The organism is Xanthomonas dyei, assembly GCF_002939865.1.
GTDB classification, from domain to species: domain Bacteria; phylum Pseudomonadota; class Gammaproteobacteria; order Xanthomonadales; family Xanthomonadaceae; genus Xanthomonas; species Xanthomonas dyei.
The window spans coordinates 57,672-114,232 of sequence record NZ_MDEE01000010.1; the positions used below are offsets into that span (position 1 = coordinate 57,672).

Below are 56,561 nucleotides of genomic sequence, written 5' to 3' on the forward strand. Positions count from 1 at the left end.
GTGGTTTGAAGATGCCGGTGTAGCTGGCATACAGCGAATGGCGATCGTCCACATCGAAGATCAGACCAGCGTACGGCGTGGTACGGCCGCGGCGCTCGTACGAATTGGCCGGTACAAGCTGGTCGGTATTTTTCCAGTCGGTGATGCGTGCACCGAGAATCGCCTTCAAGGTATCGCTGAGCTGGAAACGTCCGGCCGCATAGGCGGCGACCTGACGCACATCGCGGTCTTCGCCCTTGGTCAGCGCGCTCCACTGCGGTTGCGCCATCGTGCCGGTCCAGGCGTAGACGCTTTCCGCGGCCAACGGTTGCAGCGGCGCGTTGGACCAGCTGCGCACGTTGCGATGCATCCAAGTGGCGCCGGCCACAAGTTCGTGCTCGCGACCCCACAGCGTCAGCGGCACCGTGGCGTAGGCATCCAGACTGTTCTGCGCACTCAGTGCGGGATAGCGGCCACCAAAGTTGCTGGCAAGGCCCAGGCCGGTGTCCCTGTCCGGGTAATCAAGGTAGCCGAACAGCACCGATTTCCAATCGGCCTCGAAACGCTGATGCGAATACTCCACGTGCAGCTGCGCACCGTTGTCGAAACGATGGGTCAGCCCGGCGAACGCATTGGTGGTGTCGGCCACGCCGCGCGCCCAGCGCGGAGTGAACGAATCCGAGCGCGCAAAATTCGTGCGGCTGCCATCGCTAAAGTACGCCGGCACCCCACCCCAGGTGGTACCGCGACCGTCGTTGCGCTGTTTGTTGATGCCGATGTAACCGCTGGTGGCATTGCTGAAATCGGCATCGACAATGCCGTAGAACAACGACGATTGCTTGCTGTAGTAATCGCGAAACGACTGTTTGTCTTCGTAACTGGTCACCACCCGACCACGCACGTTGCCTGCCGTGTTCAATGGCGATTGCAGGTCGACGGTGCCGCGATAGCGGTCCCAGCGCCCTGCCGACAGATCCACACGACCGGTGAACGCATCGCTGTCGGCATGCTTGCGCAGCAGATCGATCGACGCGGCCGGGCTGCCCGCACCAGAGGTCAGCCCATTGGCCCCACGGACGATCTCGACACGGTCGTAGATGGCCATGTTCTGCTGTACATCGCCGGTGTAGTCGGTGGGAATGCCATCGATGCGGTAGTAATCCACCTCGAAGCCGCGGGCGGTGATGTAGGTGCGCTCGGTGTCCCAAGTGGGAGAGTTGAAGCCGGCCACGGTGTCGGTGACGTCCTGCAGCGATTGTAGATTGCGGTCGATGATCTGCTGGCGCGTCACCACCACCACCGACTGCGGCGTGTCGCGCAACGACAGTTCCAGCTTGGTCGAACTGCGCGCAATGCTGGCGGTATAAGCGTCGGTACTTTCGGTGGCGGCACTGCGTTGCGCCAGGATCTGCATGCGATCCAGATCCACCGGATCGCTGGTATTCGCCTGCGCGGCGGCCAGCGCGGGCCACGCATAGGCCAGCGCCAACAAAGACCGCGTCATCCCGGCGCGCGGCACACTCAGATCCACACGCACAGCGGCGCGCACGAAAGCGGGGCGATAGAACATGGTGTCGGCCTCATGATCGAAAACTGCCGTCGATGACGGCGACTGAGGCTGGCGCGGTCACACCGTGCACGGTGCGGCCCAATAGCTGGCTGGGGCGCGCATGGTCGATCCGGGCCAGAGCGCTGTCAATAGAGGCGTATGTCGGATGCTCTGCAATCCACGGCAAAAGTGCTGTTCCGCGTACCCGAAGTAACGAGCAGGCGCGCGGCAATACGCACATCAGTTTGGGCCGACGCCGCCGCGTGTCACGCCGTGACTGACGGCCTCGGACAGTCCATCCACGCGCACGGGACAGGTGGCCGTTATGCCTGGCTGGCCGCGCTTGGTTGCAGCAAAGGTCACGCAAATTGACGCCATAGGCGATGCACCGCCTGCATTCCGATCGCAAGTCCGCTGCAGCGCGCGCGACATCCGCGCGCGTCACCTCAATCCGGGCGCCGCCCCACCAGCCCACGCAACCGTATCGCCTCCAGCACGCCACGCAGGATGGTCAGGTTATGGCCGTGCGCGGCGCCTTCGTGCAGCAGCACGATCGCGCCGGGGCGCAGGTCGCGCACGATCCGCGCCACAGTGGCGTCCGGTTCGCAACGCACACCGTCGAAGCCGCGTGCGCTCCAGGCCACGCGGGTCAGCCCGTGCGCACGCAGCGGCGAGGCGACGAAGGGGTTGGTCATGCCGACCACCGAGCGGTACAGCCGCGGCGCCTGCCCGGTGATACTGGCCAGGGTGCGCTGCGCCAGGCCGATTTCCTGCGCCATGCGGCGCGGCCCCAATGCCCAGAACCAGGCCTGCGGATGGGTATGGCTGTGGTTGCCGATACCGTGCCCGCGGCGCACGATCTCGCGCACCAGCTCCGGCCGCTGCTCGGCGCGCGCGCCGACCACAAAGAAGGTGGCCTTGGCATCGTAGGCATCGAGCAGTTCGAGCATGGCCGGGGTGTCGTCGGACGGGCCATCGTCGATGGTCAGCCACACCTGCGGCGCGCGACCCGGCAATCGCGCCAGCACCGGCGCGTACAAGCGTGCGCGCGGCAGAAAGACCGGCACCACGAACAATGCATGCGACAGCAGCAGCGCCGGCAGGCCCCAAGCCCAGCCCAGATGCCACCACAGCACCGCCACCGCCACCTGCGAGAGGGCAAGCAAGCCCACCCAGCGGTAGGGGTGGGAGGGGATGCGATACAGCGTTTCCGGCGTGGTCATGCCGCATGATGCCACGCGGCGTAGAATGACCAATCTCCACGCTCTCACCGAAGTGCTGCCATGTCCCTCGACCCCGCCCTGCGTTCCCGTATCGATACGCTGCTGCAATCCAGCCGCGTGGTGCTCTTCATGAAAGGCCAGCCCAGCATGCCGCAGTGCGGTTTTTCGGCCAAGGCAATCGGCGTGCTGGACGGGCTGGGCATCGACTATGCCCACGTCAACGTGCTGGCCGACCAGGAGATCCGCGAGGGCATCAAGGCCTACGGCGACTGGCCGACCATTCCGCAGCTGTACGTGGATGGCGAGTTGATCGGCGGCAGTGACATCATTTTGCAGATGGCCGACAGCGGCGAGCTGAGCACGATGCTCGGCCTGCAGGCGCCGGATCGCAGCCCGCCGAAGATCACCATCACCCCGGCCGCAGTGGACATGCTCAAGGGCGCGCTGGCCGATGCCCCGGATGCGTCGCTGACGCTGGCCATCGATGCGAACTTCCAGCCGAACTTCCAGCTGGCGCCGACCAACCCGAACGCCATCGCGGCCGAATCCAACGGCCTGCGCGTGCAGTTCGATCTGGCCAGCGCACGTCGCGCCGAGGGCATCACCATCGACTGGGTGGACGACATCCGTGGCCGTGGCCTGGCCATCGACAATCCCAACGCGCCCAAGCCGGTGCAGGAGCTGTCGGTGCGCGATGCCGACGACCGCCTCAAGGCCGGCAGCCTGACCCTGGTGGATGTCCGTCCGGCCGACGAACGTGCACTGGCGACGGTCAATGCACCGTTCCGCACCCTGGATGCGCACGAGCGCCAGGCGATCGAACAACTGCCCAAGGACACCCCGCTGGCGTTCCTGTGCCATCGCGGCGGGCGCAGCCTGCAAGCGGCCGAGCATTTCCGCGGGCTGGGCTTCAGCAACGTCTACAACGTCACCGGCGGCATCGACGCCTGGTCGGACGAGGTGGACAACGGCGTGGCGAAATACTGAGCGCGGCCAGGCGCGCCACGCACCACTGCATACCGAAACGGGCGCTCCATGGAGCGCCCGTTTTTTCATGGATCAACACCTACAAGGACTTCGCTACATGCAAACCCGTCTGATCGCGCTCGCCCTGGCCGCCCTGTTGCCGCTGGCCGCACAGGCCGCCGAACCCACCCGCGCTGTGCTGCTGGTGCAGACCTACGACAGCCAGCCGTCCGAGGATCCGCTGGAATACATTCCGGTGTGGCTGGGCAAGACCGTGGCCAAAGATTCCACCCTGCCCAAGTCGCTGCTGAGCCAGCCGCTGCAGGCCTTCGATAACGGTGTCTCCACCGCCAACGTGCGGCTTGCTGCACTGACCGTGGACGACAACAGCATGTGCGGCGGCACCGCGAAACTGCGCTTGAAGGGCAACCCCGCGCTGTCGCACTCGCCGCTGTTGTCGACGGTGGATCTGAATCCGGGCAAGCGTTTCGCCGGCCGCACCGCCACCGCTGCCGAACAGACCGAGTTGCTGCGTCAGGCCGGCGACACCGCGCAGTTGCGCAAGACCGTCAAGCCGGCGGAATTGGCCAAAGCGCTGGCGGCCTTCGCTGCGGACCGTGCGCAGGACACGGCATCGTTGCAGATCGTGACCGATGCACAGCAGCCGCAGCGGCGCGTGGCGGTGCTCACCTCCAACCACCCGACCAAGACCGGCAACCCGGACAATCCGACCGGCGTGCTCGTCGTGCTGGCGATCTTCGAACACGACGGCAACCGCTGGCAGTTCCGCCGCGGCAGCGCGGCCAGCGGCTGCGACGATTGCGAAGACCTGCCGCTGCGCACGCACCTGCTGCAGTTCGGCGATATCGACGGCAACGGCACGCTCGACTTCGTGCTGTCCGAGAGCGGCTACGAAAGCTACGGTTTCTCTCTGCTGCTCGGCGAAGGCACCGGCTGGCGCTCGGAAGGATTGCCGGGCGGCTGCTGATCTGTTTGCTGCCCCCTGTGCGCTGCCGGTTACGGCATCGCGCATCGGTGCGGACCCAGCATCCACATGCGTGGCGCAGACACGCCACGCCAGTGATTAACCGGCAAATCCACCTTCATCGAGAAATTGCTGCTCTTCGGCGGTGGTCTCGCGTCCCAGCACCGTATTGCGGTGCGGAAAGCGGCCAAAGCGCTGGATGATCTGCTGATGCTCCGCCGCCCAGCGCGTGGCTTCAGCATCGTCCAGTGCAGCGGTCAGCTGCATGGCGCGCGCCTGCTCCTGCAGATCCTCTGCGTGCCCGAATGGCAGATAGAAAAACAGCCGTAATTGCGCCGAGACTTGTTGATCGAACCCCCGTTCGAGCGCCTGCCTGGCGTAACGCAATGCCAGCCCATCGGTAGCGTAGGCGTGCGCACTGCCCCGGAACGCATTGCGCGGGAATTGATCCAGCAGAATCAACAGCGCCAGTGCGTCTTCGGCACGCGCCATCCAGTCCGCGTAGTCGCCGCGGGCGGCGGCAAAATGCTGCTCGCTGAAGTGCTGGCGAAAGTTGGCATCGAACGCATCGTTATGCGTGAACCAGCGCGCGGAGCCGGCCAGTTCCCAGAAGGCCAGCACCACATCGGCCTGTTTGTTGCGCTCTGTTTTGGCAATCATCGACGTTCCCCCTGACGAATACGGCACAGCATGCACGTGCGCATGTGATGAGGCCACCGCTCCCCGACGTCCAGCACTTGGCAAGCACGGCCCTGGCGGCTAGGTTTGCGGCCTACGCTTTCGTTTCACCGGGGAAATCCATGCGTTCCATTCTGTTCGCCGCCCTTGGCGCGGCGCTGCTGTGCGGGCCTGCGTCTGCGGCATCGCGGTTTGTGCAAGACCCATACCCCAGCACCTACCACGCGCTCGCGTCCGGTCCGGTGCTGATCCAGCACGCCACGGTACTGACCGGCACCGGGCAGCGGCTGGACGATGCCGACGTACTGCTGCGCGACGGCAAGGTGGCCGCGGTTGGCCGCGCACTTCAAGCGCCCGCCGACGCGCGCCGCATCGATGGCACCGGCAAGTGGGTCACCCCCGGCATCATCGACGTGCACTCGCATCTGGGCGTGTATCCCAGCCCAGGCGTCAGCGCGCATAGCGATGGCAACGAGATGACCGCACCGGTCACGCCCAACGTGTGGGCCGAACATTCGATCTGGCCGCAGGACCCGGGCTTCGGCACCGCGCTGGCCGGCGGCATCACCTCGCTGCAGATCCTGCCGGGCTCGGCCAATCTGATCGGCGGGCGCGGCGTCACGCTCAAGAACGTGGCTTCCACCACCTACCAGGGCATGAAGTTTCCCGGCGCGCCGTGGGGTCTGAAGATGGCCTGCGGCGAAAACCCCAAGCGCGTCTACGGCGAAAAGGGCGGGCCCGCCACCCGCATGGGCAATGTGGCCGGCTACCGCGCCGCGTTCATCGATGCGGCCGAGTATCTGCAGAAGAACGCACCGAAAAAGACCACCAAGAAGCGCCACTGGTGGAGCAGCGGCGGCGACAACGACAGCAGCGGCGATGCCGGCGGCAAACGCGACCTCAAACTCGACACGCTGGCCGGCGCCATCAACGGCGATATCCGCGTGCACATCCATTGCTACCGCGCCGACGAAATGGCGACCATGCTCGACCTGTCCAAGGAATTCGGCTTCCACATCGCCGCCTTCCACCACGGCGTGGAGGCCTACAAGTTGGCCGACCGGCTGGCGCAGGAAAACGTCTGCGGTGCGCTGTGGGCCGATTGGTGGGGCTTCAAGATGGAAGCCTTCGACGGCATCCAGGAAAACATCGCCATGGTCGACCGCCCGGCCAATAGCTGCGCCATCGTGCATTCGGATTCGGAAGAAGGCATCCAGCGCTTGAACCAGGAGGCCGCCAAGGTGATCGCTAACGCACGCCGCAGCGGCACCGAGATTGCGCCCGAGCGCGCCATCCGCTGGCTCACCAGCAACGCGGCCAAGGCGCTGGGCATCGAGAAGCAAACCGGCGCACTGGAGCCGGGCAAGATGGGCGATGTGGTGGTGTGGAACGGCAATCCCTTCAGCTCCTATGCATTGGCCGAACAGGTGTATATCGACGGCGCGCAGGTCTACGACCGGCATAACCGCGCCCTGCAGCCGGTGTCGGACTTCATGTTGGGCCAGGAGGTGGCACGATGAGCCGCGCCTGGTTCGCACGCCCGCGTCTGCGCGCGTTGAGCGCGCTGGTCATGGCCGCGCTGGCACTGCCCGCCGTCGCACAGCAGGTGCTGATCCGCGATGCCACCGTGCACACCGCCACCGCGCAGGGCACGCTGCAACACACCGATGTGCTGGTGCAAAACGGCGTGATCCGCGCGATCGGCAGCAACCTCGCCGCGCCTGCCGATGGCCGCGTGGTCGATGCCAAGGGACGCCCGCTGACGCCGGCCTTGTTCGGCGGCATCACCAAGATCGGTATCGAAGAAGTGTCCGGCGAAGACAGCACCGTGGACAGCGGCCTGAAGCTGGCCGAGCAACCGATGCGCCCCGAGTTCGACGTCACCCTGGCCTACAACCCCGACTCGGTGCTGGTGCCGGTAGCGCGCCTGGAAGGCATCGGCTTCACCGCGCTCGGCGCCACCACCAGTGGTGCTTTCATCGCCGGCCAGGGCGGCATCGTGCGACTGGACGGTAGCCCGGACCCGGTCGGCCCGCATGCGTTGTTCATCCGGATTGGCGCGGCAGCATCCGATCTCACCGGCAGCTCGCGTGCAGCGCAATGGATGCTGCTCGATCAGCTGGTGGCCGAAGCGCGCGGCCGCGTGCCGGCGGATTCGCCGCATGCCTTGCTGACCCCGATGGGCCGCAGCGTGCTGGCCAAGTATCTGGCCGGGCAAGGTCGCATCGTGGTGCAAGTGGAACGCGCCGCCGACATCCGTCAGTTGTTGCGCTGGGCGCAGCGCGAGAAGGTGCGCATCGCCATCGCCGGTGGCGCCGAAGCGTGGAAGCTGGCGCCGCAACTGGCGCAGGCCAAGGTGCCGGTATTGGTGAACGCCTTGGCCGATCTGCCGGCCACCTTCGATCAGATCGGCGCCACGCTGGAAAACGCTGCGCGCCTGCGCGCCGCTGGTGTGGAGGTCAGCTTCACCCAGAGCGGCGATGCCTCGCACAACGCGCGCAAGCTGCGCCAGCTGGCCGGCAATGCGGTGGCCAATGGCCTGCCGTGGGAATCCGGCCTGGCCGGGCTGACCCGCGTGCCTGCGGAGATCTTCGGCGTGGCCGATCGTATCGGCAGCATTGCGGTGGGCAAGCAGGCCGATCTGGTGCTCTGGGAAGGCGACCCGCTGGATGTGGCGCATTACGCCGAGCAGGTGTGGCTGGGCGGGCACGAGATGCCGATGCGCTCGCGTCAGACCGAACTGCGCGACCGCTACATGCAGCAGGCTGGACCGCTACCGCGTGCGTATCTGAAATAAGACCAGCGAACACAACCACTGGGCGGCTGCAATGCCGGCACGGTCGGCGCTCTGAATCGACATGTACGGCTCGTACACTGCGATTTCTTCCGCGCCGGCTACGCTGGCGCTGAGACTTGCTTGCTCGCCTCAGCTGCTCCCAGTGCTGCCTGTGTCGGTGCGAGCGTGTATAGCAATGGTTTCGCCAGCGCAGGCCTGCGCATGCGTCGGCCTGCGCATCCACCCTTGCCGGCAGCGTGCCGGCATCACTCGCAAGGACTGCCGATGCGCCTGCCGCGCCGCCTGATGCCATCCATCATCGCTGCCTCCCTGGGCTTGATGCCGCTCTCTAGCATGGCGCAATCGGGATGGATCAACGCGCAGGGCGACTCGGTTGCAGAATCGCCCAGCCGCAAGACCGTGCAAGACATGGGCGCCGGCCTGCTGCTGACCCCGGATGCGGACTGGCAACAGAAGTGGAACACGCCCAGCGACACCGCTCCGCATTTCAACGAGGCCGATCACGTCGCCACCGGCGACACGCTGTTCGTGCTGATTTTCCTGTCCAACCCGGGGCTGGATGCGCAACGGCGCGCCGATGTGGTGTGCAGCATCCGCGTCATCGACCCCACCGGGCATGCCGCGCAGAACACCGTCGATGCGCCGTGCCTGCAGACGCAGATCGAAGGCGACCCGCGGCATGTCTATCTGGCGCAGGTCAGTCTGGCCGTGCGTGCGGAAGCCAGCGACCCGCCCGGCCGCTGGCAGGTACAGGTCACCGTCAACGACCGCCAGCGCGGCGTCCTCATTCCGCTTATCAGCACCTTCACCATGGGCCGCCAGCGGCAGCCCGCAAAGACGCCATGAACACGCCGTCGTTGCGTGCGCGTGCGAGCTACGTGTTGGTGGCCGTTGCGCTGTTGCTGATCGAAGTGGCGATCGCTGCCGGATGGATCGGCGGTGCGTGGGTACGCGGCAGCCTGGGCGATGTGCTCGCCGTAGCGCTGGTCTACTGCGGCCTGCGCGGCGTGTTCGGCTGCCCGCCCCGATGGGCCTGCCTCCTGGCCATCGGTATCGGCTGCGCGATCGAAGGCTTGCAGGCCATCCATCTGGCCGACCGGCTCGGCCTGCGCCCCGGCGGTGCGGCCTCTATCGCGCTCGGCAACACCGCAACGCTGCACGATGTGCTGATGTATGCCATCGGCGGCGTGATGTCCTTTGGCTGCGATGCGCTGTTGCGACCGCGTCGGCATGCAACGCCCGCAGCGCCGCTGGTCGATTGATCCCGTTTCCTGGAATGCCATGCCGACCCGTCTGTCTTCAACCATCGCTCGCCGCGCTGCCCTTGCCACCCTGCTTGCGCTGGGCGCCTGTGGTCGCGAAACCGGGTCTGCACCGCCATCGAGTGCCGGGGCGATCGCGGCTGCCGCCACGACGCCTACCCGCACAGCACTGACGCTGCACTGCGAAGATCTGGACGATGCAGCGCAGGAGGCCGCCGCCCTTGCCGCAGGCGCCGGCGATCGCGTGCGGCGTGTGGGCGCGCATCGGCTGGAAGTGGCAACCGATGCGGGCACGCAGGTGTTCACCGACAGCCCGCCCTACGATGCGCCGCTGGATGGCACCGAGTACCGCTATTGCGATCGCCGCGATGCCTACGTGTTGCTGCATCACCGTGATGGCGACAGCTTTGCCGGCGTGTTGATCGACACCCGCAGCGGTAAACAGCTCCCCGGCGGCACCCAGGTGGTGATTTCGCCGGACCGCAGCCGCTATCTGGCCGTTGTACAAGTCGACGGTATGGACGGCGCGCAGTGGCGCGTCCTGGATTTCAACCAGCGCACGCTGATCACCACCACCAGCATGCTGCTCAGCCAGGATGCCACCACCGGTATCGCCGAACTGAGCGCGCCACAGTGGTTCGGCACGCAACTGCAGGCCACGGCAACCTGCCTGAGCGACGACACCCAGCACTGGCAGGTTCGTCTGGCCAACGCGCAAGGCGCATGGAACTGGCAGCCGCGCCGCGCCTGCGACGCCAGCGACGCAGGTCGGTGAGATGATATTTGCAGGCGGCGGATTGCGCTCGATTCAAAGCGTGGTGCTGCGCCAGGCGCCGGCCAATCTGCAGCGCGGGATCGAGGCGGTGGGCGGACGCCTGATCCTCACTGCCGACACGCTGCTGTTCCAGCCGCACGCGTTCAATGTGCAAACGCGTTCGCTTGCTGTCCCACTGCGCACCATCGTGTCGCTGCAACCGCGCTGGACCCGGCTGTTCGGGCTGCTGCCGGTGGCGCCGACATCGCTGGCCGTGCAGGTGGACAACGACGACGAGTACCGCTTTGTGATCGGCAAGCGCGACCAATGGATCGCCGCCATTACCAGCGCACGCGACGCGCTGAGCCAAGCCGAGCAGCCTTAAAACACCTGCCACCAAACGCAGTCATCGCAGTCATGCATCAACACCCCGTCTCCAAGTCGCAGTACAAGCGTGACCCGCACTTAGATTCATGGCTGAAGTTTGAACCGGGTGCACGCTCTGCATCTTCGGCAGTCGCAGCACAGGTCGCGTCCGCCTAGCATCGCGCAGCGGCATCACGGCCACATCCTCCCCTCAACTCTAAGCGGCCAACACAACGTAACGAGCAGTCGTCAGATGGGTGTGGACGGCGCGAAGGAACCGGAGTCGACGCGTGGCATATGCCGCACCGAGCACCGGCCGCGCCCACCTGGCGATGAGCACACTAGGTTTGTTAGCTGCTCCAAGGAACCGAACATGCTCCACTCCACCTTGCGCATGCTGGCATGCGCGCTGTGTCTGTACGGCGGCGTCAGCGCACCGGCCATGGCCGCCTTTGGATTCACCCGCAGCGGCGACCGCCTGGTGGTGGACACCGGCGCCGAGCTGGTGTTTTCGGTCAATGCCAACAACGGCGACATCGTGTCGATGCGCTACCGCGACAACGAGTTGCAGACCACCGAGTCCAAGGGCTCGCATATCGCCTCGGGCCTGGGCAGCGCCAGCGTGGACGCGCGCCTGGTGGACGGGGCGATCGTGGTGTCGGCCAAGGCCGGCGATCTGACCCAGTACTACATCGCACGCAAGGGCCGGAATGCGATCTACATGGCCACCTACGCACCGACCCTGCTGCCGGTGGGCGAACTACGCTTCGTCGCGCGCTTGAACGTCGCCAAGTTGCCCACCGCGCAGCAGGAGCCCGACTCCAATGTCGGTACCATGGTCGAAAGCGAAGACGTGTTTCTGCTACCGGATGGGCGCACCAGCTCCAAGTTCTATTCGGCGCGGCGCATGATCGACGATCAGGTGCATGGGGTCAGCGGCGCGGGGGTTGCAGTGTTCATGCTGATGGGCAACCGCGAGCGCAGTTCCGGCGGGCCGTTCTTCAAGGACATCGCCACGCAAAAAACCAGCCTGACGCATGAGCTCTACAACTACATGTATTCCGACCACACCCAGACCGAAGCGTTTCGCGGCGGCCTGCATGGCGTCTACGGTCTGCTGTTTACCGATGGCGGCGCACCGAGCAGTGCGCAGCTGAGCACCGACTTTGTCGATGCCACGTTGGGGGTGAGCGGCTATCTGGCCGACAGCGGGCGTGGTGCGGTGAGCGGGCGGGTCAGCGGCGTGCTGTCCGGCCAGCCGGCCGTAATCGGCCTGCGCAATGACCAGACGCAGTACTGGGCCACTGCCAACGGCAGCGGCGATTACCAGGTTACCGGCGTGCGCCCGGGCCGCTACCGCATGACGCTGTACCAGAACGAGCTGGAAGTAGCGCAACGCGATGTCGAAGTATTCGCCAATGCGACCGCGCAGGCGGCATTGCAGGCCGTGGTCTTGCCCGGCACGCTGAAATGGCAGATCGGTGTGCCCGACGGCACGCCGGCCGGATTTCGCCATGCCGACCTGCTGCCGCGCGCGCATCCTTCCGACACACGCATGCGCTGGGCGCCGGTCACCTACACCGTCGGGTCGAGCAGCGCGGTGAGTTTTCCGGCCGTGCAGTGGCGCAGCATCAACACGCCAACCCGGATCGACTTCACCCTGGCGTCCAGCGAGGTTCGCGGCTATCGCCTACGGATTTTCGTGCCGCTGGCGCAGGTCAGCGCGCGCCCGCAGATTGCCGTCAACGCGCGCTGGAACGGCCCGCTTCCTGCCGCACCCAATCAGCCGAAGACGCGCGGCATCACCCGTGGCACCACGCGCGGCAACAACACGCTGTATGAGGTGGACATCCCCGCCTCGGCGCTGCAGGTCGGCAGCAACCGCATCGAGATCGGGCTTGCATCAGGATCTCCGGACAACGGCTACCTCAGCCCGGCGGTGGTGTTCGATAGCCTCCAGTTGGTGGCGCTCTAGATCCGTCGCGCATGCCGGAAACACCCGCATGGCCACCACTGCACGTGCAGTGGTGGCCATGGTTCAAGTGGGCGTTGCCATCGCTGGATGCTGGCGGATCAGACGTTGTGCGCAGCCCCCCGCGCTTGCAACGATGCATGCATCACCCATGTCGTCGCACATCGCATCGATGGCGAATGATGCGTTTACTTGGCCGCAATCGAGCCGGTCAGCGATACCTTCCCCATCCCGCCGGTCACCTCGAAACCGCCTTCCACCACCTGCAGATACAGCTCGCTGCTGTAGCGGCCATCGCCACCGCGTAGCGCCTGCAATCTGGTCAAAAACGCCTTGACGTCCACATTGAGGTTGCCCTTGGCCGGAAGCGCGTTGCTGTTGCCGGCGCTGCCATGCGGGATGAAGGTGTAGACGTAGTAGCCGGCGGCCGCGTTATTGCCTTCCCACAGATCGTAGGTCACGCCGCCGGAGGTGAATGCATTGGACGCGGTCAACGTGCCCAGCGGATACGAATTGTTGGCGCCCCAGATCATCACTTCCAACTGCGGATCGCCCTTGCTGGTGTCCTTGCGGAAAAACAGATCGTAGGCAAAGTCGCCGGTCTGCCCGCTGCCGTTGGTGGTAAAGGCCAGCGTGCCGCTCAGGCTGCTCACCTTCGAGACCTGATGCGGAAAATAGCTGTCGGTGGCCGGGTTCATCGTGTAATGCCAGCCGCGGCAGATGGCCGGATAGCCGTACAACTGCCCACTGGGCAAGTTGTAGGAGATCGTCAGGCTGGGCGTGCTACCGGAGCCGAAGCTCGCTTTGATGTTGTTGGTGTTGTCGTTGAAATTATTGTTGTAAGCGTATTGCGTGCCGTAGACCTTGGTCTCGCCGGTCGCGGCGCTGGCGCCGGCGGCAACCAGTACCAGGGCCAGTCCAGCGGCGCGCGGCGAAACGCCGCAACGCAGAGGCAAACGGAAACGAGCGTGCACGTGCATGAGGTGAACTCCGATGATGGGTGGGAGGGCCACGCGCGCCCTCTGGCAACACGCCAGCGGGTGGGCGATGACCGTGGACGCATCCGGCGCAATGACGCCTTCGCGCCACGCCGAATGCCCGCGCACTGACGGGGCGCGAACATGGCCATCCCTGCAGACCGATCACCGTGGCCTCATCCGATGCGCGGCGCATCCATTGCATGCGCTGCACACACGACCACTTCATTGTTGAGATTCGAGTGAACCCGGCAGCAGTCTCCACCAAGTAGCGGCGCGCGCACGACGGCACATACCGTCAACGACACACCGCTGCGTGGACCGACCGCTGCGCTGGCGGTCCATGCACGACTCACCGGATGCGCTTACTTGGCATCCATCGTGGCGCTGACCTTGGCCCAGCCATTGCCGCGCACCACTTCAAACCCCGCTTCGGCCGCATGCAGATACATGCTGTTGCTGTAGCGGCCATCCTTGGAGCGGTTGTTCTGCAGCCAGGTCAAGAACGGCTTGGCATCGATGTTGAGATTGCCGCTGGTCTTGAGCGTCGGCTGGCCGGCGGTGCCGGTCGGGATGAAGGTGTACACGTAATAGCCGGCACCGGAGTTGAAGCCTTCCCACAGATCGAAGGTACGCCCGCCCGCAGTGATCACCTTGGTGGCGGTGACCGTGCCGATCGGCCAGGAGTTGTGGTCGCCCCAGATCATCACTTCCAGCTGCGGATTGCCCTTGGCGGTATCCCAGCGGAAGAAGATGTCGTAGGCAAAGTCGCCCGCCAGATTGGTGCCGCCGGCGCTGTAGTTGAACTTGAACGGGAGCGAGGAAATCGAGGAAATCTGTTTTGGGAACAACGTGTCGCTGGTCGGATTCCAGTCGTAGTGCCAGCCGCGCACGATCGCCGGATACCCATACAGGTTGTAGTCGGCGAAGTTGAAAGTGACGGTGAGCTCCGGCGTGGTACCGGTACCGAAGGTGCCCTGGATGATGTTGTTGGGATCGTTGAAATTATTGACCCACGCATAGTGGTTGCCAAAGATCTTGTACGGCCCAGCCAGTGCCGCCGGTGCCAGCGCCACCAGACCAATGGCCAGCGCGGCCTTCCACCAGCGCGATGCGCGCCGCCGTGTGGTGGGCGCCTGCGCACCGGTCAGTGTGAGGGTGTTGGATGGGGTGGTGTGCATGTTGACTCTCCATGGTGTTCAGCGCGGCGGCGCCAGTGCGGCGCCCCCGGGACCCGCCCTGCAGCGGTGCGGCCGACCCTAGCAGCGGCGCTGCGGCAGGAGCTATAGCGATTCCGGCGGGACAGCCGCGCCAAGCGCGATAGCGGGCGCTACCTTGCATCCCGAACGTGCCCTGATCCTCAGTTCGCACCCAACTTCCTGTCGGTCCGGCATGTACCGCTCAGGTGCGTGGCCTGGCGCCGCACGCCAATGGTGCAGAGCCACATGGTCGTGTGCTCGTACCGACCCGGGCAGCCGACGGCGGCGCTGGGCGGACGCGGCCGTCTGCCTCCTGGCTGCGGGGCACTGTCCCCGCCAGTCCAGCTGGACCGACCATGCCGTGTCCAATCTGCCCAAGCACCACACGCCCGACACGCAGAGCACCACGGACATCGTGAAGCACCGCCCTTCGACAGACAGGTTTTGCGCCGCTTGCCCCGCACCGGCCCGGCCGCGCCGACCGCTGGCTCTACGCGCGGCGGCGGTTTTGCGATAGCGTTCGCAATTAGGAACGACGCAACAGCCGGAGGGGGCGACGATGCGCATCGGAATCGTGGTGGACAGTGCGTGCGATTTGCCGCAGGACTTCATCCAACGCAACAACGTGATCGTGCTGCCGATCAGCGTCCGTATCGGCGAGGCCGTGCTGGCCGATCATCGCGATGAAGAAGCCACGCTGAGTTTTCTGCAGGCGCATGTGGCCGAGCGTGGGCACGAAGCAGAGACCACACCGTTTTCGGTCAACCAGATCCGCGATCTGTTCCTGCAGCGCCTGGTCATCGATTACGACCACGTGTTCTGCCTGACCATCTCCAAGCTGCGCAGCCAGATCTACGACAATGCCATGCAGGCCAGCTTCGCGATCCTCAACGACTACAAGCCGATCCGTCAGGCCGCGGGGCACAGCTCGCCCTTCGCATTGCGCGTGATCGATACCTTGAACCTGTTTGCCGGCCAGGGCATCACCGCGGTGGAAGCGGTGCGCCTGCGCGAGCAGGGCCAGGGTGTTGCAGCGATCCGTACGCGCCTGGAGCAGCTGGCCGAGCACACCTATGGCTACATGATTCCGCGCGATCTGTATTACCTGCGCGCGCGTGCACGCACCAAAGGCGATCGCAGCGTGGGCCTGATCGGCGCGGCGCTGGGCAGTGCGCTGGATATCAAGCCGGTGCTGCGTGCCTATCGCGGCGTCACCGAACCGGTGGCCAAGCTCAAGGGCTTCGAGCCGTCGGCCGAGAAGCTGTTCGGCTTTACCGTGCGCAAGCTCCACGAGGGCCTGATGACGCCCACCGTGTGCGTCGGCTATGGCGGCGAGCTGGCCGAGCTGCATGCCCTGCCCGGCTATGCCGCGTTGCAGGCCGCCTGCCAGAGCCATGGCGTGGACCTGTTCGAAAGCGTGATGAGCCTGACCGGCATGGTCAACGTGGGCAAGGGCGCGCTGGCGGTGGCCTTCGCCGCAGAACCGCATCGTTTTTCCGCCTGAAGCAAGCGCTTGGCGGCACATGGCCTTCGACGGCGTTCTCACCCGCCCTCGGCTAGTGTGCCGCCGTCATTCAACGGAGTGTGTCCATGCCTGTCAGCTACTCGATCAGCCTGCCCGACCCCAAGCTCGCCCGCGGCAGCGCGCCATCGGTGAGCTTCACCGCCAACGGCGCCGAGGCGTTTGCCGAACAGTTGCAGGCCGCACTGCGCGACCCGGCCTGGTTCGATCGCTGGCGCCAGCTACAGGCCGACCCGGACGAAGTGGACCCCGCGCTGGGCATCACCGATCCGTCGGCCACCGTCACCGGCAAGCAGGACGATCTGCGCATCGACCTGGTCGCCACCACCAGCATTCCCGGAGACCTGTTCAAACAGCGCATGCAAGCCCTGGCCGGCCACCACTGGCAAATGCGCGACGTGCGTTGACCCTGTGCGCCGCCACGCTGCATGCGTGGCGGCGCGCGGTCATGCCCGCGCCAATGCGCCGCGTGGTCAACGCCATTTGAGATTGACCGCCAGCGTGCCGAGCACGATCATCGCCAGACCCAGCCACTGCACCGGCACCACCGCCAGTGGCCGTTCGCGGCTGATACGCCGCGACATCAAGAGCGGCGCCGCCAGCAGGGTCAGCGCAATCCCGAACGGATAACCGCGATCGGCGCGATGCCACAACCGCGCCGGATCGGTCGAGCACGCCACGCCGACAACGGCCAGCAGCGTCCAGCCCAGGTCGCTTCGGCGCGTGCGCTCGCCTTGCAGCACCGCCGCCAGGATCAGCATCGGCATCCGTATTCGAGCCGCAGTGACTACACCGATCACCTGCGCCTGAGCTGCGGCCAACCCTGGAGCGACCGCCTGGAAACAGCCATGCGCCACTTGGGCAGACTCGCTGCGCAGCAGCTGCGCTAGCCACCGGTCATGTCTGGCGAAAAGTGAGCGCACAAGCCCTTTTCCCGATGGGAGAAGGAAGTCGGACGCATCGTGCCGCGTCAAGCCCCTCTCCCACCGGGAGAGGGGTTGGGGTGAGGGTGCGGTGCGAAGGCACTCACGCAATCACTCTCTGCACCGAGCTGCGCGCGTACCTCACCCGCCCCTACGGGGCACATTCTCCCGATGGGAGAAGGGAACTACGCGCCAAACGGCAGCAAATAGCGACCGCAACACATGCGGCAGGGTGCACATGTATCAACGGCGAGCGCATTCCGGAACACCGTCGCTTGCCACCGCAACAACAACACAATCAACCACGCAATGCCGCAGCATGATGCGCAATATGCTCGCCGATGAAGCTGGAGATGAAGTAATAGCTATGGTCGTACCCAGGCTGCATGCGCACGGTCACCGGATACGCCGCAGCCTTGGCCGCGTCTTCGAATAACCCGGTTTTCAGCTGATTTTCCAGAAATTCGTCCGCCCCGCCCTGATCGATCAACAGCGGCAAACGCTCCTGCGCCTGCGCGATCAACGCGGTGGCGTCATATGCCTTCCAGCTGTTGCGATCGTCGCCCAGATACTGCCCAAACGCTTTCTCGCCCCACGGCACCTGGCTGGGTGCCACGATGGGCGAAAACGCCGACACGCTGCGATAGCGCCCTGGGTTCTTCAACGCGATGGTCAATGCGCCATGCCCGCCCATCGAGTGGCCGCTGATCGCGCGCGCACCGGTGGTGGCAAAGTGCGCTTCGATCAGTGCCGGTAATTCGTTCACCACGTAGTCGTACATGCGGTAGTGCGCAGCCCATGGCTGCTGCGTCGCATCGACATAGAAGCCGGCGCCCTTGCCGATGTCGTAGCCCTCTGCATCGGCCACATCGTCGCCACGCGGGCTGGTATCCGGCGCGACCAGAATCACCCCATGCTCGGCGGCGTAGCGCTGCGCACCGGCCTTGCTGATGAAGTTTTGCTCGGTGCAGGTCAGGCCGCTGAGCCAATACAGCACCGGCAACGGACCATCGGCGGCCTGCGGCGGCAGATACACGCCCACCGTCATGCTGCAATCCAAGGCCTGCGACTGATGCCGGTACACGTCCTGCCAACCACCAAAACAGGCACGGTGTTCGATACGTTCCATGAAGATTCCTTACGAAGAGAAAACCCTGCGCCCGGAGACCGGGCGCAGGGCTGGACCATCAGTGCAACAAGCCCTTCTTGCGCGCCACCTGCGTCGACAGCGCATCCATCAACGCCGGCGACAGGCAGTCGTAGGGAGTCAATCCCAGCTCGGTCAGACGCGCGCGCACGCCCTCCATCTGATCCGGCGGGGTGCCGGTTTCGATGATGGACGAGACGAATGCGGCAAAGCCCGGCGCCGACCACCCCTGCTGCTTGGACAGCTCGGTGTGCACGAAATCCAGCCCGTAGAACGCATGCTCCTTGTTCTCGATCCGGCCGATCAGGTGCACGCCGCATGCCGTGCAGGCGTGTCGCTGGATCGTCGCGCTTTCATCGACGATCTTCAGCTTTTCTCCATGCGCAAGCACCTTGACCTTGTCGCGCGGCGCCACCGCAATCACGGAAAACGTCGCGCCCTCGGGTTTCCAGCATTTACTGCAGCCGCATGCGTGGTTGTGTGCGGTCTGCGCACCCACTTCCACCACCACCTTGTCGCTGGCGCAGTGGCATTCGAGGGTTCCTCCTTGAAAATTTTCCGCACCACCTCGCGCAACGCCACCATCTACCAAAGGATGAATCGACACGTTAGCCATCATGCCCCTCCCGGAGTCTCGGTCCCACGTGCGCGGAAGCGGCCGCGCGCCGCTCCTGGCCGTGTGGTCAGAAATGAATCACGGTACGGATCGACTTGCCTTCATGCATCAGGTCGAAGGCTTCGTTGATCTCTTCCAGCGGCATGGTGTGGGTGATGAACGGATCGAGATCGATCTCGCCCTTCATCGACTGCTCCACCATGCCAGGCAATTGCGTGCGCCCCTTGACGCCACCGAAGGCGCTGCCGCGCCACACGCGGCCGGTGACCAGTTGGAACGGACGGGTGCTGATTTCCTGGCCGGCGCCGGCCACGCCGATGATGACGCTCTCGCCCCAGCCCTTGTGGCAGCACTCCAGCGCCGAACGCATCACGTTGACGTTGCCGATGCACTCGAAGCTGAAATCCACGCCGCCATCGGTCAACTCCACGATCACTTCCTGGATCGGCTTGTCGTAGTCCTTCGGGTTGATGCAATCGGTGGCGCCCATGCTGCGCGCCAGGTCGAACTTGCCCGGGTTGGTATCGATGGCCAGGATGCGCCCGGCCTTGGCCTGCACCGCACCCTGGATCACCGCAAGACCAATGCCGCCCAAACCGAACACGGCTACGCTCTCACCCGGCTTGACCTTGGCGGTGTTGTGCACCGCACCGATGCCGGTGGTGACGCCGCAGCCGAGCAGGCAGACCTTTTCCAGCGGCGCTTCGGGATTGACCACCGCCAGCGAGATTTCCGGCACCACGGTGTATTCGCTGAAGGTGCTGCAGCCCATGTAGTGGAAGATCGGCTCGCCGTTATAGGAGAAGCGCGTGGTGCCGTCCGGCATCAGGCCCTTGCCCTGAGTGGCGCGCACGGCCTGACACAGGTTGGTCTTGCCGGATAGACAGAATTTGCACTTGCGGCATTCGGCCGTGTACAGCGGGATCACGTGGTCGCCGACCTTGACGCTGGTCACGCCCTCGCCGATCTGCTCGACGATGCCGCCGCCTTCGTGGCCCAGCACCGACGGAAAGATACCTTCCGGATCATCGCCGGACAGCGTAAAGGCATCGGTATGGCACACGCCGGTGTGAGTGATGCGGACCAGCACTTCGCCGGCCTTCGGCGGTGCGACGTCGATCTCGACGATTTCCAGCGGCTTGCCGGGTCCGAATGCGACTGCTGCACGGGATTTCATTGGGATAGCGCTCCTGACGAGGATGTTCGAGGACGGACACGGCATGTGCCGGCCCGGTGGGAGTTCATTTGAGGTAAGACCGGACCAGGCCCAGCAGGTCCTGTATCCGCTTGGCGCGTTGCGCATCGGACACAGCAGCATGCCCGAAGTCTTCACGGACATGCGCTTCAAGCACCTGCGACATCAACCCATTGACGGCCCCCCGGATCGCGGCGATCTGCTGTAGCACCGGGGCGCAGTCTGCGCCCGATTGCAACGCACGCTCAAGTGCGTCGCACTGCCCACGCAACCGCCGTACTCGCGCCAGTGCGCGTTTCTTTTCCAGCGGCGAATGCGGCATGCCGGCCCTCCACCCAAGATACTGGGGGGCAGTATAGGCATCTGTATGGAAAAAGCGATGCCGAGGGCTGTCGAGCAGTCGATACACACGCTGCACGCAAACAGAAGGTGACCGCGCTCACATCATCGCCGTACTGCCTTCGCATCACATCCAGGCAGTGCTGCGCGCATCATCCTGCTGCATTGCCGCACGCGATTGCGCAGCGTGGCGTGCTCGCGGCTAACGCTGTGAGCGCTGGTCGTGCTCGCATTTGAACTGCAGGCAAGTGGCGTGAAAGCGCTCAAGCGCGGGAGAAAAAAACTTGTCGCGATGGGCGATCAGAAAGAACCGCCGGGTCAAGCGCGGCAGCCCACCGGCCAACGGCTTCAACTTCTTCGTTGCGATCAGCTCATCCACCACCCAGCGCGACAGGCAACTCACACCCAGGCCCTGCACCACCATGTTCTTGATCGCTTCCGAGCTGCCGATCTGCCGCGTATCGGACAATGCATGCAGATGCCGCAGCAGCAACTGCTCGACCTCTTCACGCGTGCCCGAGCCCGGCTCGCGCAACAGCCAGTCGGCGTCGCGCAGGTCGGCCAACGTGACCTTGGCCCGCTTGGCCAACGCATGCCGGCGACCGACCACGACCAGCAACTCGTCCACCAGCCACGGCTCGGCACGCAGCTCCGGCAGATGACAGGGCCCTTCGATCAAGCCCATGTCCAGCTCGAAGTTGGCCACCTTGCGCGCGATCGCGCTGCTATTGGCGCTTTCCATATCAACGCGCAGCGCTGGCGCCTGCTTGCGTAGCGCATGCAGCACCAGCGGCAACACATGATTGCCGATCGTCGTGCTGCAACCGATCTTCAAGCGAGCTTTAGAAGACGCAGCGCCCGGTTCGAATCCCGCCTCGATCTCCTGCGCGCCATCGAGCAGCTTGCGCGCCTGCGGCAACAGCGCCGTGCCCACATCGTTGAGCACCAAACGTTTGCCGACGCGATCGAATAACTGCGTGCCCAACGCATGCTCCAACTCATTGAGCGCTGCACTGGTGGCCGACTGCGACAACGCCACCGCCAGCCCGGCGCTGGTGGTGCTGCCATGTTGGGCAATGGCGCAAAAGATCTGAAGTTGCCGCAACGTCAGGCGCACGACTTACCTGCTTTACAAGTATCAGATAGCGATATTACCCGTTTTACAGCTACGTCCTATCGCTCGACACTTATGCCACTGTCCTCTCCAAGGTGCCACCCACCGCCATGTCCACTGCGACTGCACTGCCCGTCACCCAAAGGCTGCGTCCCTTCAAGGCGTTGTCCGGCCCGCGCGAGGTCATCCGCCAGTTCACCCCGAACTGGTTCGCTGCCACCATGGGCACCGGCATTTTCGCGCTGGCGCTCGGTCAACTGCCGTGGCACGTTCAAGGCTTGGCGGTGGTCGGCGAGCGCCTGTGGATGTTCAACGTTGCGCTGTTTGTCGTCTTCGCGCTGCTGTATGCCGCGCGTTGGGTGCTGTTCTTCGATGAAGCCAAACGGATCTTCGCGCACGCCAGCGCCTCGATGTTCCTGGGCACCATCCCGATGGGCCTGGCGACCATCATCAACGGTCTGTTGCTCTACGGCGTGCCACGTTGGGGCAGCGCTGTGTTGCCGCTGGCCGAGGCTTTGTGGTGGGTGGACGCGGCAATGGCAGTGGCCTGCGGAGTGGGCGTGCCGTATTTGATGTTTACCCGGCAGCAGCACCGCATCGAGCAGATGACTGCGGTGTGGTTGTTGCCGGTGGTGGCGGCCGAGGTGGCGGCGGCCAGCGGCGGGCTGTTGGCTCCGCACCTTGCCGATGCAGGCACGCGGTTCGCGATGCTGATTGCCAGCTATGCGTTGTGGGCGTATTCGGTGCCGGTGGCGATGAGCATCCTGGTCATCCTGCTGCTGCGCATGGCCTTGCATCAGCTGCCGCCGGCCAGCATGGCGGCATCGAGCTGGTTGTCGCTCGGCCCGATCGGCACCGGTGCGCTGGGCATGCTGGTGATGGGCGCCGACGCCCCGGCGATCTTCGCCGCACACGGGCTGGCCGAGCTCGGGCACATCGCCGCGGGCGTCGGCGTGATCGGCGGCGTGCTGTTCTGGGGTTTGGGCGCCTGGTGGCTGCTGCTGTCGGTGCTGATCACCGCGCGCTATTTCCGTGCCGAGGTGCCGTTCAATCTGGGCTGGTGGGGCTTTACCTTTCCACTTGGCGTCTACGCCGTGGCCACCTTGAAACTTGGCGCGCTAGTGCAACTGATGTTCTTCAATACGCTCGGCGTCGCCCTGGTGGCCGTGCTTGGCGTGGTCTGGGCAGTCGTCGCGGCCAGGACCCTGGCCGGCGCATATCGCGGCAATCTGTTCGTATCGCCCTGCATTGCGGAACTGCATAGCGAAACGACTGCGCGGTGAGCGGTGCAGTCAAGAGTGCTTGATCGATTCGTTGCCATTGGTTCCGCCACCGCTGCACTCTACTCAGCCGGCGACTACTCGGTCGTGCATCGCATGCATGCGGCGCCATGACTGTGCGTACCGAGCAGGCCCATCAGCGCACCATTGAGCAACTAAAGTGAACGGCACAACGCCAATACCGCTGCGCCCTGTCGGCAGCAACGTTCGCCTGAAACCATGCGCGACCAAGATGCGCTAGCCCTTGGTTGGCACCAACCGGTGGCGGGACGGAGTCGTGCACGACCGCAGGCGCGGCCTGGCGCATCACCCCCTCAACGATCGACCACGACCGGCGCAATGCCCACAGCGTGTTGCGGCGCATGGTCCGGCAGCGACGCCAGTACCGCGCTGCAGAATCGCCCTGCAAAGGCGGCATCGTTGGCTTGATAAAACGCACGCGCATTGGCCGACAGCGCATCCAGTGCGGCCTGCGGCATCGCAAGCGCGGTCTCCACCGCTTGCGCGATTCCCGCTGCGTCCACGTAGTAATACGACGCCAGGCGCCGCTGGCGCACGTCTCCCACCGGAATCAGCACACCATGCTCCGGCTTGACCAGCTCGTTCATCGGCTCGCCATCGGTGGCCAAGGTCACCGCCCCCACGCTCAGCGCTTCCATCAGGTAGTGGCCGAAGCCTTCGGCCTCGGAAGGACACAAGTGGAAAAGATGCGCATTCTGCAGCCGACGCAGTTCCGCATCGTCGAGATAGCGCACGCGGTGATCGATATTCGGCGCCACCACCGGCTTGCCGGCGGTCCGCGGACTCTGCACCACCGTCAGCAGCGGCCACTCCGGATGCTGCTTCCAGGTGTCCAGCAGCACGCGGGTGCCCTTGGCGGTACTGCGCCCGGCCAGATGAAAAAAGGCCCGCTGGCGCGGCACCCGGGCGTCGTAGCGATCCGGACTGGTAAAGCCGATGAAATGCGTGGTGCAGCCCAGGCTCTGGAAAATCCGCTCGGCATGGTGGGTCTTGCACAGCACCGCGTCGAATTTCGGCAGCAACGGCAGCCATTTGGGCAGCAGCCATTCCGGATTGGGCACCAGCAGGTTGATCTGCCCCAGCGGCAGGCAGCGCGCATACACGCGCTCGGAAAAAATCTGCAGCGGCACCCGCCCGAACAGCGCGCGACTGGCCCACAGGCGCACCTCGCGTCCGGTGTCCTGCAACCGCTGGCTGGTGAACCCCAGCTCCTGCACGGGCACGCCGCCGGCGCGCAGGGTCTGCGCCATCAGTACCATGTCGCGGGTCAGGCCCACGCCGTTATCGCGGCTGATCACCCGCATCATCGGAAACGCCTTGCCATTCACGCACTCGCCATCGGGATGGCGCAGTGTCGAAGCGATGGTGTCCTGCGTGATGTCCCGTCCCGTCATGTTGCCTTGCACGTGTGCCAATAATTGACAAATTTGATCATTATGATGTGTGTTCCAGCCTTGCAACTGCGAGCACCATGTATCCGGTAGCCACCACCCTGCGCGGGCCAACCTCCGCGCCACCGACGATGACCTCCATGGATATGCAACAACCCTGCGTTCTTGTGGTCGACGACGACCCGGACCTGCGCAAGCTCATCGGCGAATTTCTGAGCGCCCACGGGTACCAGGTGGACGTTGCCGAAAACGTGGCGGACATGCGCACGCGCATGGCGCAGCGCCGCCCCGACCTCATCGTACTCGACGTGATGATGCCGGGAGAAGATGGGCTGAGCGCAGCGCGCGCCCTGGCCAGCGAACGCGGTTCGCCGGCAGTCATCATGCTCAGTGCGCTGGGCAACGACACCGACCGCATCATCGGCCTGGAAGTGGGCGCCGACGACTACCTGGCCAAACCCTGCAACCCGCGCGAACTGCTGGCGCGGGTGCGCGCCTTGCTGCGCCGCAGCCAGGCCAGCAACGAGCAGGCCGACCAGCGCGGAAACGTCTACGAATTCGCCGGCTGGCGGCTGGACGTGGTGCGCCGCGACCTGCGCGACCCCACCGGCATCTTCATCAATCTCTCCGACGGCGAATTCGCGTTGCTGCGCACCTTCGTCGAGCATCCGCAACGCGTGCTCAGCCGCGACCAGCTGCTGGACTACGCACGCGGCCGCGATACCAACGTCTACGACCGCGCCATCGACAGCCAGATCAGCCGCCTGCGCCGCAAGATCAATGAGCGCGTCCATACCGAGTTGATTCGCACCGTACGCAACGAAGGCTACATGCTGCTGCCGGGCGTCTCGCGTCTGTGAGCAAACCGGCACGTCGCGGGCTGTCGATCTTTGCCCGCACGTTCGTCCTGCTGGCGGTGGCCCTGCTCACCGCCCAGGTCATCGGCATCGCCCTGCTGGTGATGCGCACCCCTGTCTACGAGCCGCCGGTGCACCCGCCGGAAGTGGTGGCGCTGCTGTCCACGCGCATGCCCGCCGGCACCCAGACCCTGAAGGTGCACGACGGCGCGCAGCAGCCGTCCGCACCGCCTGGCCAGGTGCGCGATGCCTTCGCGGAAATGCTGCTGGCGCACTGGCTGGATGTCGATGCGCAGCGCGTGCGGTTCTATCGCAGTGCCGACGACCGCGAAAGCCCGCGACTGGCCGCCGACCGACCACGGCATCTGCCCGGCCAGCTGCACGCCACCGATGCCACAGGCAGCGACGGCCGGCAACGGATGTCGCCCGACTGGGCGTCCGACCGCAACGCCGGCGACTCGCCGTTCGGCAACGGGCTGCGCCCGGATCAGGCCCCCGATGACTGGGAAAGCGAACGCCTGACACCCGGCGTGCCGCTGCTGGATGGTTTTACCGCCGCACTGCAGCAGCCCGATGGCCGCTGGCGCACGGTGGAATCGCCGCGGCGGCGGCTGTCGGCCGAATTCAAGACCCATATCGTGCTGTTGTTCCTGGCCGGCCTGCTCGCCAACGGGCCGCTGGCATGGTGGTTCTCGCGCGCGCTGTCGGCACCGATCAAGCGCTTTGCCGAAGCCGCCGACCGGCTGGGCCGCAATCCCCACGCCGCCGCACTGCAACGCAGCGGCCCACCGGAAATCGTCCGCGCCGCCGATTCGTTCAATGCGATGCAGGCGCGCCTGAACCGGCTGATCAACGAGCGCACCCATATGGTGGCGGCCATCGCGCACGACCTGCGCACCCCGCTGGCGCGGTTGTCGTTTCGACTGGACGACCTGCAACCGCCGCTGCGCGAAAAGGCGCTGGCCGATATCGACGAGATGAAGGCGATGATTTCCGCGGCGCTGGACTTCATCCAGAACGACCGCCATCGCGGCGAACGCGCGCCGCTGGATCTGCGCTTGCTGGTGGAGAGTGTGGTCGACAACGCCACCGATATCGGCGCCGACGCAGTGCTGCTGCCCGGCCCGACCATCACCCTGGATGGCGACCCGCTGGCATTGCGCCGCGCGGTAATGAATCTGCTCGAAAACGCCCTGAAATACGGCAAGTGCGCGCGCCTTCAGCTCACCCGCGATGGCGAGGATGGCGTGCTGTGGATCGACGACGACGGCCCCGGCATCGACCCCAGCCAGCGCGAACAACTGCTACTGCCGTTCGTGCGTGGCGAGTCTTCGCGCAATCGTGGCACCGGTGGCATCGGCCTGGGCTTGTCGGTCACCCATAGCATCGTGCTGGCGCATGGCGGCGACCTGCGCCTGGACAATCGCACGGCAGGCGGCCTGCGCGTGACAGTACGCCTGCCGTGCATGGGCAAACCAAACTGAGACTGCGGCCGACCCTGCGCATCAGGGCGCCAGGGTGGAAGCCGCGCAATCAAGGCTGCATCACCGACAACTCGCCGCATACGCATCCACGCACAGCAACGCCGCGCGTTCGGCTAACCGCTTCCTCAGTACGCAAACTCGCGGAAGACGCGGTCGATATCGCCGTTCCATGCGCCGTGATACAGCGCCAGCTTGCGCTCGGCAGCGGTAACGCCGCTCTCGGCGATCTCGGCGATCACGTCGACAAAGCCGGTTTCGTCCTGGCCATCGCCATTCAAGCGCGCGCGCCGGCGCAGGCCTTCGCGGGCGATGTTGACTGCCTCTACCGCCAGGTCGCGCACGGTGCCGTTGCGGAACGGCAGACCCAGCGCGTGCTTGGGTACGCCGTCGCGCAGGGCGTGGCGTTCGGTGGGGCTGAAATCCTTGACAAGGTCCCAGGCCGCATCCAGCGCGGTCTGGTCGTACAACAGCCCCACCCAGAACGCCGACAACGCGCACAGGCGATTCCACGGGCCGGCATCGGCGCCACGCATTTCCAGATACTTCTTCAGGCGCACTTCCGGAAACGCGGTGGTCATGTGGTCCGACCAGTCGCGCAGCGTCGGCAACGCGCCCGGCAACGCCGGCAGCTTGCCTTGCATGAAATCGCGGAAGCTCTGCCCGCTGGCATCGACATAGACGCCATTGCGATACGAAAAATACATCGGCACATCGAGCAGGTAATCGACGTAGCGCTCGTAGCTGAAACCGTCTTCGAACACGAAATCCAGCATGCCGGTGCGATCGGCGTCGGTGTCGGTCCAGATGTGCGAGCGATAGCTCAGGTAGCCGTTGGGCTTGCCCTCGGTGAACGGCGAATCGGCGAACAAGGCGGTGGCGATCGGCTGCAATGCCAGCGACACGCGGAACTTCTGCACCATGTCCGCTTCGGTGGCGTAATCCAGATTGACCTGCACCGTGCAGGTGCGCGTCATCATGTCCAGGCCGAGCGAGCCGACCTTGGGCATGTAGTTCTTCATGATCTGGTAGCGGCCCTTGGGCATCCACGGCATCTGGTCGCGCCGCCACTTGGGCTGGAAGCCCATGCCCAGGAACCCAAGCTGCAACTCGCCGGCGACCTGGGCCACTTCGTCCAGATGGGTGCCGGTTTCCACGCATGTGTCATGCAGGGTTTCCACCGCCGCGCCGGACAATTCCAGCTGGCCAGCCGGCTCCAGCGTCACCGAGGCGCCGTCGCGCAGCAGCGCGATGGTGTGGCCGTTTTCCTGCACCGGCTCCCAGCCGAACCGGGTCAACCCGGTCAGCAAGGCTTGAATGCCACGCGCGCCTTCGAAAGTGGGCGCGCGCAGATCATCGAGCTGGAAGCCGAACTTCTCGTGCTCGGTCCCGATCCGCCAGTCCGCGCTGGGCTTCTCGCCGGAGGCGAGCACCTGGACCAGTTCCGCGCGTTCGGTGATCGGCGTTTCGGCAACGTGGCTGGGACTCGACAAGGGCAGGCTCGCAAACGTGAAGGGGTGGGACGATGTGGGGATACTCCCCGGCCACCGCAAGGCCCGCACTATACCCGTAGGGCATGCAAGTATTGCCGCCATTAGCCGGGTCTGAGATTTCCATCCATGCGCACGCCGCAGGATGTGCCGCAGTGCGCATCTCAGCAGTCAACGCTTCCGCCGCAACACCTGTTGCGATCAGGCGGCCGCAACCGGTACACCGGTCGACCCTGGCTGCCGACCGGCCCGTACCGACCGGCACACACGAGGACGGCGAGCACTGGCTCGCCTTCTTGCATCGCATCAAAAGGACGCGGCCATAACGGCCGCCAGGCATCACTCGACGACGGGCGTTTCCACACCCAGGCCCAGCCAGCCGCCAACGATGCCGCGCAATTCGTCCACGCCCTGGCGCGATTCGCCGGAGTAGGTCTGCACGGTCACGCTGTCGCCGAAGCGCGAGGTCACTTCCTTCTTGACCTTCTGCAGGGTCTGCATCTGCTGGCCACGGCCGAGCTTGTCGGCCTTGGTCAACAAGCCGTGCGCAGGCAGGCCGCGTTCGGCGGCGTAGCCGAGCATCTGCAGGTCGTAATCCTTGAGCGGATGGCGGATGTCCATCACCACCACCAGGCCGCGCAGCGCCTCGCGGGTGCGGAAATAGCGGTCGATGAAGGCCTGCCAGTGCGCCTGCAGGTCCTGCGGCACCTTGGCGTAGCCGTAACCGGGCAGATCCACCAGATAGCGCTCGGGCTGGATCTGGAAGAACACCAGCTGCTGGGTGCGGCCGGGGGTCTTGGACACGCGGGCGAGCGCGTTCTGGCGGGTCAGCGCATTGAGTGCGCTTGATTTTCCGGCGTTGGAGCGGCCGGCGAAGGCCACCTCGTAACCGCCATCGTCGGGCAATTGCCGGGCGTTATGGGCGGACAGGTGGTAGCGGGCTTGTTCGATAAGGAGCGACATCTCACTAGGATCGCACGTTCGGGCCCGGCGGTTTTGCTGCACTGTTCGTTGACCCTGGCGCAAAGGCGTGTCGATAATCGAAGCATGCCTGCCACTGCCAGCACCCAACGCGCGCGGGCCGGGTCCATACGGAGCTTTAGCTGATGCGCCATGCTCGTGTGCTAGTCCTCACCGCCCTCGCCGTGCCGGTCATTGCCGCCGTGGCGTTTGCGCAATCGGCGGTCACGCCGATCCCCGATCCACCGCCTGTGCGCGTTGCGCCGCTGGAGGTGGATCTGGCCAAGACCACCTGGGGCGATGCCAAGGCCGGCCAGGCCAAGGCGGCCGCCTGCGCAGCCTGCCACGGCCCGGACGGCAATCCGGCGGTGGCGATGTACCCGCGCATCGCCGGGCAAACCGAGCGCTATGTGGCGCATCAGGTGGCCCTGATCGCCAGCGGCGAGCGCAATACCGGGATGTCGGCGGTGATGGTGCCGTTCGTCAAGGACCTCACCGCGCAGGACATGCGCGACCTGGGCGCCTACTTCGCCACCCAGAAGGCGTCCGCCGGGGTCGCCGACGATGCAGTGATCGCCGAGGGCCCGTATCAGGGCATGAAGTTCTACGAGGTCGGCGAAAAGCTCTACCGCGGTGGCGACATCGCGCGTGGCGTGCCGGCCTGCATGGCGTGCCACGGCCCATCCGGCGGCGGCAATCCGGGCCCGGCGTATCCGCGCCTGGGCGGCCAGCATGCCGACTACGTGGCGCGGCGCCTGAAGGACTACCAGGCCGGCACCACCCAGGAGCGCAATCCGGCGCTGTTCAATATCATGGCGCAGGTGGCACGCCCGCTGAGCGAGCAGGAGATCCAGGCGCTGTCCAGCTATCTGCAAGGCCTGCACGACCGCGCCGACGATGCCGCCGCTGCACAGACGCCTGCCGGCACACCGGCGCGCTCATGAGTTGAGGCGCCCACCTGCCCCACCGTGTCACGACGCCGGTCCCGCGACCGGCGTCGTCGTTTCCCGCCCCCCTCTTTAGATCCCACGGAGCCTGCATGAATCTGCTTTCCCGCCTGTCCCTGCTGTTGTTGATCCTGGTGCCACTGGCGGCCTGCGCCGCCGACAAGACGGCGCCGCCGGTCGAAGGCGAGGACTACACCCTGATCGACGGTGGCCAGCCGTATGCGCCACTGGCCGGCAAGGTCGAAGTGGTGGAAGTGTTCGGCTACACCTGCCCGCATTGCGCGCACTTCGAGCCGACGCTGGAAGCCTGGGCGGCCAAGCAACCGTCCTACGTGCGCTTCACCCCGGTGCCGGCCGCTTTCGGCGGGTTCTGGGACACGTTTGCGCGCGCGTACTTCGCCGCCGACATCCTCGGTGTGGCCAAGCGCAGCCACCGCGCCATGTTCGATGCCATCCACGAAAAACAGAGCGTGCCGACCCAGAACGTGGCGCCGGAAGAACTGGCTGCGTTCTATGCCAACTACGGCGTGCCGCAGCAGCGCTTCGTCGAGACCTACAAGAGCCAGGCGGTGGACGCCAAGCTGGATGCCGCGCGCGACTTCGCCAAGCGCAGCAAGCTGCCCGGCACCCCGGCCATCATCGTCAACGGGCGTTACCTGATCGGCGCGCGCAATTACCCGGACATGCTGCGCGTGGCCGACTACCTCATCGCCCGCGAGCACGCCGCGCCTGCCAAGCGCTGAACCGCGTAACCGCCACCGACGGTCGCCGTGGCATCATGCGCCCCGCGGCCGTCCGGCCCTTTCCTCGCCCCACGCTGGAGATCCAATCCGATGAAGACCCGCTTCGCCCTGACGCTGATGGCGCTGCTGCCGATCCTGGTCGCCTGCAAGGCCCAGGACGGCTCGTCCGACACCGCACCTGCCGCCGCAACGCCGGCTGCCGAGACGGCGCCTGCACCTGCAGCTGCCCCGGCTACCGATCCGGCCGCCCCGCCTGCGGTTGGCGAAAGCGCCGCCGCGCCGCCGGCCGCCGCGCCCAGTGCCGCTCCGCGCGCACCGAACGGCCCCGAGCCGGTCGCCGGCACCGACTATGTGGACATCCAGGCAGGCCAGCCGTACCAGCAGGCCGCCGGCAAGATCGAAGTGGCCGAAGTCTTTGGCTATGTCTGCCCGGCCTGCAATGCGTTCCAACCGCTGGTCGGGCCGTGGAAGGCCGGGCTGCCGTCGGACGTGCATTTCGTCTACGTGCCGGCGATGTTCGGTGGCCCGTGGGATGACTATGCGCGTGCGTTCTACGCCGCCGAGACCCTGGGCGTGCAGGAAAAGACCCACGAAGCGCTGTACAAGGCCATCCACGTCGACCAGACCCTCAAGGGCGAGCGCGGCAAGGATTCGGTGCAGGACATCGCCGCGTTCTACGCCAAGTACGGCGTGGACCAGAAGACCTTCATCGACACCATGAGCAGCTTCGGCGTCTCGGCCAAGACCAACCGCGCCAAGCAGTTCGCCACCCGTAGCCAGATCACCGGCACGCCGTCGCTGATCGTCAATGGCAAGTACCTGGTCAAGGGCAAGAGCTTCCCGGACATGCTGCGCGTGGCCGATCACCTGATCGCGCGCGAACGCGCCACCCTGGCCAAGTGAGCCGGGCGACCGCCGCATCGTGAACGCTTCGGACTCGCGCACCCTGCGGGTGCTGACCGCCAATATCCAGGCCGGCTCCAGCACCCGCCGTTACAGCGATTATGTGACCCGCAGCTGGTCGCACGCGTTACCGCTGGGAGCCAAACGCACCAGCCTGGACAGCATCGCCAAGCTGGCCGGCGACCGCGACATCGTCGGCCTGCAGGAGGCCGACCCAGGCAGCCTGCGCTCGGGCTTCACCAACCAGACCCACTATCTGGCCGAGCGTGCCGGCTTCCACTACTGGAGCCACCAGCCCAACCGCCGCATGGGCGGGGTGGCGTCCAGCGCCAACGGATTGCTGAGCAAGCTGGAACCGCTGGAAGTCCAGGACCATGCATTGCCCGGCCGCATCGGCGGACGCGGCATCCTGCTGGCCAAGTTCGGGCAAGGCCGCGATGGGCTCGCGGTTGCGGTGGCGCATCTGTCGCTGGGCGCCAATTCGCGCATGGCCCAGTTGGCCTTCATCGCCGAGCTGCTCTCCGAGCATCCCAACGCGATGCTGATGGGCGACTTCAACTGCGTGGCCGACCGTCCAGAGATGCAGGCGTTGTATCGGCATACGCGATTGCAGCCGCCGAGCTGCGTGGTGCACACCTTCCCAAGCTGGCGCCCGGACCGGGCGATCGACCATATCCTGGTCAGCGACAGTCTGGTGATCGAGCACACCGAAGCGATTCCTGCCGCGTTCTCCGATCATCTGGCAGTGGGTATGGATATCCGCGTTCCGCTGCAGTTGCTGCGCTAGCGCACGCAAAGTGCCGACGGGTTCGCACTGGCGAACTCGACCGACGACACCCCCTCGACACCGCCCGTGCGATAACGCAGGCGGTTTTTCGTTGGGAGCACGTCACGTGATACGCATCCTATGAGTGCGTCGGTATGAGTGCAGTCGAACCGCAGTCGTTACCGGTGCGCACCTTGCGGCCGGTGTTTTTGCTGGCAGCGACGGTGGTGTGCACATTCGCCTTGCTGGTTGCGCTGTTTCCGCTGGACGCAGGCCGCGTGCTGCTGGATGCGCAGAACTGGGCCTCGCGCAATGTCGGTTGGTACTACCTGCTGGCGATGACGTTGTATCTGGTGTTCGTGCTGGGCACTGCGCTCTCCAGCTACGGCAACATCAAGCTCGGCGCCGATCACGACGAGCCGGAATTCAGCTATCTCTCCTGGGCCGGCATGTTGTTCGCGGCCGGCATCAGCATCACGCTGTTCTTCTTCTGCGTCTCCGAACCGCTGACCCATTATCTGCAACCGCCCCAAGGTGGCACCGGCAGCGGCGAAGGCTCCGCACGTCAGGCCATGCAGTTGCTGTTTCTGCATTGGGGCCTGCACGGCTGGGGCGTGTTCGCGTTGGCGGCGATGGCGCTGGCGTATTTCGCCTTTCGTCATAACCTGCCGCTGGCACTGCGCTCGGCGCTGTATCCGCTGATCGGCAAGCGCATCAACGGGCCGATCGGCTACACCGTGGATGCGCTGGGCATCGTGGCGACGGTGTTCGGCATCGGTGCCGACATGGGCTTTGGCGTGCTGCATCTCAACGCCGGGCTGAGCACCTTGTTCGATGTGCCGCATACGCATTGGGTGCAGGTCGCGCTGATCGTGGCGATGATGGGCGCGGCGATTGTGGTGGCGGTATCGGGCGTGGAAAAAGGCGTGCGCTGGATGTCGGACATCAACATGCTGCTGGCGATCGCGCTGCTGTTGTTCATGCTGTTTGCCGGCCCCACGCAATACCTGCTCAATGCCTTGATGCAGAACCTGGGCGACTACCTGGGCAGCGTGGTCGGCAAGAGTTTCGACGTCTATGCCTATGGCGGCCGTGCCGACTGGTTGGGCAACTGGACGGTGTTCTATTGGGCGTGGTGGATCGGCTGGGCACCCTTCGTCGGCTTGTTCATCGCGCGCATCTCGCGCGGCCGCACCATTCGCGAATTCGTACTGGGCGTGTTGCTGATCCCGCTGGGATTCACCCTGGCGTGGCTGTCGATCTTCGGCAATAGCGCGCTGGATCAGTTGCTCCATCATGGCCAGGGCGCATTGGCGCAACAGGCCATCGATGCGCCGCAGACGGTGCTGTACTCGCTGCTGCAAAACTACCCGTGGAGCCGTACCGTGATCACGGTGACGGTAGCGATCAGCTTCGTGTTCTTTGTCACCTCGGCCGACTCCGGCACGGTGGTGCTGTCCACGCTGTCCTCGCACGGTGGCGAGCCGCACGACGACGGCCCGCGCTGGCTGCGCGTGTTCTGGGGCGTGCTCACCGCCGTGGTCACTGCAGGTTTATTGCTGGCCGGTAGCATGGACGCGCTGAAATCGGCAGTGGTATTGGCATCTCTGCCGTTTTCTGCGGTGTTGCTGCTGATGGCATGGGGTCTGTCGCGCGCGCTGAGCGAAGAATCGCAGCGCAAACGTGCGCAACTCTACAGCCCCAGCCCGCTCATCGGGCAATCGCGTCATCACGGTGGCTGGCGCCAGCGCCTGGGCCAGGCGATGCACTTCCCGGCGCGCGATGAGGTTTACCGGTTCATGCACGACCAGGTGCGCCCGGCGATCGAGGCGGTGACCACGCAGTTGCAGGAAGAAGGCTGGAACGTCAGCAGCCGGATCGACGACGGCGACATGGAAATCAGCGTCGATCACGGCGAACAACAAGGCTTCCGCTACCAGGTTGTGATGCGCGGGTATCTCACCCCGTCGTTTGCGGCGCAGCGCTTGCGCAACCAGCGCTATTACCGCGCCGAAGTCTATCTGTACGAAGGCAGTCAGGACTACGACCTGGTCGGCTACAGCCGCGAACAAATCATCAACGACATCATCGATCAATACGAGCGTCACCTGCAGTTTTTGCACCTCACGCGTTGAGTTGCGTCGCTGCGGCGACCGTCCCAAGGAGGTTTGTCATGCCACGTTTCCCCGACCAGCTGTTGTACATCGGCGGCCGTTATGTTCCCGCCCGCGGCGGCCACACATTCGAAGTGATCAACCCCGCCACCGGCGAGGTGCTGGCCAACGTGCACAACGCGGGCGCCGACGATCTGGACGCCGCGGTCGATAGCGCCCAGGCCGGCCAACGCGTGTGGGCCGCGCTGACGACGGTGGAACGCTCGCGCATCCTGCTGCGCGCGGTGGCGTTGCTGCGCGAGCGCAACGAAGCGCTGGCCGAGCTGGAGACGCTCAACACCGGCAAGCCGCTGAGCGAAACGCGCAGTGTGGACATCGTCACCGGTGCCGACGTGCTGGAGTATTACGCCGGCGTGTCGCAGGCGCTGCAAGGTGCACAGGTGCCCTTGCGCGAAGGCAGCTTCTTCTACACGCGGCACGAGCCGCTGGGCGTGGTCGGCGCGATCGGTGCGTGGAATTACCCGATCCAGATCGCGCTGTGGAAGGCCGCACCGGCATTGGCCGCCGGAAACGCAATGATCTTCAAACCCAGCGAAGTGACGCCGCTTACCGCACTCAAGCTGGCCGAAATCTTCACTGAAGCCGGCCTGCCCGATGGCGTGTTCAACGTGCTGCCCGGCGACGGCGCCAGCGTGGGCACCGCACTCACCGAACACCCGCAGATCGAAAAGATCAGCTTCACCGGCGGCACCGCCACCGGGCGCAAGGTAATGGCCAGCGCATCGAGTTCGTCATTGAAAGACGTGACCATGGAGCTGGGCGGCAAATCGCCGTTGATCGTGTGCGCAGATGCCGATCTGGATCTGGCCGCCGACATCGCGATGATGGCCAACTTCTACAGCTCCGGGCAGGTGTGCACCAACGGTACCCGCGTGTTCGTGCCGCGTGCGCTGCGCACCGCCTTCGAAGCGCGGCTGCTGACGCGCGTGCAACGTATCCATATCGGCGACCCGCTCGATACGAGCACGACGTTTGGGCCGATGGTCAGCGCCGCGCATATGCAGCGCGTGCTGGACTACATCGACCAGGGCAAGGCCGAAGGCGCGCGCCTGCTCTGCGGTGGCGAGCGGCTACGCGACGGTGCGCTGGCGCAGGGCTATTACGTGGCGCCGACGATCTTCAGCGATTGCACCGACGTGATGACGATCGTGCGCGAGGAAATCTTCGGGCCGGTACTGAGCCTGCTCACCTACGACGACGAAGACGAAGCAGTGACTCGCGCCAATGCGACACCCTACGGATTGGCCGCCGGTGTGGTCACGCCCGATCTGGCGCGTGCGCATCGGCTGATCCATCGCCTGGAAGCGGGCATCTGCTGGATCAACACCTGGGGCGAGTCGCCTGCGCCAATGCCGGTGGGCGGTTACAAGCAGTCCGGCGTGGGCCGCGAAAACGGCCTGGCGACCCTGCAGGCGTATACGCGCACCAAGTCGGTCCAGGTCGAGCTGGAGCGCTACGCATCGGTGTTTTAAGCGGCCCACGCCGCAACGCACGCAATCGATGGATGCGTGCGTTGCGCCCGCCACACGCGCTGCGCGCAACGGCACGTTGCCGCGCACAGAACAGCGACTGCGCAGTGCCTTGACTGCCGCTGCATCGCACACGCATCAGGAGACCACCATGCAACGCGAATACGACTACATCATCATCGGCGCCGGTTCGGCAGGCAACGTGCTGGCCGCACGTCTGACCGAGGACCCGGGCGTGACGGTGCTCTTGCTCGAAGCGGGCGGGCCGGACTACCGGCTGGATTTCCGCACCCAGATGCCCGCCGCACTGGCATTCCCGCTGCAGGGCCGCCGCTATAACTGGGCCTATGAAACCGAGCCGGAGCCGCACATGGACAACCGGCGCATGGAATGCGGGCGCGGCAAAGGGCTGGGCGGTTCGTCGCTGATCAATGGCATGTGCTACATCCGCGGCAACGCGCTCGACTTCGACCACTGGGCCAAACGCCCGGGCCTGGAAGACTGGAGCTACCGCGATGTGTTGCCCTACTTCCGCAAGGCCGAGACGCGCGACATCGGCGCCAACGATTATCACGGCGGCGAAGGCCCGGTCAGCGTGGCTACGCCGAAGAACGACAACAACGTGCTGTTCCACGCGATGGTCGATGCCGGCGTGCAGGCAGGCTATCCGCGTACCGACGATCTCAATGGCTACCAGCAGGAAGGCTTCGGGCCGATGGACCGCACCGTGACGCCACAGGGCCGTCGTGCGAGCACGGCGCGTGGGTATCTGGACATGGCAAAGCCGCGCGATGGCTTGCACATCGTCACCCACGCCACCACCGATCGCATCCTGTTTGCCGGCAAGCGCGCGATCGGCGTGCATTACCTTGTCGGCAACAGCAGCGAGGGCATCAATGCGCATGCACGCCGCGAGGTGCTGGTCTGTGCCGGCGCCATCGCCTCACCGCAGCTGTTGCAGCGCTCCGGCGTCGGCGCACCGGATCTGCTGCGCGCACTCGACGTCCAGCTGGTCCACGACCTGCCCGGCGTCGGCCAGAATCTGCAGGATCATCTGGAGGTCTATATCCAGTACGCCTGCACCAAACCGGTGTCGTTGTATCCGGCGCTGCAATGGTGGAACCAACCCGCGATTGGCGCCGAGTGGCTGTTTGCCGGCACCGGCACCGGCGCCAGCAATCAGTTCGAAGCCGGCGGCTTTATCCGCACGCGCGACGAGTTCGAATGGCCCAACATCCAGTACCACTTCCTGCCGGTGGCGATCAATTACAACGGCAGCAATGCGGTGAAGGAACATGGGTTTCAGGCGCATGTGGGCTCGATGCGCACGCCCAGCCGCGGGCGCGTGCACGCCAAGTCGCGCGACCCGCGCCAGCATCCGTCCATCCTCTTCAACTACCAGTCCACCGATCAGGACTGGCAGGAATTTCGCGATGCGATCCGCATCACCCGCGAGATCATCGCGCAGCCCGCACTGGACGCTTATCGCGGACGCGAGATCAGCCCCAGCGCCGATTGCAAGACCGACGCCGAGCTGGACGCGTTCGTACGCTCGCGTGCAGAGACCGCGTATCACCCGTCGTGCTCGTGTGCGATGGGCACCGATGACATGGCCGTGGTGGATGGACAAGGCCGCGTGCATGGCATGGAAGGCCTGCGCGTCATCGATGCCTCGATCATGCCGCGCATCATCACCGGCAACCTCAACGCGACCACGATCATGATCGCCGAGAAGATCGCCGACCGCATGCGAGGACGTGCGCCATTGGCGCGCAGCACGGCCGATTACTACATCGCCGGCGATGCGCCGGTGCGTCGATAGGGATCGGCCAGGATGGAAGACTGCGGATACACAAGTGCGTTCTGACGCGTCGCGCATCCGCAGCCCATCGCAAGCATTGCGGCATCGTCGATGACATGCGCCTTGCCGTGACGGGCAAGCCACGCTGCCCCACCGCGCGATAGCCCAGTCGCGCGGTGCCATCGCCCCACACGCGTGGGATATGCTTCGAGCATGAACTCGGACATCCACCCGGAAGCCGCCATCGCGCCCGGCTATCTGGCCAACCATGCCGCGCGCGTCTTCAATCGCAGTGTCGACGCGCGCCTGCGCGAACACGGGCTGACACTTGCGCTGATTGCGCCGTTGCTGCTGCTGTCGTGGAAAGGCCCGATGCTGCAGCGGGACCTGGTGCGCCACTCCGCAGTGAAGCAGCCTGCGATGGTGGCGCTGCTGGACAAGCTCGAAGCGATGGCGCTGATTGCGCGCGAGGCGTTGTCCAGCGACAAACGCGCCGCCACTGTTCGGCTGACCGATGCCGGCCAAGACGCTGCTGCCACCGGGCGCACCGCGCTGCTTCACTTCAATGCCGTCGGCGTCTCGGGCTTTTCCAGCGAGGAAGCCGCACTGCTGACCGTTCTGCTTGGCCGACTGATCGACAATCTGGAAACCGCCGCAAGCGAATAGCATCACACGTGATATTTAAGTATCATGCATGATATATATTCACTGCAGGAGCGGCACCATGTCCCGTCGGATTCTCATCAGTGGCGCAAGCGTCGCTGGAACCACTGCGGCATGGTGGCTCGATGCTTATGGAGTCGAGGTCGAGGTCGTCGAACGCGCGCCGGCGTTTCGTGATGGCGGCCAGAACGTCGACGTGCGCGGCAATGGGCGTGAGGTGCTGCGCCGCATGGGACTGGAAGCGCGTGCATTCGAACGTAGCACCAAGGAACTCGGCACCGATTGGGTGAGCGAAGACAATCGCGTCATTGCGCGCTTCAAGGCAGACGAGTCCGATACCGACGGCGGGCCTACTGCCGATCTGGAAATCCGTCGCGGCGACCTCGCGCGCATCCTGTATGACGCCACCTGCGAGCGCGTGCCCTATCGCTTCGGCGACAGCATTTGCGACCTCGCCCAGGACCAGGACGGCGTCGACATCACTTTCCACAGCGGCCGCTCCGCACGCTACGACGCTGTCATCGTCGCCGAAGGCGTTGGCGCGCACACGCGTGAACTGGTGTTTCCCGGCGAGAACGTGCCGTACTGGATGGACATGACCATTGCGTACTTCAGCATCCCCCGACTTCCGCACGACAGTGCCTATGCCAGGCAATACAACACGGTGGGCGGGCGCGGCGCGACATTGAAGCCTGCGCTGGACGGCAAGCTGGGCGCCTATCTCGGCCTGCAGAAGCGGCCCGAGGGCGAGAACGCGTGGAGCCTGGAGCGGCAACGGCACTACATGCAAGCGCAATTTGCCAACGACGGCTGGGAGTTCCCGCGCATTCTCGAGGCGATGAAGGATGTCGACGATTTCTACTTCGAGGTAATGCGGCAGGTGCGCATGCCGCGCTGGTCTGCCGGCCGGGTAGTGTTGACCGGCGATGCCGCGTGGTGCCCCACATCGCTGTCGGGCATCGGCACGACGCTGGCGATGGTCGGCAGCTACGTACTGGCGGGCGAACTTGCCCAGGCCAGCGCACCGACGCAAGCGTTTACGCACTACGAACGGATCATGCGCCCGTTCGTCAAAGAGGGGCAGAACGTTCCCAAGATCGTCCCTCGCCTGCTCTGGCCGCACTCCACTGTCGGGCTGACGCTGCTGCGCGGCGCGATGCGTCTGGCAGGCACCCCGCTTGTCCGACGCGTCATCAACAACAGTTTTGCGCGCGATTCCAACAGCATCGCCTTGCCAGACTATCGGCCGGTAGAGCCACGCTGAAACAGGTGTTGTCACCAATAGACAACACGACAACGCGCCCGCGCTGCAGTGCGCCGCTGCGATCCGCAGGCAACCGGCACCTGCGCACCACAGGCCAAGACCAGAAGCGCTGCGAAGACGACAGCTTCGTAGCGCTTCGATTACCCAATCAGCCAGCGTGGTTCTCACGGAAGCACCACGCAACATCCAGCCGCCCCTAGAACTTCAAATCCACACGCGCATACCAGAAGCGCCCACCGGGAATGTCGTAAGTGGATGCGTCATAGCCATTGAGTGAGCACGACAGGCAGAGCGGCGGATCTTTGTCGAACACGTTGTTCAAGCCAGCCGTGAGTTGCAGGCCCTTGAGCCAATCGACGCGATACCCCACCTGCGCATCGTGATACGTGATCGCGTCCAGCCGATTGGTGCCCACGGCAGGATTGGAGCACACCGCAAACTCCACCGCATCGCCGCATTGCTCGGTGAGCTTGGAGATGTGGCGCGCCGTCCACGATGCGGTCCAGTGACCCAACGACCAATCCAGCACGGCATTGCTGGTCCACTCGGGAATCGCACTGTCGACCACTTCGATGCCCGGCCCCTGTGGCTGCCGCTGGCCGGCCGCACCCAGCGCTTCGTAACGGCCCACGAAAGTGTTTTGCCACGACACCTTGAAGCGGCCGAACGCGCTTTCCGGCAGCGTCCAGAACAGATCCACGTCCCAACCATCGGTCTTGATCGAGCCTAGATTGGTCAGCCGGTTGTTGAAGGCGTTGATGCCACCGGTGGACGCGCGCCCGATGCCGTCGCAGTACAGCGCATCCAGCGTGTCCACGCATAGATCCAGCTGCGTCTGCGCATTGATGGCCTGGATCGCGCCATCGACATGATGGCGATAGAACGTCACTTCCATGTCCAGCCGGTCGGACCAGCTGGCGTTGCTGGCAAAGCCCGGGCTGAACACAAAGCCGGCGCTGAAGCTGCGCGAGCGCTCCGGGTCCAGCTGCTCGTTGCCGCCGGTGGTCACCGAGATCTGCTGGTTGGCCTGCTGGTAACCGCCCGGCACGCCGAGTGCGGCGCAGTTGGCCGCACTGCCGCGCGGGGCGGTGCCGCCCAGGCCGATCGAGCATGGATCGGATAGCTGCAGGTCGGCGCGCGCGGCCGAACCGAACAGCTCGCCGATGGTCGGTGCACGGAAGCCTTCGGCGTAGCTGGTCCGCAACACCAACTCGTCGGTGACCTGCCAACGCAGGCCGTACTTCGGCGTGAATTCGCCGCCGAAGGTGGAGTAATCCGAATAGCGCCCGGCGATATTCAGATCGAGTTTGTCGCCCAACGACGAGTTGGCGAAGATCGGAATATTGAGTTCGAGATACGCCTCGTTGACGTCGTAGCTACCGGAGGTCGGCAACGACGGCACGCCGTTGTAGCGGCCGGCCACGGTGAGCGGATCGGGCTGATATGAGCCCTCGTACTTGCGGTATTCGTAGCCGCTGGCAAACGACACCGCGCCGCCCGGCAGCTGGAACAATTCGCTGCTGAGGTTGGCGGTGAACAGGCTCAACTCGTTCTGGCTGCGGTCGCGCACCACCGGCTGGATCCAGCGCAGCATGTCCGGCGTGATGCTGCCTGCCCCGCTGAAGATGTCCAGCGGCACGCAGCCGGCCACCGCCGCGCATGCAGCCGGATCGCCTAACGCCAGATTGATGTTGAACAGGTTGTAGCTGCCGTAGTTGGTCTGCTCGGCCTTGTTCTTGCTGTACATGCCGTTGACGTCCCAATACCAGGTGCGCGCGGCCGCTTCGAAGGTGCCCACCAGCCCGGTGCCGAAGTACTGCGTATCCACCTGCTGCTCGTAACGACGCGGCCCGCCTTCCACCGGACGCCGGCCGATCTGGATCAGGTTGGTGGCCGAATTCAGATCGAAGCCGAACGGATTGAACGGATTCAAGCCAGAAATCACGATGTTGTCGGCGAGCGGATTGCCGGTGCCGGCATCGGGGCCGAGAAAGATCGGCTCCGGCGCGGCCTGGTTGGTCGACTCGCGCCGATTGCCCAACGCCTTGACGTACCACTGCACATCGTCGTTGAAGTAATAGCGGAATTGCGCAAACACGCCCTTGCGCTCGGACGGTGTCAGCAGCAGGTTCTGCTCGGCGAAGTTGTAGCGGTCTGCGGTGCCGAAGCAGTGGTAGTCGTCGCTGCGCGTGCATCCCGCGCTGCCGTCGTATTGCGGCGTGCCCACGCCGGCATTGGGCGTGAGGTTCTGGCGCGCGCCGGTCGTGGGGTCGACGAACTGAAAGCGCCCATCCGGGGTGGCTGAGCTGCCGAAGGTCAGGCCGGTGCCCGGGATCGGGAAGCGTGCCTGCGCTCGGTCGCGCGCATAGATCGGGTCCTGCTTGACGTAGCTGGCGCCTAAAAACAGGCTGAAATCCTCGCCGCTGGTGCCCCAGGCCAGATCCACGCCCTGGTTGGCGCCATCGCCCTTGCCGTACTGGCCGTAGTTGAGCGTGACCTGCGCACCGTCGAAGCTGCGTCGGGTGATGATGTTGACCACACCGGCAATCGCATCGGATCCGTATAACGACGAGGCGCCGTCTTCGAGCACTTCGATGCGTTCGACGATCGCCAGCGGAATGGTATTGAGGTCGGTCGACGAACCCACACCCGAGGCGGACGACTCGTTGACCCAGCGGATGCCATCGACCAGCACCAGCACGCGCTTGGAGCCGAGGTGGCGCAGATCCACCTGCGCCGAACCCGCGCCCACGCCGCCGCCGTCGGGCGGAAAGCCGAAATTGCCGGACGAATTGAACTTGGCGTTGAGCGCCGAACCGGACGCGGTGAGTTCCTGCAGCACTTCGCCGATCGAGGTCAGACCGGTGCGCTCGATGTCGGCGCGGTTGAGCGTCTGGATCGGCACCTGGCCTTGCAGCTCGGCAGTTCTGATGCGGGTGCCGGTGACTTGCACGCTATCGAGCGTGCGCGTACCGGGGGTCGCCTCGGGCTGTTGCGCCCAGGCCAGCGTGGGAATCAGACACAACGACAACTGCACGGCCAGGCATGACCGAGACGGGCCAATCAGACGCTTCATCCTTTCTCTCTCCAGAAGGATCTTTAAGTGTCCGCACGCCCCCGTGCCCTGCGGTCCGGCCCAAGTTGTAAACGAAACCTTAACGCACCGCAATCTGGCGGTGCAGCACTGCGATGCGCGTCGCAGTGCATGGTGTGAGCGCGGATGCCGATGCAGACGCGCAAGCGCATCGTCCAGACGACGAACGCACAGCGGCATCGACAGGACATGCGCTGTCAGGCGCGATGCGTATTCACTCAAGCGCTCAGGCGTGCTTCGGTATAGTCGCGCGATGACTTATTTCCCGCGTCTTGCCACTGTTTTCGTCGGCCTGTTGTGCCTTGGCAGCACTGCGCTGCATGCGCAAAGCCTGGATCCGCAATTGACTGCCATGCGCGATGCGATCGCCGCCGCAGAGCGCGGCCAATCCGATCCCGCCCAGCTCTCGGCATTGAGCCGCCATCCGCTCTACGGCTGGCTGGAGTACGCCACGCTCAAGCGCAACATCGACACCGTCTCCAACGCGCAGGCGCAGGGATTCTTGCAGCGCTACGCAGGCCAGCCAGTGGCCGAGAGCTTCCGTAGCACCTGGTTGCCGGCGGTCGCACGCCGCCAGGACTGGACCACGTTGCTGGCCAACTGGAAGACCACCGATAACGTAGGGCTGCGCTGCGCGCAGCTGACCGCGCGCCAGGCCACCGGCAAGCTGGACGCACAGTGGAGCCGCGATGCGCTCACTCTGTGGCGCAACGGCAAGGCGTTGCCGGATGCGTGCGAGCCGGTGGTGGCGGGGCTGGAGTCGCGCGGAGAACTCACTCCGGCACTGCGCTGGGAACGTGTGGAAGCCGCTGCCGATGCGCAGCTGCCTGCGGTGATGCGTGCGGCGGCGCGTGGCTTGCCGGCGGCCGAGCTGGCACTGGCCACCGATTACGCTGCCTTTCTCGACAAGGTCCACCCGCGTGCACTGGGTTGGCCCAAGACCGAGCGCAGCCGCCGCATCGCCGTCGATGGCCTGGCCAAGCTTGCCAAGACCGACCCGGACGGCGCCGAGCAACAGTTGCCGCAGTTCGCCAGCGCGTTGGGTTTCAGCGACGCGCAGCGCGGGCAGGTGCTGTATCAGATTGCGTTGTGGACGGTGGCGTCTTACCTGCCGGATTCGGCGCGCAGGCTCAACGCGGTGCCCGATGCGGCCTACGACGAGCGCCTGCACGAATGGCGCGCGCGCGAGGCGATGTCGCGTGGCGATTGGCCTGCAGCCTTGGCCGCCATCCGCAAGATGCCGGCCAGCCAGCGCGCCGATTCGCGCTGGCAGTATTTCGAAGCGCGCCTCACCGAGAAGACCGGTTCGGCGGCGGCGGCACAGCCGTTGTATCGCGCCGCTGCGCAGTCGCCCACCTTCCACGGCTTCCTGGCCGCCGACCGCCTGCAGCAGCCGTATCGGCTGTGCCCATGGGAGCCCAAGGACAGCCCGCAGGCCAAGGCCGCGGTGGCGCGCGACCCGGCATTGACCCGTGCGATTGCGTTGTTCCAGATCGATCGCCCCGGTTGGGCGGTGGCGGAGTGGAACGATGCCGCCAGCCGTTTCGACGACACCCAGCGCCGCCTGGCGGTGGAGGTGGCCAGCGACAACGGCTGGTTCGATCGCGCGGTGTTTGCGCTCGGCAAACAGCCGGACGAGCAACGGCTGTATGCGCTGCGCTTCCCGCTGCATCACGATGAGAGCATTCGCCGCGAAGCCGCAAAGAACGCCATCGATCCGGCCTGGGTTGCCGCGGAGATCCGCGCCGAAAGCATCTTCAATCCACGTGCGCGTTCGCCGGCCAATGCGATGGGCCTGATGCAGGTGTTGCCCGGCACCGGTGCGGCGGTCGCCAAGGGCATCGCCCTGCCCGGCTACGCGGGTGCCGCCAGTCTGTACGAGCCGGACACCAACATTGCCATCGGCACCGCGTACCTGCGCCAGTTGCTCAACACCTATGGCTTGCCGTATCTGACCATCGCCGCGTATAACGCCGGACCCGGCCCGACCGGCCGCTGGCAATCGCAACGGCCGGGCTTCGAACCGGACTTCTGGATCGAGACCATCAGCTACAAGGAAACCCGCGAGTACGTTGCGCGTGTCCTGGCTTTCAGCGTGATCTACGACTGGCGCCTCAACGGCGACATGCTGCCGCTGAGCGACCGGCTGATGGGCAAGCTGGTGGACAAGCGTCAAACGCCGGTGTGCACGCCGGGCCAGAGTGCGAGCAACGCAACGCAGGACTGAGTGCACTTTTGCCGACGCGTATGCCGCCTGGCGAAGCGGGCGCGTTTGCGCCGTTGCGTTGTTCTACTCGGTCTTTGCTTTGATCGAAGTGCGATGCCCTGACCGCGTGCAGGACACGGCGCGATTGTGACCTTTGCAGCGTGGCGGCATCGCGCTATCACCTCATCGCATCGCTGACTATCCTCAAGCGGAACACCCGGACGTCGATGGCAGCGCGTAAACGCACAACGCCCGCATCGCTGCGGGCGTTGTGTCATTGCGTACAGCGCTGCAACCCTCGCAGCGCTGCATGTGGCGTCAGTTACAGTTTGCCTGCACCGGCCTTGGCCTTGACGTCGGCAGCCACCTTGTTGGCAGACAGCAGATTGTAGGTATACGGCGGCTTCCAGCCGATGTTGCTGTTCCAGGAGCAGCTCAACGCCTTGCCATTGAGCAGAGAGCCCTGGTCGCGGTACACGCTGCCCTTGTAATCGGCGGCGATCTTGTCGCAACTGCTCACACCGCTGATGTCGAAGGCATTGTTCTCGGAGAAGATCTTCGATTCCTTGCCCACGCCATGCGCGTGCGAGAACGGGTAGACCTTATTGCTGGTGCTGCCCACGTGGTAATTGTTGTACAGATGCACCTGGCCGAAACGTACCCGCGGCGCGCGCGCGGAGATGTTTTCGAACAAGGTGTTGTGGATGGTTACCTTGAGCTTGCCGCTGTCGGTGCTGGAGGCGCTGTCGCTGGAGCCGATCAGGCTGTTCTTCTCGTGCGACTTGAAGGCCGAGTACGAGATGGTCACGAAGTTGGCGCCCTTCTTGACGTCCATTGCGCCGTCGTGGTGCTGCTTCGGCCGGCCGTTGGCGGTGCCGTTCTGATCGTCGGTGCGGCGGCCATCGGTAAAGGTGACGTGGTCCACCCACACGTTGCTGGCGCCTTCCACGGTCAGACCGTCGTACTCGGAATTCCAGTTGCCGTTGTCGCCATCGTCGGCATCCCACTTCGGTTCCGGATCCCACGGATTTTCGATGGTGAGGTTGCGCACGATGACGTCGTTGGCCTTGACGTAGAAATAGCCTTCGCGGATTTCGGCGTTGGTGCCGACGCCGATCAAGGTGGTCTTGGTGGGGATATCCAGACGCGCACGCGTCTTCATGTCCGAGGTCTTGGTGTATGCCTTGCCTTCGCTGATGTCGATGACACCCTTGACCTTGATGATGCGCCCGTTACTACCCGCACTAGCCTTCAGCGCAGCCTTCAACTGCGCTGCGTTGCTGACGGTATAGGTGTCCGCTGCGGAGGCCTTGGAACCGCCTTTGGTGCCGCCGTTCTGGGTGGCCCAGCCGGTGGTGGCAACCTCCAGCGCGGGGTCTGCTGCATAAGCGGTGGTCGACAACAACGCGGCGCTCAACATAACGCCCACAACGGTACGTCCCACAACAGTCGATACGTTCGACATGGTGATGAAGTCTCTTGAATGAGTGATGCGTGACACGCCGCTGCGCGGCGTGCTCCCCGTGCGTTCGCCCAGGCCAACAGGCCAGTCCCCTAGCGAACCGGACCGATCCTAATGCTTATGTACATTATTTAAAAGTACATTTTTACTATGTTGCACCTGCGTTTTTGGAATGGCGACGCGCCACGCGCAGCGCACGTTGTCGTGCACTGCGCGTGGCAACGTCTTCAGCAGATGCGATCGTTTACAGCTTGCCGGCGCCGGCTTTTGCCTTGACGTCCGCAGCCACCTTGTCGGCCGACAGCAGGCTGTAGGTGTAAGGCGGAGTCCAACCGATATTGCTGTTCCAGGAGCAGCTCAAGGCCTTGCCATTGAGCAGCGAGCCCTGATCGCGATATACGCTGCCACCGTAGTCGGCTGCGATCTTGTCGCAGCTGCTCACGCCACTGATCTCGAACACGTTGCGCTCGGAAAAGATCTTCGATTCCTTACCCACGCCATGCGCATGCGAGAACGGGTAGACCTTATTGCTGGTGCTGCCCACGTGGTAGTTGTTGTACAAATGCACCTGGCCAAAACGCACCCGCGGGGCTCGCGCGGAGATGTTTTCGAACAAGGTGTTGTGGATGGTCACCTTGAGCTTGCCGCTGTCGGTGCTCGAAGCGCTGTCGCTGGAGCCGATCAAGTCGTTCTTCTCATGCGACTTGAATGCCGAGTACGAGATGGTCACGAAGTTGGCGCCCTTCTTGACGTCCATTGCGCCGTCGTGATTTTGCTTGGGGCGGCCGTTGGCGGTGCCGTTCTGATCGTCGGTGCGGCGACCATCGGTAAAGGTCACGTGGTCCACCCACACGTTGCTGGCGCCTTCCACGGTCAGGCCGTCGTACTCGGAGTTCCAGTTGCCGGCGCTACCGTCATCCGGATCCCAAACCGGCTCCGGGTCCCATGGATTTTCGATGGTGAGGTTACGGATGATGACGTCGTTAGCCTTGACGTAGAAATAGCCTTCGCGGATTTCGGCGTTGCTGGTGATGCCGATCAACGTGGTTTTGGTCGGGATATCCAGACGCGCACGCGTCTTCATGTCCGAGGTCTTGGTGTAAGGCTTGCCTTCGCTGACATCGATGATGCCGCTGATCTTGATGATGCGTCCGTTGCTGCCTGCGCTGGCCTTGAGCGCCTTCTTCAGATCGGCCGCGTTAGTGACCGTGTAGATATCGGCACCAGCAGCTTTGGAGCCGCCCTTGGTGCCGCCGTTCTGTGTCGCCCACCCAGTGGTCGCCACTTCCAGCGCAGGATCGGCGCTTGCAACGCCAGTGAGCAGCAACGACCCGACAAACAGCGACGCGGCGGCCGCCGTCGAAAATTTCGGCTTCATCTTGATGTCTCCCTCGAATGGGTTCGATGCGCCGCGCGGCGGCACATTCCTCGTCTATCGACTGCGGAACGTACTTTTCATCTCTGTAATATTCAGTTCCGCGAAAACGATACTAGGAGCATCGCAATCGCTTGTATCTAGGCAATGCATCGATGTGCACGCGCAGTCACGCAAACGGTTGCGAGACACCAAAGAGAAGACAAAACGCTGTAATCAAGACACGCAGAGACAGCGCCAGGGACACTGCAGCGCAGCATGATGGGTGCTGCAGTGCAGCTGGATATGCATTCAACGCCGCGTGCTGGTGAAATCACATGTGCGCGCTTTTTCTGGAAAAACATCGCTGCAACGCGCTGATGACAATCGCGTGTGCCGACAAGCGCGTGTGCGCTGCACACACGCTTGAGGCATCGATACGAACGCACCGCATCACGCCGCGACAGGCACCGAAATCGCTATGTGCAGTGCCAGCCAACAAGCACACGTAGAACACCTGTGATGCAGCCGACCGGATGGAGACGCATCTGCACACCTGCACTGTTTGATGCAAGCCATGCGCAAGACCGCGCGATCGAAAACAACACAACGACCGACCTCGCTGCTGGTGTCGCGATGGGCTAGAGAGAACGTGCCACTCTGCGTCGCCTCCGCCTGCAACAACCAATACGCATGCCACACTCAGACAAGATTGACTGCGGGGACTTAAGCGCCCTCAGGCAGGCGCGCACGTTTCATGCGCACAGCCGCCAGCCGACGCATACGTCATGCATACTGTCGGTACCTGCAGGCGATTCGATGATGGGCAGCCTACGAAGACGAGGCTGCCGCAGCGCTTAGGAAAACCCTTCGAAAAACAACTCGATCGCCATCACCAGCGCATCTTCGCGTCCGGTGTGGGAGGGGTAGTAGCGTGGGCGCCGGCCGATCTCATTGAAGCCTTCGGCGTGATACAGCGCAATCGCCGAGGGATTGGACGGGCGCACTTCCAAAAATGCGCGCCGCGCGCCGCGGTCGCAGGCGCCCTTGACCAGCGCACGCAACAACACGCGGCCGTGTCCTTGCGACTGCGCTTCTGGCGCAATGCAGACATTGAGAATATGTGCCTCGTCGGCGGCGACGCTGATGATGCCGTAACCGATGACCTGGCCGCCCTGCTCCATCACCCAACCCGGGTAACCGGCCTGCAGGCAATCGCGAAAGATGCTGCGCGTCCACGGAAACGGATAGGCACGCAGCTCGATCTCCATCACCGCGTCCAGATCGCTTTCGCGCATGGCACGCAGTGACGTGGGCAGCGGGGCGTTCATCGCGCTCACGCCGGGCCCTGACGGCGACGCAGCGCGCGCAGCTGCGGCCACAGCGCGCGCTTGGCGGCCGGGTTGCCACGCAACTCGGCCAGCGGCCAGGAGGCCATCAAGGCTTGGGTCGACGGATCGCCCGGGTCGCAACCGGACGCGCGCAGCAGCGCCATCTGCAAACGGTCGGGTAGACCAACGCGGCTGCGTCGTTGCGGCGCAGCTGCCGAGCGCGTGCCAGGTGCACCCGCGTCGGGCGGCGCGGTGGGAGCCGAGCGCCGGGCCGGCGGTGCAGCAACCGGAGCCGCCGGCGTGACACGTTGCGCACGCACTGGTGCGGGCGCTGGCGCGTGCTCTACAACGTCGACCGGCGCAGGCGGCGTATCGGCGGTGTCGCGATCCAGGTACACGGTGTGCCCCATCGCCTGCAGGCACGACACCTGCAGATCCGACCACACCGGCTCGTGCACAGACTCGCTCATGCGTGCCGGCTCATGGCAGCTCGGGCACGCGCCGCCAGCGCCGCCACAGCCACATCGCCGGGCCGGACAACGCATACAGCACGCCGATCACCAGCAGCGACCGCGCCAGATCGATCACCAACAGCGCGATCACCACCGTAGCGACCGCCAATGCCAGAAACGGCACACGGTCGGCACGCGTGCCACGCGCGCCGCCCTTGAAGCTCCAGAAGCGAATCCGGCTGACCATCAACAGTGCCGACACCACCGTGACCGCCAGTGCCACGTAGCGCAGCTGCTCGCCATCGAAGCCCAGGCTGTCGTCGGCGAACGCCCACACAAAAGACATCATCAAGCCGGCCGCGGCCGGGCTGGCCAGGCCGATGAACCAGCGTTTGTCGACCACGCCGACCTGGGTATTGAAGCGCGCCAGCCGCAACGCCGCGCAGGCCGCATACAAGAAGGCGGCCGACCAGCCGACCCGGCCCATCACGTTGCTGTCGTATTTCAGCGCCGACAGTGACCAGTGGTACATCACCAGCGCCGGGGCCATGCCGAAGCTGACCAGATCGGCCAGCGAGTCGTACTGCACACCGAATTCGCTGCTGGTATTGGTCAGGCGCGCGACCCGGCCGTCCAACCCGTCCATCACCGCCGCCACGAATACCGCCATCGCCGCCTGGACGAACTGACCATTGGCGGCGGCGATGATGGCATAGAAACCGGAAAACAACCCGGCGGTGGTGAACAGGTTCGGCAGCAGGTAAATCGTGCGCGAGCGCGGGGGCGGTCTCATTTCATCCATCCGGCAAGTGTAGGGCCTGAGGTCCGTCCGGCGGTAGCGCGCCCGCACCCGCGGCGCGCGATCACTTGCCAGCGCGGGCCGTGGATGCTGCAATCGCGGCGGGAATCATCCAGGGGAAGCCACATGCACCTGTCGTCCGGGCTTTGCGCCCTGTTGCTGCTGCTCAGCGCCACTGCAGGCGCCACCGAGCTCTATAAGTGGAAGGACGCCAAGGGCGTGACCCACTACACCGAAACCCCGCCACCGACCGGCCAGCGCTACGAATCGCGCCGGATCGACGCACGCAGCGGCACCGCGGCCATCGCCGCGCCAGAGACCGCCACGCCCGAATCGGCCGACTGCCTCACCGCACGCCGCAACCTGGAGCTGCTCAGCGGTAAGGGCGAGGTGACCATGGGCGCCGGCACCGACGGCAAGCCCGGCACGCCACTGGATCCGGACGCCCGCGCCGCGCAGCGCAATCTGGCCGAAGCCGCCGCCAAGGCCTATTGCAAGCCGGCAGCGACCGGCGGTCCGGCCAGCTGAGTTCAGCAGGACAGCGTGAGCGGCTGTCAGGCCGTTTCAGTAGTGAAATAACCCACCGCAACGTTGGCGTGCTGCCTGCCGAAGGCGGCGCGGGCACATCCGCAGCCCTGTGGCCGGGCTCGCACTGCGGGCGGACGCTCCGGCGTCACGACCCGCCTGATCAGCCAAGCCGAACGTCTACCATTCTCCCGCTGCGTAGCACCGCGCAGCCACTGGCCGATGACCGGCAGGGCGCGACACTGGCAAACTAGGGGCTTTCCGCCCAAGCGAAGCCCGATGCGTCTTTCCCAGTTCCACCTGCACACCACCAAGGAAACCCCGGCCGACGCCGAGCTGGTCAGCCACCGTCTGATGCTGCGCGCGGGCATGATCCGCAAGCTGGCCTCCGGGCTGTACACCTGGTCGCCGCTGGGCCTGCGCGTGCTGCGCAAGGTCGAGGCGATCGTGCGCGAGGAAATGAACCGCGCCGGCGCCGTGGAGGTGCTGTTCCCCACCATCCAGCCGCGCGAGCTGTGGGATGCCACCGGGCGTTGGGAAAAATTCGGCGGGCAGTTGCTCAAGATCAGCGACCGCAAGCAGCAGGAGTTTTGCTACAGCCCCACCGCCGAAGAGGCCGCGGCCGACTTCGCGCGCCAGGAGATCAACAGCTACAAGCAGTTGCCGCTCAACTTCTATCAGATCCAGACCAAGTTCCGCGATGAGATCCGCCCCCGCTTCGGGGTGATGCGCGCGCGCGAGTTCCTGATGAAGGACGCCTATTCGTTCCATCTCACCGATGCGGACATGGCGCGCGAATACGACAACATGCGTGCGGCGTACACCCGCATCTTCACCCGCCTGGGGCTGGAGTTCCGCGCGGTGCAGGCCGACTCCGGCGCCATCGGTGGCGATGCCTCGCAGGAATTCCACGTCATCGCCGACTCCGGCGAAGACTCGCTGGCGTTCTCCACGGCGTCCGACTACGCCGCCAACGTGGAAACCGCCAGCGCCGCGCTGCCGGGCCCGCGTCCGGACGCGACCGAGAGCATGCGCCAGGTCGACACACCCACCCAGAAGACCTGCGAAGACGTCGCCCAGCTGCTGGGCATCGCGCTGCAGCGCACGGTCAAGTCGGTGGCGGTGATGACTGCCGCCGGCTTCGTGCTGGTGCTGGTGCGCGGCGACCACGCGGTCAACGAGATCAAGCTGGGCAAGGTGGCCGGCCTGGCCGACTATCGCCTGGCCAACGAGGCCGAAATCCGCGACCACCTCGGCTGTGAGCCAGGCTTCCTGGGGCCGGTCAACACTGCCCGGCCGGTGCGTGTGGTGGCCGATCGCGATGTGGCGGCCATGGCCGATTTCGTGGTCGGCGCCAATGTGGTCGGCGCCCACCTTGCCGGCGTCAACTGGGGCCGCGACCTGCCCGAGCCGGAGACGGTGGCCGATGTGCGCAACGTCATCGACGGCGAACGCGCTGCCGATGGCGGCGAGCTGCGCCTGGCCCGCGGCATCGAAGTGGGACACGTGTTCCAGCTCGGTAGCCAGTACGCGCAGGCGTTGCAGGCCACCGTCATCGACGAAAACGGCAAGGTCGCGGTGATGAAGATGGGCTGTTATGGCATCGGCATTTCGCGCATCGTGGCCGCGGCAATCGAACAGAACCATGACGACGCCGGCATCCTCTGGCCGGCCCCGATGGCGCCGTGGCAGGTGGTGGTGTGCGTGATCAATCCCAAGCAGGATGCCCAGGTGGTCGCCGCCGCCCAGGCGTTGCTGGACGAATTGATCGCCGCCGGTCTGGACGCCGCATTGGACGACCGCGGCCTGCGTCCGGGCGCCATGTTTGCCGATATGGAACTATTGGGCATTCCGCATCGGGTGGTGGTCTCGGAACGTGGATTGGCGGCCGGCACATTTGAATATCGCGCCCGCACCGCCGAATCGGCAGAAAACCTGGATAAGGCTGGATTATTCTCCCGCCTGGGGTGCTGATCAAACCGGGCAATCACGCTCAAATTGCATGAACACAAGGCGCCGATGTATTTCGGCGCATTTGTCATGCGGGTTTTCTGACATTATGATGGCCGCCGCTGCCAAGGATCGGCATTCTTTCTCTCTCAATCTTCCGGAGTCGCGATGTCGATCGATCTTTCTGGCCTGTCGGCCAAGCAGTTGAGCGCACTGATCAAAAATGCAAAGAAGCAGCAGACCGTGGTTGCCAAGCGCGCCCCGATCGCCAAGGTTCGCACACAGCTGACCCGCGCGGCGAAAGCCCAGGGTTATTCCATCGAAGAATTGTTTGGTACCGCCGCCAGTGCCGGCCCGGGTCGTCCGGCCGCTGCCGGCAAGCCGGGTGCGCGCGCCGGCCGCAAGCTGGGCAAGGTTGCGCCGAAATACCGCAACCCGGCCAACATCCAGGAAACCTGGACCGGCCGTGGCAAGCAGCCGCGCTGGCTGGCCGAACTGACCGCTGCCGGCAAGAAGGTGGAAGACTTCCTGATCAGCAAGGTTGGCGGCGGTGCAAAGAAGGCATCGGCAAAGAAGGCCGCGGCACGCAAGACGGTCACCAAGCGCGCGACCAAGAAGTCCAAGGCCGCTTGATCCAGACAATAAAAACGCCGGCATTGCCGGCGTTTTTATTGGACGATTTTTTGGCCGCTCATAAATTCTTGCGCGCCGGAATCAACAGGTTTCCAAACAGCAAACCGGCCATCAATGCCATCACGATATTGGTGACCGCCAGCAATGCGGCTTGTCCCACACTGACATCCTGCTGTTGCACCAGGGTCAAAAAACCCCGCAGGCTGACGCTACCGGGAACCAGCATGATGATGCCCGGCAATCGAATCAGCGCACCGGGTTTTTGCACCACCCGCCCGAACAGATTCCCGGCGGCAGTCAATGCCATCGCCGAGGCAAATACTCCGGCCGGACCGCCCCAGGCATGCCCGGCATAACGGGCAATGACATAACCGGACATCGCTGCGGCCATGATCCATAAATAATCGCGCCGATTGGCCTTGAACAACACCGCAAACGCATAAGCGGCCACCAGCAACGACGCCCATTCCACCCAGCTGGCCTGCGGACGCAAGGCAGCTACCTGGGGGTGCAGGCCCATTAATTGGGTCAGCGTCACCGCAATCACGGCGCCCACCGTGAGCTTGAGCACCGTGGTCACCGCACCGGCCAGCCGCGCCGTGCCGGACACCCAGTGCTGGCTGGCCAGCTCGTTGAAGGCATTGGTCAGCGACATGCCTGGCAACAGCACCACCAGCGAGGCAATGATGACCGTATTGAGATTCAACGGCCCGACCAGCGATGCCACCAGTGCGGCAACCACGCCGGCCAGCAGGCCGGCCAGCGCTTCGCCGGCTTCCTTGGTGGCGGCGCGTTTGTCGGTGTACTGGGTCAGCAGGCCGATCGACATGCCGATCGCGCCAGCGGTGGCGATATCCAGCCAGGGCAACTTCCACAACCCGGCCACGCCGGCCGCAGCCAGGCCGAAGGCCAGCACCTGTAAGGTCTTGCCGCGCCGGTCGACTTCACGGTCCAGGCGGCGCAGCGCGGTATGGCCCTGCGCAATGCTCATGCGGCCGTTGGCCACGCTGTCGGCCACGTAGTCGGCCACGCTGAGCTTATAGAGATCGTTCTCGCCCGGCGCCAGCCGGATCACACGGGTGATGTCGCTGGACCCGATCGCCTTGGTCGGGTCGCTGAAGCTCAAGATGATGCCGGTGGGATTGGACCAGGGCTCGCAATCCAGCCCCAGCTTTTGCGATAGCCCGATCACCGCGGCCTCCAGGCGTTGCGCCGTGGTGCCATAGGAATGCAGGCGCCCGGCGATTTCCGACACAAAGGCGACGCGCTGGGCGTAGGTGGCACTGGCGGACGGGAGAACGACGGTGGCAGCGGACATGCGTGGCGGGTTGGATCGAAAAAACGCCGTGCGGCGAGGCCGCCAGTGTATGCCGCAGCGCGCGTGGCCGGTGCCTCCGTTGGCGGCTGCACGGACATCGCTGCGGTTGCGTCCCCATCTTTCGCTCACACCGGCGCGGTATGCTGGCGCCACGGACAGGCTACCCATGATCAAACCGCAACCTCCACGCATCGAACAAGACTCGCAGGATCAGGCACAGGTCCGACTCTCCGGCAGTTGGGTCCTGGCGACCGCGCTGCCCCAGGCCGAACTGCTGCAAGCCGTGCCCGACGGGGTGCGTCGCATCGACGCGCGCGGCATCGGGCAACTGGATTCGGCCGGCGTGCTGCAACTGCTGCGCTTTGCCGGCCGCATGGGGCTGAAAGAAGACGCCATCGATTTCCGCGATGAACACCAGGCGCTGGTGTGCACCATCGAAGAACTCAACGACGAGCGCCCCAAGCCCAAGCGCGATCTCGGCTTCGTCGCCGCGCTGGATCGCCTGGGCCGCACTACCCATGGCGTCGGCCAGGGCATCCTGGAACTCAATAGCTTTCTGGGCGAAAACCTGGTCAAGATCATGCGGCTGATCCACGAGCCGCGCCGCTTCCGCCTCACCTCCACCGTGCACCACATGGAACAGGTGGGGCTAGATGCGGTGCCGCTGGTGGTGCTGCTGTCGTATCTGGTCGGCGCGGTGATCGCGTTTTTGGGCTCGACGATCCTGCGCGACTTCGGCGCGGAAATTTACGTGGTCGAGTTGGTGTCCATCGCGTTCCTGCGCGAATTTGCGGTACTGCTGACCGCAATTGTGTTGGCCGGGCGCACCGCCAGCGCGTTCACGGCGCAGATCGGCGCGATGAAATCGCGCGAAGAGGTCGATGCCATCCGCACGCTGGGGCTGGACCCGATCGACCTGCTGGTGATTCCGCGTCTGCTGGCGCTGATCTTCACCCTGCCGCTGCTGACCTTCATCGCGATGATCGCCGGCCTGGCCGGTGGCGTGACCGTAGGCGCATTCGATCTGGATATCCCGCCGCAGATGTATCTGGCGCGCATGCACGACACCATCCAGTTGCGGCATTTCCTGGTCGGCTTGTCGAAGGCGCCGCTGTTTGCGCTGGTGATCGGCCTGATCGGTTGCCTGGAAGGGTTGAAGGTCAGCGGCACCGCGCAGTCGGTGGGCGAACGCACCACCTCGTCGGTGGTACAGACGATTTCCTTGGTCATCATCCTCGACGCGATTGCGGCGTTGTGGTTCATGAAGATGGGGTGGTGATGGAGCCGGGATTGGACAGTCGGGATTTGGGATTCGTGCAAGGCAGCATCGCTGTTGGCGCGCTGAGATGTGGGAGTGCTGTGCTGTGACCGATTCCGAACCCCACATCTTCATTCCCGAAACGGACGAAGACGACCAACTGGCGATCTCCGTGCGCGGGCTGACCAACCGGTTTGGTAGCCAGGTCGTGCACGAAGAGCTCGATCTGGACGTGCGCCGCGGCGAGATCCTGGGCGTGGTCGGCGGCTCGGGTACCGGCAAGTCGGTGTTGATGCGCAGCATCCTGGGCCTGCGCGAGCCCGATGCCGGCAGCATCCAGGTGCTGGGCGCGGATGCGCGCTCCGGGCGTTTTGTCGACCGCCAGCACATCACCCGTAATACCGGG

The 56,561-nt window shown here is 64.9% G+C and carries 48 protein-coding genes, 1 other RNA gene and 4 pseudogenes (2 of these 53 cut by a window edge); 31 read left to right on the plus strand and 22 right to left on the minus strand.

Features of this window, described 5'->3' with window-relative positions; genetic code table 11:
• Both XdyCFBP7245_RS09040 and XdyCFBP7245_RS09045 read right to left on the minus strand, forming a co-directional pair.
• A protein-coding gene (locus XdyCFBP7245_RS09040) for a TonB-dependent siderophore receptor (RefSeq protein WP_104615358.1) crosses the window boundary here: on the minus strand, positions 1-1,549 show its 5' portion. It extends 635 nt beyond the left edge of the window; the window shows 1,549 of its 2,184 coding nt (coding positions 1-1,549); its start codon is at positions 1,547-1,549; its stop codon lies off the left edge, out of view.
• Between the two features lie 425 nt (positions 1,550-1,974).
• Positions 1,975-2,751, minus strand: a complete 777-nt coding sequence (locus XdyCFBP7245_RS09045) for a polysaccharide deacetylase family protein (protein ID WP_104615359.1) — start codon at positions 2,749-2,751, stop codon at positions 1,975-1,977.
• A 60-nt stretch (positions 2,752-2,811) separates the two neighbouring features.
• Here XdyCFBP7245_RS09045 and grxD point away from each other — a divergent pair, with 60 nt between their 5' ends.
• Positions 2,812-3,738, plus strand: a complete 927-nt coding sequence (grxD, locus tag XdyCFBP7245_RS09050; RefSeq protein ID WP_104615360.1) for a Grx4 family monothiol glutaredoxin — start codon at positions 2,812-2,814, stop codon at positions 3,736-3,738.
• Between the two features lie 97 nt (positions 3,739-3,835).
• Positions 3,836-4,705, plus strand: a complete 870-nt coding sequence (locus XdyCFBP7245_RS09055; RefSeq protein WP_104615361.1) for a hypothetical protein — start codon at positions 3,836-3,838, stop codon at positions 4,703-4,705.
• A 96-nt stretch (positions 4,706-4,801) separates the two neighbouring features.
• Here XdyCFBP7245_RS09055 and XdyCFBP7245_RS09060 read toward each other — a convergent pair whose 3' ends face one another.
• Entirely contained in the window at positions 4,802-5,362 is a 561-nt protein-coding gene (locus XdyCFBP7245_RS09060; protein ID WP_104615362.1) for a DUF924 family protein, read from the minus strand.
• Between the two features lie 140 nt (positions 5,363-5,502).
• Here XdyCFBP7245_RS09060 and XdyCFBP7245_RS09065 point away from each other — a divergent pair, with 140 nt between their 5' ends.
• The 6 genes from XdyCFBP7245_RS09065 (at position 5,503) to XdyCFBP7245_RS09090 (ending at position 10,578) form a co-directional block, all read left to right on the plus strand.
• Positions 5,503-6,900: an amidohydrolase gene (locus XdyCFBP7245_RS09065; protein ID WP_104615363.1), complete on the plus strand. Its 1,398-nt coding sequence runs from the start codon at positions 5,503-5,505 to the stop codon at positions 6,898-6,900.
• Positions 6,897-8,177: an amidohydrolase family protein gene (locus tag XdyCFBP7245_RS09070; protein ID WP_104615364.1), complete on the plus strand. Its 1,281-nt coding sequence runs from the start codon at positions 6,897-6,899 to the stop codon at positions 8,175-8,177. Before XdyCFBP7245_RS09065 ends, XdyCFBP7245_RS09070 begins: the two co-directional genes overlap by 4 nt.
• 264 nt (positions 8,178-8,441) lie before the next feature.
• Positions 8,442-9,023, plus strand: coding sequence for a hypothetical protein (locus tag XdyCFBP7245_RS09075; RefSeq protein ID WP_104615365.1), 582 nt, complete (start codon positions 8,442-8,444; stop codon positions 9,021-9,023).
• Positions 9,020-9,439 (plus strand): ribosomal maturation YjgA family protein, encoded by a 420-nt coding sequence (locus XdyCFBP7245_RS09080; protein WP_104615366.1) that lies wholly within the window; start codon positions 9,020-9,022, stop codon positions 9,437-9,439. The genes XdyCFBP7245_RS09075 and XdyCFBP7245_RS09080 overlap by 4 nt, the downstream gene beginning before the upstream one ends.
• A 19-nt stretch (positions 9,440-9,458) precedes the next feature.
• Complete coding sequence (locus tag XdyCFBP7245_RS09085; protein WP_244907791.1) at positions 9,459-10,214, plus strand: hypothetical protein; 756 nt, start codon at positions 9,459-9,461, stop codon at positions 10,212-10,214.
• 22 nt (positions 10,215-10,236) lie between these two features.
• The gene (locus XdyCFBP7245_RS09090) at positions 10,237-10,578 is read left to right on the plus strand and encodes a hypothetical protein (protein ID WP_104615426.1); all 342 of its coding nucleotides are present in this window, start codon (positions 10,237-10,239) and stop codon (positions 10,576-10,578) included.
• A gap of 204 nt (positions 10,579-10,782) precedes the next feature.
• Here the strand turns inward: XdyCFBP7245_RS09090 and XdyCFBP7245_RS09095 are convergent.
• Positions 10,783-10,858: non-coding RNA, sX9 sRNA (locus XdyCFBP7245_RS09095), on the minus strand.
• Between the two features lie 74 nt (positions 10,859-10,932).
• Here XdyCFBP7245_RS09095 and XdyCFBP7245_RS09100 point away from each other — a divergent pair.
• Positions 10,933-12,534 carry a rhamnogalacturonan lyase B N-terminal domain-containing protein gene (locus XdyCFBP7245_RS09100; RefSeq protein ID WP_104615367.1) on the plus strand — a complete coding sequence of 534 codons (1,602 nt, stop codon included), beginning with the start codon at positions 10,933-10,935 and terminating at the stop codon, positions 12,532-12,534.
• Positions 12,535-12,719: 185 nt separating this feature from the next.
• On the opposite strand, the gene XdyCFBP7245_RS09105 is transcribed toward XdyCFBP7245_RS09100, so the two are convergent.
• Positions 12,720-13,511 (minus strand): GH12 family glycosyl hydrolase domain-containing protein, encoded by a 792-nt coding sequence (locus XdyCFBP7245_RS09105; RefSeq protein ID WP_104615368.1) that lies wholly within the window; start codon positions 13,509-13,511, stop codon positions 12,720-12,722.
• A gap of 362 nt (positions 13,512-13,873) precedes the next feature.
• Positions 13,874-14,689, minus strand: a complete 816-nt coding sequence (locus tag XdyCFBP7245_RS09110; RefSeq protein ID WP_104615369.1) for a GH12 family glycosyl hydrolase domain-containing protein — start codon at positions 14,687-14,689, stop codon at positions 13,874-13,876.
• A 577-nt stretch (positions 14,690-15,266) separates the two neighbouring features.
• On the opposite strand from XdyCFBP7245_RS09110, the gene XdyCFBP7245_RS09115 reads away from it, so the two are divergent.
• Both XdyCFBP7245_RS09115 and XdyCFBP7245_RS09120 read left to right on the plus strand, forming a co-directional pair.
• Positions 15,267-16,211, plus strand: coding sequence for a DegV family protein (locus XdyCFBP7245_RS09115; RefSeq protein WP_104615370.1), 945 nt, complete (start codon positions 15,267-15,269; stop codon positions 16,209-16,211).
• An 86-nt stretch (positions 16,212-16,297) separates the two neighbouring features.
• The gene (locus XdyCFBP7245_RS09120; protein ID WP_170068584.1) at positions 16,298-16,636 is read left to right on the plus strand and encodes a hypothetical protein; all 339 of its coding nucleotides are present in this window, start codon (positions 16,298-16,300) and stop codon (positions 16,634-16,636) included.
• Between the two features lie 66 nt (positions 16,637-16,702).
• On the opposite strand, the pseudogene XdyCFBP7245_RS09125 reads toward XdyCFBP7245_RS09120, so the two are convergent.
• Positions 16,703-17,026 (minus strand): annotated as a pseudogene (locus XdyCFBP7245_RS09125) (EamA/RhaT family transporter); the annotation flags it as partial.
• Between XdyCFBP7245_RS09125 and XdyCFBP7245_RS24465 the strand changes: the two are divergent.
• Positions 16,994-17,119, plus strand: a pseudogene (locus tag XdyCFBP7245_RS24465) (PLP-dependent aminotransferase family protein); the annotation flags it as partial. The pseudogenes XdyCFBP7245_RS09125 and XdyCFBP7245_RS24465 overlap by 33 nt on opposite strands.
• A 331-nt stretch (positions 17,120-17,450) precedes the next feature.
• On the opposite strand, the gene fghA reads toward XdyCFBP7245_RS24465, so the two are convergent.
• The 5 genes from fghA to XdyCFBP7245_RS09155 all read right to left on the minus strand — a co-directional run bounded on the left by fghA (position 17,451) and on the right by XdyCFBP7245_RS09155 (position 21,566).
• Positions 17,451-18,281: an S-formylglutathione hydrolase gene (fghA, locus tag XdyCFBP7245_RS09135; RefSeq protein WP_104615372.1), complete on the minus strand. Its 831-nt coding sequence runs from the start codon at positions 18,279-18,281 to the stop codon at positions 17,451-17,453.
• A gap of 58 nt (positions 18,282-18,339) precedes the next feature.
• Entirely contained in the window at positions 18,340-18,915 is a 576-nt protein-coding gene (gfa, locus tag XdyCFBP7245_RS09140) for an S-(hydroxymethyl)glutathione synthase (RefSeq protein ID WP_104615428.1), read from the minus strand.
• Positions 18,916-18,982: 67 nt separating this feature from the next.
• Positions 18,983-20,092 carry an S-(hydroxymethyl)glutathione dehydrogenase/class III alcohol dehydrogenase gene (locus tag XdyCFBP7245_RS09145; protein WP_104615373.1) on the minus strand — a complete coding sequence of 370 codons (1,110 nt, stop codon included), beginning with the start codon at positions 20,090-20,092 and terminating at the stop codon, positions 18,983-18,985.
• A 64-nt stretch (positions 20,093-20,156) separates the two neighbouring features.
• Complete coding sequence (locus XdyCFBP7245_RS09150; RefSeq protein WP_104615374.1) at positions 20,157-20,432, minus strand: metal-sensing transcriptional repressor; 276 nt, start codon at positions 20,430-20,432, stop codon at positions 20,157-20,159.
• A gap of 219 nt (positions 20,433-20,651) precedes the next feature.
• On the minus strand, positions 20,652-21,566 hold the full coding sequence (locus tag XdyCFBP7245_RS09155) for a LysR family transcriptional regulator (RefSeq protein WP_104615375.1): 915 nt from the start codon (positions 21,564-21,566) through the stop codon (positions 20,652-20,654).
• A 107-nt stretch (positions 21,567-21,673) separates the two neighbouring features.
• Here XdyCFBP7245_RS09155 and XdyCFBP7245_RS09160 point away from each other — a divergent pair, with 107 nt between their 5' ends.
• Positions 21,674-22,846 (plus strand): TDT family transporter, encoded by a 1,173-nt coding sequence (locus XdyCFBP7245_RS09160; protein WP_104615376.1) that lies wholly within the window; start codon positions 21,674-21,676, stop codon positions 22,844-22,846.
• A 311-nt stretch (positions 22,847-23,157) separates the two neighbouring features.
• On the opposite strand, the gene XdyCFBP7245_RS09165 is transcribed toward XdyCFBP7245_RS09160, so the two are convergent.
• Positions 23,158-24,258, minus strand: coding sequence for a glycosyltransferase (locus XdyCFBP7245_RS09165; RefSeq protein WP_104615377.1), 1,101 nt, complete (start codon positions 24,256-24,258; stop codon positions 23,158-23,160).
• Between the two features lie 137 nt (positions 24,259-24,395).
• On the opposite strand from XdyCFBP7245_RS09165, the gene XdyCFBP7245_RS09170 reads away from it, so the two are divergent.
• From XdyCFBP7245_RS09170 to XdyCFBP7245_RS09175, 3 genes and pseudogenes are all read left to right on the plus strand, one after another.
• Complete coding sequence (locus tag XdyCFBP7245_RS09170; protein ID WP_104615378.1) at positions 24,396-25,115, plus strand: response regulator; 720 nt, start codon at positions 24,396-24,398, stop codon at positions 25,113-25,115.
• Positions 25,112-25,451, plus strand: a pseudogene (locus tag XdyCFBP7245_RS24890) (two-component sensor histidine kinase); the annotation flags it as partial. The gene XdyCFBP7245_RS09170 and the pseudogene XdyCFBP7245_RS24890, both read left to right, overlap by 4 nt.
• Before the next feature lie 128 nt (positions 25,452-25,579).
• Positions 25,580-26,596: pseudogene (locus XdyCFBP7245_RS09175) on the plus strand (ATP-binding protein); the annotation flags it as partial.
• Between the two features lie 125 nt (positions 26,597-26,721).
• Here the strand turns inward: XdyCFBP7245_RS09175 and XdyCFBP7245_RS09180 are convergent.
• Complete coding sequence (locus tag XdyCFBP7245_RS09180) at positions 26,722-28,086, minus strand: glutamate--cysteine ligase (protein WP_104615380.1); 1,365 nt, start codon at positions 28,084-28,086, stop codon at positions 26,722-26,724.
• A gap of 336 nt (positions 28,087-28,422) precedes the next feature.
• Positions 28,423-29,046, minus strand: coding sequence for a ribosome biogenesis GTP-binding protein YihA/YsxC (yihA, locus tag XdyCFBP7245_RS09185; RefSeq protein WP_104615381.1), 624 nt, complete (start codon positions 29,044-29,046; stop codon positions 28,423-28,425).
• Positions 29,047-29,189: 143 nt separating this feature from the next.
• Here yihA and XdyCFBP7245_RS09190 point away from each other — a divergent pair, with 143 nt between their 5' ends.
• From XdyCFBP7245_RS09190 to XdyCFBP7245_RS09230, 9 genes are all read left to right on the plus strand, one after another.
• Entirely contained in the window at positions 29,190-29,987 is a 798-nt protein-coding gene (locus XdyCFBP7245_RS09190; protein ID WP_170068586.1) for a c-type cytochrome, read from the plus strand.
• A 95-nt stretch (positions 29,988-30,082) separates the two neighbouring features.
• A complete protein-coding gene (locus XdyCFBP7245_RS09195; RefSeq protein ID WP_104615382.1) occupies positions 30,083-30,733 on the plus strand; it encodes a thiol:disulfide interchange protein DsbA/DsbL in 651 nt (216 codons plus the stop codon).
• A gap of 90 nt (positions 30,734-30,823) precedes the next feature.
• Complete coding sequence (locus XdyCFBP7245_RS09200; protein ID WP_104615383.1) at positions 30,824-31,636, plus strand: thiol:disulfide interchange protein DsbA/DsbL; 813 nt, start codon at positions 30,824-30,826, stop codon at positions 31,634-31,636.
• A gap of 49 nt (positions 31,637-31,685) precedes the next feature.
• Positions 31,686-32,423, plus strand: coding sequence for an endonuclease/exonuclease/phosphatase family protein (locus tag XdyCFBP7245_RS09205; RefSeq protein WP_055848219.1), 738 nt, complete (start codon positions 31,686-31,688; stop codon positions 32,421-32,423).
• Positions 32,424-32,557: 134 nt separating this feature from the next.
• Positions 32,558-34,537, plus strand: a complete 1,980-nt coding sequence (gene betT / locus XdyCFBP7245_RS09210; RefSeq protein ID WP_104615384.1) for a choline BCCT transporter BetT — start codon at positions 32,558-32,560, stop codon at positions 34,535-34,537.
• A gap of 38 nt (positions 34,538-34,575) precedes the next feature.
• A complete protein-coding gene (gene betB / locus XdyCFBP7245_RS09215; RefSeq protein ID WP_104615385.1) occupies positions 34,576-36,048 on the plus strand; it encodes a betaine-aldehyde dehydrogenase in 1,473 nt (490 codons plus the stop codon).
• A 148-nt stretch (positions 36,049-36,196) separates the two neighbouring features.
• Complete coding sequence (gene betA / locus XdyCFBP7245_RS09220) at positions 36,197-37,867, plus strand: choline dehydrogenase (RefSeq protein WP_104615430.1); 1,671 nt, start codon at positions 36,197-36,199, stop codon at positions 37,865-37,867.
• Between the two features lie 192 nt (positions 37,868-38,059).
• Positions 38,060-38,512 (plus strand): MarR family winged helix-turn-helix transcriptional regulator, encoded by a 453-nt coding sequence (locus tag XdyCFBP7245_RS09225; RefSeq protein WP_104615386.1) that lies wholly within the window; start codon positions 38,060-38,062, stop codon positions 38,510-38,512.
• A 58-nt stretch (positions 38,513-38,570) separates the two neighbouring features.
• A complete protein-coding gene (locus XdyCFBP7245_RS09230) occupies positions 38,571-39,773 on the plus strand; it encodes an FAD-dependent monooxygenase (RefSeq protein ID WP_104615387.1) in 1,203 nt (400 codons plus the stop codon).
• A 196-nt stretch (positions 39,774-39,969) separates the two neighbouring features.
• Here XdyCFBP7245_RS09230 and XdyCFBP7245_RS09235 read toward each other — a convergent pair whose 3' ends face one another.
• Positions 39,970-42,849 (minus strand): TonB-dependent receptor, encoded by a 2,880-nt coding sequence (locus XdyCFBP7245_RS09235; protein ID WP_104615388.1) that lies wholly within the window; start codon positions 42,847-42,849, stop codon positions 39,970-39,972.
• A 271-nt stretch (positions 42,850-43,120) separates the two neighbouring features.
• Between XdyCFBP7245_RS09235 and XdyCFBP7245_RS09240 the strand changes: the two genes are divergently transcribed.
• A complete protein-coding gene (locus XdyCFBP7245_RS09240) occupies positions 43,121-45,094 on the plus strand; it encodes a transglycosylase SLT domain-containing protein (protein ID WP_104615389.1) in 1,974 nt (657 codons plus the stop codon).
• Between the two features lie 301 nt (positions 45,095-45,395).
• Here the strand turns inward: XdyCFBP7245_RS09240 and XdyCFBP7245_RS09245 are convergent, their stop codons facing one another.
• The 5 genes from XdyCFBP7245_RS09245 to pssA form a co-directional block, all read right to left on the minus strand.
• Positions 45,396-46,493, minus strand: coding sequence for a pectate lyase family protein (locus tag XdyCFBP7245_RS09245; RefSeq protein ID WP_211287666.1), 1,098 nt, complete (start codon positions 46,491-46,493; stop codon positions 45,396-45,398).
• 286 nt (positions 46,494-46,779) lie between these two features.
• Entirely contained in the window at positions 46,780-47,913 is a 1,134-nt protein-coding gene (locus XdyCFBP7245_RS09250) for a pectate lyase family protein (protein ID WP_104615391.1), read from the minus strand.
• A gap of 833 nt (positions 47,914-48,746) precedes the next feature.
• On the minus strand, positions 48,747-49,229 hold the full coding sequence (gene rimI, locus XdyCFBP7245_RS09255) for a ribosomal protein S18-alanine N-acetyltransferase (RefSeq protein WP_170068587.1): 483 nt from the start codon (positions 49,227-49,229) through the stop codon (positions 48,747-48,749).
• Entirely contained in the window at positions 49,226-49,678 is a 453-nt protein-coding gene (locus XdyCFBP7245_RS09260) for an alanine acetyltransferase (protein ID WP_211287667.1), read from the minus strand. Before XdyCFBP7245_RS09260 ends, rimI begins: the two co-directional genes overlap by 4 nt.
• Before the next feature lie 22 nt (positions 49,679-49,700).
• Positions 49,701-50,474 (minus strand): CDP-diacylglycerol--serine O-phosphatidyltransferase, encoded by a 774-nt coding sequence (gene pssA, locus XdyCFBP7245_RS09265; protein ID WP_104615394.1) that lies wholly within the window; start codon positions 50,472-50,474, stop codon positions 49,701-49,703.
• A gap of 123 nt (positions 50,475-50,597) precedes the next feature.
• On the opposite strand from pssA, the gene XdyCFBP7245_RS09270 reads away from it, so the two are divergent.
• The 3 genes from XdyCFBP7245_RS09270 (at position 50,598) to XdyCFBP7245_RS09280 (ending at position 53,579) form a co-directional block, all read left to right on the plus strand.
• A complete protein-coding gene (locus XdyCFBP7245_RS09270) occupies positions 50,598-50,999 on the plus strand; it encodes a DUF4124 domain-containing protein (protein ID WP_170068588.1) in 402 nt (133 codons plus the stop codon).
• Positions 51,000-51,275: 276 nt separating this feature from the next.
• Positions 51,276-52,970 carry a proline--tRNA ligase gene (locus XdyCFBP7245_RS09275; protein WP_104615395.1) on the plus strand — a complete coding sequence of 565 codons (1,695 nt, stop codon included), beginning with the start codon at positions 51,276-51,278 and terminating at the stop codon, positions 52,968-52,970.
• Between the two features lie 144 nt (positions 52,971-53,114).
• Entirely contained in the window at positions 53,115-53,579 is a 465-nt protein-coding gene (locus XdyCFBP7245_RS09280; protein ID WP_104615396.1) for an H-NS histone family protein, read from the plus strand.
• A gap of 58 nt (positions 53,580-53,637) precedes the next feature.
• Here the strand turns inward: XdyCFBP7245_RS09280 and XdyCFBP7245_RS09285 are convergent, their stop codons facing one another.
• Complete coding sequence (locus XdyCFBP7245_RS09285) at positions 53,638-54,897, minus strand: threonine/serine exporter family protein (RefSeq protein ID WP_104615397.1); 1,260 nt, start codon at positions 54,895-54,897, stop codon at positions 53,638-53,640.
• A 49-nt stretch (positions 54,898-54,946) separates the two neighbouring features.
• On the opposite strand from XdyCFBP7245_RS09285, the gene XdyCFBP7245_RS09290 reads away from it, so the two are divergent.
• Together XdyCFBP7245_RS09290 and XdyCFBP7245_RS09295 are read left to right on the plus strand one after the other, a co-directional pair.
• Positions 54,947-56,176, plus strand: coding sequence for an ABC transporter permease (locus XdyCFBP7245_RS09290; RefSeq protein ID WP_211287665.1), 1,230 nt, complete (start codon positions 54,947-54,949; stop codon positions 56,174-56,176).
• Positions 56,177-56,243: 67 nt separating this feature from the next.
• Positions 56,244-56,561, plus strand: the 5' portion of a protein-coding gene (locus XdyCFBP7245_RS09295; RefSeq protein ID WP_170068589.1) for an ABC transporter ATP-binding protein. 534 nt of this gene lie beyond the right edge of the window; 318 of the gene's 852 nt are visible here — the first part of the coding sequence; the start codon lies at positions 56,244-56,246; its stop codon lies off the right edge, out of view.

Bases quoted from the DNA above. Each gene is read 5' to 3' on its own strand.
- XdyCFBP7245_RS09230 (WP_104615387.1), top strand. From the start codon at position 38,571: ATGTCCCGTCGGATTCTCATCAGTGGCGCAAGCGTCGCTGGAACCACT.
- XdyCFBP7245_RS09275 (WP_104615395.1), top strand. From the start codon at position 51,276: ATGCGTCTTTCCCAGTTCCACCTGCACACCACCAAGGAAACCCCGGCC.
- XdyCFBP7245_RS09075 (WP_104615365.1), top strand. From the start codon at position 8,442: ATGCGCCTGCCGCGCCGCCTGATGCCATCCATCATCGCTGCCTCCCTG.
- pssA (WP_104615394.1), bottom strand. From the start codon at position 50,474: ATGGATGAAATGAGACCGCCCCCGCGCTCGCGCACGATTTACCTGCTG.
- XdyCFBP7245_RS09195 (WP_104615382.1), top strand. From the start codon at position 30,083: ATGAATCTGCTTTCCCGCCTGTCCCTGCTGTTGTTGATCCTGGTGCCA.
- fghA (WP_104615372.1), bottom strand. From the start codon at position 18,281: ATGGAACGTATCGAACACCGTGCCTGTTTTGGTGGTTGGCAGGACGTG.
- XdyCFBP7245_RS09110 (WP_104615369.1), bottom strand. From the start codon at position 14,689: ATGCACACCACCCCATCCAACACCCTCACACTGACCGGTGCGCAGGCG.
- XdyCFBP7245_RS09105 (WP_104615368.1), bottom strand. From the start codon at position 13,511: ATGCACGTGCACGCTCGTTTCCGTTTGCCTCTGCGTTGCGGCGTTTCG.
- XdyCFBP7245_RS09080 (WP_104615366.1), top strand. From the start codon at position 9,020: ATGAACACGCCGTCGTTGCGTGCGCGTGCGAGCTACGTGTTGGTGGCC.
- XdyCFBP7245_RS09120 (WP_170068584.1), top strand. From the start codon at position 16,298: ATGCCTGTCAGCTACTCGATCAGCCTGCCCGACCCCAAGCTCGCCCGC.
- XdyCFBP7245_RS09065 (WP_104615363.1), top strand. From the start codon at position 5,503: ATGCGTTCCATTCTGTTCGCCGCCCTTGGCGCGGCGCTGCTGTGCGGG.
- yihA (WP_104615381.1), bottom strand. From the start codon at position 29,046: ATGTCGCTCCTTATCGAACAAGCCCGCTACCACCTGTCCGCCCATAAC.
- XdyCFBP7245_RS09245 (WP_211287666.1), bottom strand. From the start codon at position 46,493: ATGTTGAGCGCCGCGTTGTTGTCGACCACCGCTTATGCAGCAGACCCC.
- XdyCFBP7245_RS09085 (WP_244907791.1), top strand. From the start codon at position 9,459: ATGCCGACCCGTCTGTCTTCAACCATCGCTCGCCGCGCTGCCCTTGCC.
- XdyCFBP7245_RS09055 (WP_104615361.1), top strand. From the start codon at position 3,836: ATGCAAACCCGTCTGATCGCGCTCGCCCTGGCCGCCCTGTTGCCGCTG.
- betA (WP_104615430.1), top strand. From the start codon at position 36,197: ATGCAACGCGAATACGACTACATCATCATCGGCGCCGGTTCGGCAGGC.
- XdyCFBP7245_RS09225 (WP_104615386.1), top strand. From the start codon at position 38,060: ATGAACTCGGACATCCACCCGGAAGCCGCCATCGCGCCCGGCTATCTG.
- XdyCFBP7245_RS09170 (WP_104615378.1), top strand. From the start codon at position 24,396: ATGGATATGCAACAACCCTGCGTTCTTGTGGTCGACGACGACCCGGAC.
- XdyCFBP7245_RS09060 (WP_104615362.1), bottom strand. From the start codon at position 5,362: ATGATTGCCAAAACAGAGCGCAACAAACAGGCCGATGTGGTGCTGGCC.
- XdyCFBP7245_RS09100 (WP_104615367.1), top strand. From the start codon at position 10,933: ATGCTCCACTCCACCTTGCGCATGCTGGCATGCGCGCTGTGTCTGTAC.
- XdyCFBP7245_RS09190 (WP_170068586.1), top strand. From the start codon at position 29,190: ATGCGCCATGCTCGTGTGCTAGTCCTCACCGCCCTCGCCGTGCCGGTC.
- XdyCFBP7245_RS09145 (WP_104615373.1), bottom strand. From the start codon at position 20,092: ATGAAATCCCGTGCAGCAGTCGCATTCGGACCCGGCAAGCCGCTGGAA.
- XdyCFBP7245_RS09150 (WP_104615374.1), bottom strand. From the start codon at position 20,432: ATGCCGCATTCGCCGCTGGAAAAGAAACGCGCACTGGCGCGAGTACGG.
- gfa (WP_104615428.1), bottom strand. From the start codon at position 18,915: ATGGCTAACGTGTCGATTCATCCTTTGGTAGATGGTGGCGTTGCGCGA.
- betB (WP_104615385.1), top strand. From the start codon at position 34,576: ATGCCACGTTTCCCCGACCAGCTGTTGTACATCGGCGGCCGTTATGTT.
- XdyCFBP7245_RS09160 (WP_104615376.1), top strand. From the start codon at position 21,674: ATGTCCACTGCGACTGCACTGCCCGTCACCCAAAGGCTGCGTCCCTTC.
- XdyCFBP7245_RS09235 (WP_104615388.1), bottom strand. From the start codon at position 42,849: ATGAAGCGTCTGATTGGCCCGTCTCGGTCATGCCTGGCCGTGCAGTTG.
- XdyCFBP7245_RS09250 (WP_104615391.1), bottom strand. From the start codon at position 47,913: ATGAAGCCGAAATTTTCGACGGCGGCCGCCGCGTCGCTGTTTGTCGGG.
- XdyCFBP7245_RS09165 (WP_104615377.1), bottom strand. From the start codon at position 24,258: ATGACGGGACGGGACATCACGCAGGACACCATCGCTTCGACACTGCGC.
- XdyCFBP7245_RS09115 (WP_104615370.1), top strand. From the start codon at position 15,267: ATGCGCATCGGAATCGTGGTGGACAGTGCGTGCGATTTGCCGCAGGAC.
- XdyCFBP7245_RS09290 (WP_211287665.1), top strand. From the start codon at position 54,947: ATGCCGCAGCGCGCGTGGCCGGTGCCTCCGTTGGCGGCTGCACGGACA.
- XdyCFBP7245_RS09240 (WP_104615389.1), top strand. From the start codon at position 43,121: ATGACTTATTTCCCGCGTCTTGCCACTGTTTTCGTCGGCCTGTTGTGC.
- XdyCFBP7245_RS09285 (WP_104615397.1), bottom strand. From the start codon at position 54,897: ATGTCCGCTGCCACCGTCGTTCTCCCGTCCGCCAGTGCCACCTACGCC.
- XdyCFBP7245_RS09045 (WP_104615359.1), bottom strand. From the start codon at position 2,751: ATGACCACGCCGGAAACGCTGTATCGCATCCCCTCCCACCCCTACCGC.
- XdyCFBP7245_RS09200 (WP_104615383.1), top strand. From the start codon at position 30,824: ATGAAGACCCGCTTCGCCCTGACGCTGATGGCGCTGCTGCCGATCCTG.
- betT (WP_104615384.1), top strand. From the start codon at position 32,558: ATGAGTGCAGTCGAACCGCAGTCGTTACCGGTGCGCACCTTGCGGCCG.
- XdyCFBP7245_RS09070 (WP_104615364.1), top strand. From the start codon at position 6,897: ATGAGCCGCGCCTGGTTCGCACGCCCGCGTCTGCGCGCGTTGAGCGCG.
- XdyCFBP7245_RS09280 (WP_104615396.1), top strand. From the start codon at position 53,115: ATGTCGATCGATCTTTCTGGCCTGTCGGCCAAGCAGTTGAGCGCACTG.
- grxD (WP_104615360.1), top strand. From the start codon at position 2,812: ATGTCCCTCGACCCCGCCCTGCGTTCCCGTATCGATACGCTGCTGCAA.
- XdyCFBP7245_RS09270 (WP_170068588.1), top strand. From the start codon at position 50,598: ATGCACCTGTCGTCCGGGCTTTGCGCCCTGTTGCTGCTGCTCAGCGCC.